At 70.3% G+C, this 57671-nt stretch carries 49 protein-coding genes and 1 tRNA gene (2 of these 50 only partly in view); 25 read left to right on the plus strand and 25 right to left on the minus strand.

What is annotated here, in order from left to right:
- Positions 1-332: the 3' portion of a hypothetical protein gene (locus AAFX79_02100; protein ID MEO1007338.1), read on the plus strand. 316 nt of this gene lie to the left of the window's left edge; only the last 332 of its 648 coding nucleotides appear in the window; its start codon lies off the left edge, out of view; it ends in the stop codon at positions 330-332.
- A 42-nt stretch (positions 333-374) separates the two neighbouring features.
- Positions 375-881 (plus strand): peroxiredoxin, encoded by a 507-nt coding sequence (locus AAFX79_02105; protein ID MEO1007339.1) that lies wholly within the window; start codon positions 375-377, stop codon positions 879-881.
- Here AAFX79_02105 and AAFX79_02110 read toward each other — a convergent pair.
- The 4 genes from AAFX79_02110 to AAFX79_02125 form a co-directional block, all read right to left on the minus strand.
- Positions 878-2398 carry a hypothetical protein gene (locus AAFX79_02110; GenBank protein MEO1007340.1) on the minus strand — a complete coding sequence of 507 codons (1521 nt, stop codon included), beginning with the start codon at positions 2396-2398 and terminating at the stop codon, positions 878-880. The genes AAFX79_02105 and AAFX79_02110 overlap by 4 nt on opposite strands.
- A 123-nt stretch (positions 2399-2521) precedes the next feature.
- Positions 2522-5164, minus strand: a complete 2643-nt coding sequence (locus tag AAFX79_02115) for a serine/threonine-protein kinase (protein MEO1007341.1) — start codon at positions 5162-5164, stop codon at positions 2522-2524.
- A 60-nt stretch (positions 5165-5224) separates the two neighbouring features.
- Positions 5225-5935, minus strand: a complete 711-nt coding sequence (locus tag AAFX79_02120; GenBank protein MEO1007342.1) for an RNA polymerase sigma factor — start codon at positions 5933-5935, stop codon at positions 5225-5227.
- A gap of 95 nt (positions 5936-6030) precedes the next feature.
- Positions 6031-7041 carry a DMT family transporter gene (locus AAFX79_02125; protein MEO1007343.1) on the minus strand — a complete coding sequence of 337 codons (1011 nt, stop codon included), beginning with the start codon at positions 7039-7041 and terminating at the stop codon, positions 6031-6033.
- 215 nt (positions 7042-7256) lie between these two features.
- Here AAFX79_02125 and AAFX79_02130 point away from each other — a divergent pair, with 215 nt between their 5' ends.
- On the plus strand, positions 7257-8108 hold the full coding sequence (locus tag AAFX79_02130; protein ID MEO1007344.1) for a ChaN family lipoprotein: 852 nt from the start codon (positions 7257-7259) through the stop codon (positions 8106-8108).
- Between the two features lie 53 nt (positions 8109-8161).
- Here AAFX79_02130 and AAFX79_02135 read toward each other — a convergent pair whose 3' ends face one another.
- Both AAFX79_02135 and AAFX79_02140 read right to left on the minus strand, forming a co-directional pair.
- Entirely contained in the window at positions 8162-8749 is a 588-nt protein-coding gene (locus AAFX79_02135; GenBank protein MEO1007345.1) for a flavoprotein, read from the minus strand.
- Between the two features lie 61 nt (positions 8750-8810).
- On the minus strand, positions 8811-9059 hold the full coding sequence (locus AAFX79_02140) for a DNA-directed RNA polymerase subunit omega (protein ID MEO1007346.1): 249 nt from the start codon (positions 9057-9059) through the stop codon (positions 8811-8813).
- A gap of 163 nt (positions 9060-9222) precedes the next feature.
- Here AAFX79_02140 and AAFX79_02145 point away from each other — a divergent pair, with 163 nt between their 5' ends.
- Together AAFX79_02145 and AAFX79_02150 are read left to right on the plus strand one after the other, a co-directional pair.
- Positions 9223-9801: a DUF3553 domain-containing protein gene (locus AAFX79_02145; protein MEO1007347.1), complete on the plus strand. Its 579-nt coding sequence runs from the start codon at positions 9223-9225 to the stop codon at positions 9799-9801.
- 216 nt (positions 9802-10017) lie between these two features.
- The gene (locus AAFX79_02150; protein MEO1007348.1) at positions 10018-10293 is read left to right on the plus strand and encodes a transcriptional regulator; all 276 of its coding nucleotides are present in this window, start codon (positions 10018-10020) and stop codon (positions 10291-10293) included.
- A 205-nt stretch (positions 10294-10498) separates the two neighbouring features.
- Here AAFX79_02150 and AAFX79_02155 read toward each other — a convergent pair whose 3' ends face one another.
- Both AAFX79_02155 and AAFX79_02160 read right to left on the minus strand, forming a co-directional pair.
- On the minus strand, positions 10499-11347 hold the full coding sequence (locus AAFX79_02155; protein ID MEO1007349.1) for a protein-glutamate O-methyltransferase CheR: 849 nt from the start codon (positions 11345-11347) through the stop codon (positions 10499-10501).
- A 385-nt stretch (positions 11348-11732) separates the two neighbouring features.
- Positions 11733-11816, minus strand: a tRNA-Leu gene (locus tag AAFX79_02160).
- A gap of 160 nt (positions 11817-11976) precedes the next feature.
- Between AAFX79_02160 and AAFX79_02165 the strand changes: the two genes are divergently transcribed.
- Positions 11977-12468, plus strand: a complete 492-nt coding sequence (locus tag AAFX79_02165) for a hypothetical protein (GenBank protein MEO1007350.1) — start codon at positions 11977-11979, stop codon at positions 12466-12468.
- Between the two features lie 19 nt (positions 12469-12487).
- On the opposite strand, the gene AAFX79_02170 is transcribed toward AAFX79_02165, so the two are convergent.
- Positions 12488-12796, minus strand: a complete 309-nt coding sequence (locus AAFX79_02170) for a hypothetical protein (GenBank protein MEO1007351.1) — start codon at positions 12794-12796, stop codon at positions 12488-12490.
- Positions 12797-12961: 165 nt separating this feature from the next.
- Positions 12962-14317, minus strand: coding sequence for an ABC transporter permease (locus AAFX79_02175; GenBank protein MEO1007352.1), 1356 nt, complete (start codon positions 14315-14317; stop codon positions 12962-12964).
- Positions 14318-14629: 312 nt separating this feature from the next.
- Between AAFX79_02175 and AAFX79_02180 the strand changes: the two genes are divergently transcribed.
- Genes AAFX79_02180 through AAFX79_02205 form a run of 6 tightly spaced genes read left to right on the plus strand, consistent with a single transcriptional unit; the run spans position 14630 to position 24517 of the window.
- A complete protein-coding gene (locus AAFX79_02180; protein ID MEO1007353.1) occupies positions 14630-16738 on the plus strand; it encodes an SPFH domain-containing protein in 2109 nt (702 codons plus the stop codon).
- A gap of 59 nt (positions 16739-16797) precedes the next feature.
- Positions 16798-17829: an SPFH domain-containing protein gene (locus AAFX79_02185; protein ID MEO1007354.1), complete on the plus strand. Its 1032-nt coding sequence runs from the start codon at positions 16798-16800 to the stop codon at positions 17827-17829.
- Positions 17822-19276: an SPFH domain-containing protein gene (locus AAFX79_02190; protein ID MEO1007355.1), complete on the plus strand. Its 1455-nt coding sequence runs from the start codon at positions 17822-17824 to the stop codon at positions 19274-19276. The genes AAFX79_02185 and AAFX79_02190 overlap by 8 nt, the downstream gene beginning before the upstream one ends.
- 42 nt (positions 19277-19318) lie before the next feature.
- Complete coding sequence (locus AAFX79_02195) at positions 19319-20539, plus strand: ABC transporter ATP-binding protein (protein ID MEO1007356.1); 1221 nt, start codon at positions 19319-19321, stop codon at positions 20537-20539.
- A gap of 1 nt (position 20540) precedes the next feature.
- Positions 20541-22511 (plus strand): hypothetical protein, encoded by a 1971-nt coding sequence (locus AAFX79_02200; GenBank protein MEO1007357.1) that lies wholly within the window; start codon positions 20541-20543, stop codon positions 22509-22511.
- Positions 22512-22555: 44 nt separating this feature from the next.
- Positions 22556-24517, plus strand: a complete 1962-nt coding sequence (locus AAFX79_02205; GenBank protein ID MEO1007358.1) for a hypothetical protein — start codon at positions 22556-22558, stop codon at positions 24515-24517.
- A 12-nt stretch (positions 24518-24529) separates the two neighbouring features.
- Here AAFX79_02205 and AAFX79_02210 read toward each other — a convergent pair whose 3' ends face one another.
- The gene (locus AAFX79_02210; GenBank protein MEO1007359.1) at positions 24530-25486 is read right to left on the minus strand and encodes a phosphoribosylaminoimidazolesuccinocarboxamide synthase; all 957 of its coding nucleotides are present in this window, start codon (positions 25484-25486) and stop codon (positions 24530-24532) included.
- A 64-nt stretch (positions 25487-25550) separates the two neighbouring features.
- Between AAFX79_02210 and AAFX79_02215 the strand changes: the two genes are divergently transcribed.
- The 3 genes from AAFX79_02215 to mfd are packed head-to-tail and all read left to right on the plus strand — an operon-like array spanning position 25551 to position 31063.
- Positions 25551-27191 carry an endo-1,4-beta-xylanase gene (locus tag AAFX79_02215; protein ID MEO1007360.1) on the plus strand — a complete coding sequence of 547 codons (1641 nt, stop codon included), beginning with the start codon at positions 25551-25553 and terminating at the stop codon, positions 27189-27191.
- Positions 27188-27715 carry a ComEA family DNA-binding protein gene (locus AAFX79_02220; protein ID MEO1007361.1) on the plus strand — a complete coding sequence of 176 codons (528 nt, stop codon included), beginning with the start codon at positions 27188-27190 and terminating at the stop codon, positions 27713-27715. Before AAFX79_02215 ends, AAFX79_02220 begins: the two co-directional genes overlap by 4 nt.
- Positions 27716-27733: 18 nt before the next feature.
- Entirely contained in the window at positions 27734-31063 is a 3330-nt protein-coding gene (mfd, locus tag AAFX79_02225) for a transcription-repair coupling factor (protein MEO1007362.1), read from the plus strand.
- A gap of 69 nt (positions 31064-31132) precedes the next feature.
- Here mfd and AAFX79_02230 read toward each other — a convergent pair whose 3' ends face one another.
- The 5 genes from AAFX79_02230 to AAFX79_02250 form a co-directional block, all read right to left on the minus strand.
- A complete protein-coding gene (locus AAFX79_02230) occupies positions 31133-32947 on the minus strand; it encodes a right-handed parallel beta-helix repeat-containing protein (protein ID MEO1007363.1) in 1815 nt (604 codons plus the stop codon).
- A gap of 3 nt (positions 32948-32950) precedes the next feature.
- Positions 32951-33565, minus strand: coding sequence for a hypothetical protein (locus AAFX79_02235; GenBank protein MEO1007364.1), 615 nt, complete (start codon positions 33563-33565; stop codon positions 32951-32953).
- A 120-nt stretch (positions 33566-33685) separates the two neighbouring features.
- Positions 33686-34624, minus strand: coding sequence for a sugar nucleotide-binding protein (locus AAFX79_02240; protein MEO1007365.1), 939 nt, complete (start codon positions 34622-34624; stop codon positions 33686-33688).
- Between the two features lie 75 nt (positions 34625-34699).
- Entirely contained in the window at positions 34700-35557 is an 858-nt protein-coding gene (locus AAFX79_02245) for a hypothetical protein (GenBank protein MEO1007366.1), read from the minus strand.
- 60 nt (positions 35558-35617) lie between these two features.
- On the minus strand, positions 35618-37252 hold the full coding sequence (locus tag AAFX79_02250; GenBank protein ID MEO1007367.1) for an MmgE/PrpD family protein: 1635 nt from the start codon (positions 37250-37252) through the stop codon (positions 35618-35620).
- Positions 37253-37359: 107 nt separating this feature from the next.
- On the opposite strand from AAFX79_02250, the gene AAFX79_02255 reads away from it, so the two are divergent.
- A complete protein-coding gene (locus AAFX79_02255; protein ID MEO1007368.1) occupies positions 37360-37665 on the plus strand; it encodes an HPF/RaiA family ribosome-associated protein in 306 nt (101 codons plus the stop codon).
- On the opposite strand, the gene AAFX79_02260 is transcribed toward AAFX79_02255, so the two are convergent.
- On the minus strand, positions 37666-38532 hold the full coding sequence (locus AAFX79_02260; protein MEO1007369.1) for a CPBP family intramembrane glutamic endopeptidase: 867 nt from the start codon (positions 38530-38532) through the stop codon (positions 37666-37668).
- Between the two features lie 661 nt (positions 38533-39193).
- Between AAFX79_02260 and AAFX79_02265 the strand changes: the two genes are divergently transcribed.
- The 6 genes from AAFX79_02265 to hutU all read left to right on the plus strand — a co-directional run bounded on the left by AAFX79_02265 (position 39194) and on the right by hutU (position 45638).
- A complete protein-coding gene (locus AAFX79_02265) occupies positions 39194-39637 on the plus strand; it encodes an HIT family protein (protein ID MEO1007370.1) in 444 nt (147 codons plus the stop codon).
- Entirely contained in the window at positions 39634-40155 is a 522-nt protein-coding gene (locus AAFX79_02270) for a DinB family protein (GenBank protein MEO1007371.1), read from the plus strand. Before AAFX79_02265 ends, AAFX79_02270 begins: the two co-directional genes overlap by 4 nt.
- Positions 40156-40313: 158 nt before the next feature.
- Positions 40314-41750 carry a F0F1 ATP synthase subunit beta gene (gene atpD / locus AAFX79_02275; protein MEO1007372.1) on the plus strand — a complete coding sequence of 479 codons (1437 nt, stop codon included), beginning with the start codon at positions 40314-40316 and terminating at the stop codon, positions 41748-41750.
- Positions 41751-41777: 27 nt separating this feature from the next.
- Positions 41778-42329 (plus strand): hypothetical protein, encoded by a 552-nt coding sequence (locus AAFX79_02280; protein MEO1007373.1) that lies wholly within the window; start codon positions 41778-41780, stop codon positions 42327-42329.
- A gap of 21 nt (positions 42330-42350) precedes the next feature.
- Positions 42351-43883 carry a histidine ammonia-lyase gene (locus AAFX79_02285; GenBank protein MEO1007374.1) on the plus strand — a complete coding sequence of 511 codons (1533 nt, stop codon included), beginning with the start codon at positions 42351-42353 and terminating at the stop codon, positions 43881-43883.
- A gap of 6 nt (positions 43884-43889) precedes the next feature.
- Positions 43890-45638: a urocanate hydratase gene (gene hutU / locus AAFX79_02290; GenBank protein MEO1007375.1), complete on the plus strand. Its 1749-nt coding sequence runs from the start codon at positions 43890-43892 to the stop codon at positions 45636-45638.
- A gap of 6 nt (positions 45639-45644) precedes the next feature.
- Here the strand turns inward: hutU and AAFX79_02295 are convergent, their stop codons facing one another.
- Positions 45645-46319, minus strand: coding sequence for a hypothetical protein (locus AAFX79_02295; GenBank protein MEO1007376.1), 675 nt, complete (start codon positions 46317-46319; stop codon positions 45645-45647).
- 162 nt (positions 46320-46481) lie between these two features.
- Between AAFX79_02295 and AAFX79_02300 the strand changes: the two genes are divergently transcribed.
- From AAFX79_02300 to AAFX79_02310, 3 genes are all read left to right on the plus strand, one after another.
- On the plus strand, positions 46482-47285 hold the full coding sequence (locus AAFX79_02300; GenBank protein ID MEO1007377.1) for a hypothetical protein: 804 nt from the start codon (positions 46482-46484) through the stop codon (positions 47283-47285).
- Positions 47286-47381: 96 nt separating this feature from the next.
- On the plus strand, positions 47382-48155 hold the full coding sequence (locus AAFX79_02305; GenBank protein MEO1007378.1) for an NAD-dependent deacylase: 774 nt from the start codon (positions 47382-47384) through the stop codon (positions 48153-48155).
- Positions 48156-48186: 31 nt separating this feature from the next.
- A complete protein-coding gene (locus tag AAFX79_02310) occupies positions 48187-49356 on the plus strand; it encodes an NADP-dependent malic enzyme (GenBank protein ID MEO1007379.1) in 1170 nt (389 codons plus the stop codon).
- Here the strand turns inward: AAFX79_02310 and AAFX79_02315 are convergent.
- The 7 genes from AAFX79_02315 to AAFX79_02345 form a co-directional block, all read right to left on the minus strand.
- Positions 49353-50327, minus strand: coding sequence for a UDP-glucuronic acid decarboxylase family protein (locus AAFX79_02315; protein MEO1007380.1), 975 nt, complete (start codon positions 50325-50327; stop codon positions 49353-49355). The two genes, AAFX79_02310 and AAFX79_02315, sit on opposite strands and share 4 nt — an antisense overlap.
- Positions 50324-51346 carry an NAD-dependent epimerase/dehydratase family protein gene (locus AAFX79_02320; GenBank protein MEO1007381.1) on the minus strand — a complete coding sequence of 341 codons (1023 nt, stop codon included), beginning with the start codon at positions 51344-51346 and terminating at the stop codon, positions 50324-50326. Before AAFX79_02320 ends, AAFX79_02315 begins: the two co-directional genes overlap by 4 nt.
- Positions 51347-51362: 16 nt before the next feature.
- Positions 51363-52046 (minus strand): LysM peptidoglycan-binding domain-containing protein, encoded by a 684-nt coding sequence (locus AAFX79_02325; protein MEO1007382.1) that lies wholly within the window; start codon positions 52044-52046, stop codon positions 51363-51365.
- A 7-nt stretch (positions 52047-52053) separates the two neighbouring features.
- Positions 52054-55674 carry a protein translocase subunit SecD gene (secD, locus tag AAFX79_02330; protein MEO1007383.1) on the minus strand — a complete coding sequence of 1207 codons (3621 nt, stop codon included), beginning with the start codon at positions 55672-55674 and terminating at the stop codon, positions 52054-52056.
- A 34-nt stretch (positions 55675-55708) separates the two neighbouring features.
- A complete protein-coding gene (yajC, locus tag AAFX79_02335) occupies positions 55709-56188 on the minus strand; it encodes a preprotein translocase subunit YajC (GenBank protein MEO1007384.1) in 480 nt (159 codons plus the stop codon).
- Between the two features lie 90 nt (positions 56189-56278).
- Complete coding sequence (tgt, locus tag AAFX79_02340) at positions 56279-57535, minus strand: tRNA guanosine(34) transglycosylase Tgt (GenBank protein ID MEO1007385.1); 1257 nt, start codon at positions 57533-57535, stop codon at positions 56279-56281.
- A gap of 8 nt (positions 57536-57543) precedes the next feature.
- Positions 57544-57671, minus strand: the final stretch of a protein-coding gene (locus tag AAFX79_02345; GenBank protein ID MEO1007386.1) for a rhomboid family intramembrane serine protease. It continues 799 nt past the right edge of the window; 128 of the gene's 927 nt are visible here — the last part of the coding sequence; the start codon falls outside the window, past its right edge — the gene reads right to left on this strand; the stop codon is at positions 57544-57546.

Genomic DNA, 57671 nt, shown 5'->3' on the forward strand with positions numbered 1-57671 from the left:
ACGCGCGGTGGGTGCTCGCGTGCCGAGTCTCGGTCCAACTCGAGGGCGGCCGGGCGGCCATCCTCTCGTCCGAGCGACGCGAGCGGCTGCTGGTAGAGGCCCAGCGGCTCGGTCTCCGCCGCTTCGACGCCAACCTCATCATCGCCATCGTGCAGGACTCGGCCCGCTGCGGGGAGCCGCCGCTGGGCATCACTACGGCCGACCGGCTGCCCCTCGTGCGCGAGGCCCGGCCGGCCGAGGACCACACGCTCTCCGTGCCCGCCCGCATCCTCATCGCCGCGGCGGCGGGGGGCGCGCTGGCGGCCTCCCTCGTCCACTGGGTGCTTTCCTAGCCACCGCGTTTCGTGCGCGAGAGCGCCGGCCTAGCTTCACGCATGCTCGATCCAGGCAAGAAGGCGCCCGCGTTCACGCTGGCCGACCAGTCCGACACCAAGCACGCGCTGAAGGACTACGCCGGGCGGCCGCTCGTGCTCTTCTTCTACCCCAAGGACGGCACCTCGGGCTGCACGACCGAGGCCTGCGACTTCCGCGATCTGCTGCCCGAGTTCGAAGAGATGGACGCCGCCGTGCTCGGCATCAGCATCCTGGATACCAAGAGCAAGGCGAAGTTCGCGAAGAAGCACGACCTGAGCTACCCGCTGCTGGCCGACGACCGCATCGATGCCGACGAGCGGCCCGACCCCGAGGTCGCCCAGAAGTACGGCGTCTGGGTCGAGAAGAGCATGTACGGCAAGACCTACATGGGCATCGAGCGGACGACCTTCTTGATCGACGCGGCGGGCAAGATCGCGCAGGTGTGGAGCAAGGTCAAGGTGCCCGGGCACGCCGAGGCCGTCCGCGACGCGGTCGCCGAGCTCGCGTCGGCCGAATCGCGGGGCTAGCGCCGCCGCCGCGAGGCCAGCAGCCCGCCGGCCCCGAGCACCGCGAGCACGCCGGGCGAGGGGACTGCGTTGACGAAGATCTGCAGGCGGTCGTCCAGGAACACCGCGTCGACCTCCGCGCCCTGGCCCAGCCCCTCGATGACGATGTCGTCGAATTCGCCCTGCACGACCTGCGCGAGCAGCACGTCGAAGGCATCGCCCTGCATGATGGGCGGCTCGCCCGTAAAGGGCGAGAACCGCACGATGAGCGTGCCACCGAAGATGTTGGCGACGCCGTTGACCTCCAGCACGTCGTGATCCGAGATGGGCTGGCGGCCCTCGATGTCGAAGATCAGCGTGCCCTCGTTGTCCTGCTCGAAGAGGGCCGTGCCGCTGGGGCTCTCGATGCGAAGCAGGCCCGGCGATTGGCCCGGGCTGACCACGCCCGAGTTGAGCACCATCGCCGCCTCGGCGGTGCCCGAGCCGTTCAGCTCGCCGCCGTTGTTGAGGCTCAGCATGCCCGTGCCCAGCCCGGCCGACACCACGCCGCCGTTGAGCACGCTGACCACGCCGCCGGCGTTGTTGATCGAGCCCACGGCATCGACGCGCGAGCCCGCACCGTCGGCGGCCAGCAGCCCCTCGTTGAGCAGGCCATCGGGGCTGCCGAACGTAAAGGTCGCGAAGCCGGACGCGGTGAAGCGGCCGCGATTCTCGGTGACCGATTCGAAGTCCGGGAACGACGAGCCGTCGCCGTCCAGCTGCACGTCCGCCTCGCTCTCGCTGAGGGGCGTGCCGTTGAGGTCGAGCGTCGAGCCGCCAAAGACCTCGTAGCGGCCCGTTCCCAGGACGCCCGGCGTGGGCAGCGCGGGATTGGTGATCGTCAGCGTGCCGTCGGTCACCGCGAGCGTGCCGGGGTTCTCGAACAGCACCTCGTCGATGAGCGTCACGCCGGGCGACTCCTTGCGGAGCACGCCCTCGTTGCGGAACGTCGCGGTCGAGTCGCCCAGGAAGTCGCCGCTGCTCTCGATGGTGAACAGCGAGCCGTCGCCGTTCGTGAACACCGTGCTGCCGCCGAAGAACACGTCACCGGTGCCGGTCTTGCGGCCGCCGCCGATGGTGCACATGGGCGTATCGCAGATGTCGGCCAGCAGGCTGCCCGTGAAGATCAGCGTGCCCTGCGACCGCAGGTCGGCGATGGCCATCGCGGTGCCATCGCCGAACTCCAGCGTGTCGAGCACGGTGATGGTGTTGGCGCCCACGCCCTCGATGGTCGCGTCGGCGCTGGTGAAGACGAAGGTGTCGAGGGTGACCGTGACGTCGAGGTCGATCGAGTAGGCCCCGCCCCGCAGGTCGATGGTCGCCTGGTCGTCCTGGCCCAGCACGCCCGGCACTTCGCCGACGTCCCAGTTGTCCGCCGCACCCCAGGCCCCGCCGCCGGGCGAGTCCCACGAGGCGATCACCTGGGCGGCCGCGGACGAGACACCCAGACCCGCCGCGCACGCCGTCGCGACAAGAAAACGAGATTGCAACATCTGCATTGTCGTGGCTCCCAGGCGGCCCGCCGGGCCGCGCTCCTCCGCCCGCTAAGGTACCCGGCCGCTCCGGGGCGCTCAAGGCCAAACTCGCCCGATTGCCGGCACAACCGCCCGGATGCGTCCGGTTTACCCGTCCGAGAGCAGCCCGCGGACCCGATCGATCTGTCCCTCGATGAACGCCTGGTGGGTGTCGCCGGGTGGCTCGCCTGCATCGATCTGCTGCTGCACGAATCCTGCGGCCTGCTCGTACGCGTCGAGCGCCTCCTCGAGCAGGCCCCGCCCGCCGCCCCCGGCGCCACTTGCCTGGCTCTCGAGCAGGGCACCGAGCCGATACCAGCCGACGACGGCGTCGCTGCGGTGCTGGTTGGTGGGATCGGTCGCCGCGAGGTCCCGCCGGATGGCCAGCGACTGGTCGAAGGTCGAGCGCGCCTCTGCGTATCGCCCGAGATCTTCGAGCGCACGCCCGAGCTTGTTGAGCAGCAAGGCGTGCGCCCTCAGGTGCAGCACGTTGGACTCGTCGGCCAGCACCGCCCGGCCCGCGGACTCGGCGCCGCCGCCCAGCACCTCGATGGCCCGCAGCCGCAGCCGGGTGGATTCGGTCTCGTCCGTCGCGGCCACCAGCATCGCCTGCTGGCGGAGCAGGTCGCCCCAGGTCTCGATGGCGACCCACGACTCGCGGTCGTACACGCCGCTGGCGGGATCGCGCTCGGCCATCTGCCGCATCTCGCCCGCGACGCCGGCGGCCATGGCGATTGCACGATCGAACAGCGCCACGGCTTCGTCGCGGCGGCCGTCCTCGCGTGCGAGCGTCGCGGCCCGCCGCCCGAGCATCCGAGCCTGGCGATCGAGCACGTGGGCCCGGCCCCGCGCGATGCGGGGGGCGGCGGCTTCATCGTCGCCGGGTTCGAGCCCGTCGTAGGTGTCCAGCGTGCGCGCGAAGATCATCTCGGCCCGGTCGGCGGCCCGCTGCCGCTGGTCGCCGTCGGCGGATCGCATCGATTGCTCGAGGTAGGCGTTGCCCATCTCGAACATTGCGTCGGCGCGGTCGAGCCGGAAGCCCAAGGCCGCCGCGTCCTCGCCCGCCGCATCGATCAGCCGGTCGTACGCGGCCACGGCGTCGTCGAGCGCTGCCTGCGATGCCGCGTAGCCGCGCTGCAGCCGCTCGGCGTGGCCGATCGATGCCAGCGCGTCGGCGCGCAACGCGAGCGCCTCGGCCGACTCGGGCTCGGTCGCCAGCACGCCATCGGCATCCGCGAGCGCCCGGCGATACAGCGCCATGCCAAGCTCGGGCGAGCCCACGCGGTGCATGCCCCGCCGGCCCGTGTAGAGGCTGCCCACCCGCAGCCGCTCGCGGCCGATGAACAGCTTCTCGAGCGTGTTCTCGGGATCGCCGTCGGCGTCGAGCTCGTCCAGCACGCCCACGCCGGCCTCGCCCAGCGCGATCTTCGCGGGCGTCGCGCCGCGGAGCGCGTTGATCGAGTCCCAGTAGTCGTTGAGCATGACGCGGGCCAGCTCGAAGGCCTGGTCCCGGCGGCGCTCGGCGAGCTGCCGCTGCACCGACTCGCGCTGCCCCGCGGCCACCGCATCGGCCCGGGCGTCCTCGGCCTTGCCGTAGAGCACCGTGATCGTGATCGCGAAGACGACCAGCGCCACCGCGGCCGCGACACCCAGCCCCACCGGCACGCGGTATCGCCGCAGCGTCTTGGTGATGACGTACCACCCGCTGTCCCGCTTGGCCTCGATGGGCTGGCCGTGCAGGAACCGGGTGATGTCCCGGCCCAGGTCGCCCGCGCTCTGGTACCGCCGGTCGCGGTCCTTGGCCAGCGACTTGAGGATGATGGTCTCGACCTCGTCGTTAATCTGCCGCCGGATGGTGCTGGGTCGCGCGGGCTCGGCCTTCAGGATGTTGTCCAGCACGTCCCGCATGTTGCCGGCCACCTCGTAGGGGAAGCGGCCCGTCAGCAGCTGGTACAGCATCACGCCGAGCGAGTACACGTCCGTGCGGACGTCGATGGCGGCGGGGGAGCCCTCGGCCTGCTCGGGGCTCGCCCACGGGAGCGAGCCGATGAACTGTCCGGTCATCGACATCAGCCGCGGGCTCTCCTTGCCGTCCAGCTCGGGCACCGCCGTCTTGGCCAGCCCGAAGTCGACCACGATGGGCTCGCCCTTGTCGTCGATGCGGACGTTGGCGGGCTTGAGGTCCCGGTGGATCACGCCCTTGAGGTGCGCGGCGTTGACGGCGTCGCAGATCTTCGCGAACAGCTGCAGCCCCTCGCGGATGGGCAGCTTGCCGGCCGCGATGAGCCGATCGAGCGGCTTGCCGCTGATGTAGTCCATCACGTAGAAGCACGAGCCGTCGCCGGTCACGCCGCTGTCGTGGATCCGCACGATGTTGGGGTGGTCTAGCTGCCCGAGCACCTGGACCTCGCGCTCGAAGCGGGCCCGGCCCGAACTGCCCATGAACGGGCCGCTGTGCATCACCTTGATCGCCACCCGCCGCCGCGTGGCGAGTTGCACCGCCTGGTACACCACGCCCTGGCCGCCCCGGTGGATCTCGCGGACCAGCTCGTACCCCGGGAACGCGCCCGCGGGTGGCATCGGTGGCCCTTCGGCCCAGGCCCTCGGGTTCTCGGGCCACGAACTCTTCGGTTCGGCGGCCTGCAGCGCGGCCTCGATCAGCTTCCGCTCGCCGTTGCCGCCGGCGTCGGACCCATCGCGCCCCTTGCCCTCCGGGCCGTTGCTGCCGGCGGTGCTGTCGGAGTCGGCCATGGCTGGGCTTCCGTGCGGATTGTGCCGTGCGCGGCGAGCGAACTGCGGGCGCGGCTGCGATCAGCCGCCGGTGCGCGTGAAATAGTTGCCCTCGTCGCCCATCGCCTCGCGCAGCCGATCGTGCGCCCTCGACCGCAGCATGTACACCGCGCCCACCGAGCGACCCATGGCCCGGGCGACCTCCTCGACGGGCCGGCCCGCCAGGTCGTACTCGCGGATGACCCGCGCGTAGTCCCCCGGTAGCGTCGAGAGCATCCGCTCCATCATCACGACGGCCTCGTCCCGCGCCGCGAACCGCGACGGCGTCGTCCGGCTCGCCCCAGAGATCTGCTCGATGAGCGTGACCGCCGAGTCGCTCGCATTCGGGCTCGCGTGCGCCCGCCGCGCGGGGTCCGGCCGCTTGGCGGCCTGCGCCGCGCGGATGGCGTCCAGCAGGTTGTTCTCGGCGATCCGCGTGACCCAGGCGCGGAAGCCGCGGGCCCCGCCCTCGCGGAACTGGCCGATGCGACCGACGACCTCGATGTAGGTCACCTGCAGCACGTCGTCGGCCTCGATGGTCGTCCGCAGCACCGCGGGGATGCGGGCGTCCAGACGCGCCCGCAGCGGACCCGCCAGCCCCTCGAGAGCGTCCACCAGCGCGCCCCGGTCGCCCCGCAGCGCCCGGGCGAGAAGGGCCTCGGCGGCGTCGGCGTGCGGATCGCCCGCCCGCGGACGACGCGGGCCCGCATCGCCGGGCTGAGACTCGCCGGACTGTGCGTGATTCGAGGGCATGGCGGCGCGATCCTCGGGTGCCGGGGTCGCTGCATTGTAAGCGGGAGGCATGCGGGTTTTCACGGAGATTGCGTCCCGAGAGGTAGCCGGCCTGTTCAGCGATGCTGCGGGTGCCATGCCCCCCCGAGCGACACCGGCGGTCCCGACTCACGCGGCCCGGTGGCCCCGGGCAGAAAAACCAGCAATGCCACGCCGCCGATGGCCACCACGGCCCCCACGAACGCCCGGGGCGACACCCGCTCGCCCTGCAGCAGCACCATCGGCAGCACGAATACGGGGGCCAGCGAGCACAGCGTCTGGGCCACGCCCACGCTGGTCAGGTCGGCCGTCACCAGCGACATCCACATGCCCAGGAACGGCCCGACCAGGGCTCCGAGCGCCGTGAACCCGAATCCGATCCAGAAGATCCGGCGGGGGATCTTGTGCTCGGGCTTGCCGGCCGTGAACCGCCAGCGCGCGAACAGCACCGGCGTCATGCAGAGGATCGCAACGGCGATGCGGACCTGCGTGGCTGCCAGCGTGCCCAGGTGCTCGTCCTCGGGTAGCCACCCGTGGCCCATGCCCGCCTTGCTGAGCAGCAGCCCGCCGCCCTGGCAGACCGCGCCGACCAGCGCCAGCACGATGCCCCGTACGCGGTGGGGGTGCGGCCGATCATCAACCCTCGTGTGCGGCCGCTCCAGGATGACCCAGGCCACGCCACCGATGGTGACCGCGATGCCCACCAGCGCCGCCCCCCCGAGCGTTTCGTCGAGGAACAGCCAGCCCGCGAGCGCCGCCCAGATGGGCGCGGTGGCCATCATCAGCAGGCTGAGCCTGGGCCCGATGTCCACGAAGGCCGTGAACAGCGCCTGGTCGCCGATGACGATGCCCACGATGGACGAGGCCGCGAGCAGGAGCACCATGCGGTCGTTGACGTCGGGCAGCGGGCTGCCGGTGCTCGCCCAGAGCGCCCCGGTCAGCAGCACGATCGCCACGTACAGCCGCAGCCCATTAACCAGCGTGGGCCCGATGCGCCTTCCGCCGGCGGCGAAGCAGATCGACGTCAGGGCCCACAGCAGGCTCGTGAAGACGCCGGCGGCGTAGCCGAGGTAGGCTGTGTGCTCCACGCTCGCCGCTCCCGCCGCCCCGGACCGTCCGAGGCCGGCGAGCATAGAGCGCCGCCGGCACGCAACGCCATCGAGGAATGACGATGACCAGGATTCTGATAGTGCTTCTCGCGGCGATCGTGGCGTCGGGGTGCGCAAGCTCCCCCGGGCCTCGCCAACCCCGAAGCGAATCGGTCCTGGCCAGCCTCACCGAGCAATACACGCGAGTCCGGCTCATGGACGGACGCACCGGCGAGCCCGTGGCCGCCGGCGACCTCGCCGAACGCCTCGACCGGGCGGACGTGGTGCTCTTCGGCGAACTGCACGGCCACCCCGTCGGGCTGCCTGTAGCCGCCGCCATCTGGCGCGACATGCTTGGGCACCGCGAGGAGGGTCGGCGGCCCGCGCTGCTGCTGGAGTTCTTCGAGCGCGACCAGCAGCTGGCCATCGATGACTACCTCGCCGGCATGATCGAGGAGGACGAGTTCCTCGGGGCGACCGGCAAGCGGCCGGACTACGACCACCGGGAAATGCTGGAGTTCGCCAAACTGCGGGGCCACCCGGTGATCGCCGCCAACGCGCCGCGTCGCTACGTCCGCCTCGCCCGCACCGACGGCTTCGATCGGCTGCGAGGCCTGAGCCCAGCCCAGCGATCCATGTTCGTGCTGCCGCCGACCGATGACGGGCCCAAGGCCTACCGAGATCGCTTCGTCGAGGCCATGGGCGGCATGGACGCGGGCCACGGCGGCTCGGGACCGCTCGACTTCCTGCGGGCCCAGCTCGTGTGGGACGCGACGATGGCCGACAGCGTGGCGACCGCCCTGGAGCACAGGCACGCGCCCGTGGCGCTCGTCGTCGGCCGCTTCCACGTCGAGTTCGACGGCGCGACGCGGAGCTACCTGCAGGCCCGCCGACGCGGCGCGGACATACTGAGCATCGTCATGGTCGACGCCTGGAGCGACGAACTCCGCGAGGAGGACCGGGGCCGCGGCGACATCGTCGCGTACGTGGGGCCCGTGGAGCGGGCCTCGCGGCCGCCCGCGGGCAGCGCCGAATCCGGGTCGACAGACGGGGACTCGGGCGGCTGAGCGCGGACGTCGCGCCGCGACTCATCCGCCGCACGGAACGAAGCGTTCGTCGTCTACTGACGCCGCGCAATTGCCTCGTCGATTGCGGCCATCAGCGTCTCGGGCTCGGGCATGCGACCCGGGCCAACGTGGCGGCAGGCCTGCCAGCCGCTCTCGGCATCCAGGATCACGAAGCCGTCGCCCCGCAGCTGTGCGATGTTCCGCTGCGTGCTGGGCTGGGCCAGCATCACCCGGTTCATCGAGGGCGACAGCAGCACCGGCACACGCGCACGATCGGTCGCCGCCAGGATGAGCGCGACGGGATCGTCGGCGCGGCCCGTCGCCAGCCGCGCGAGGCAGTCCATCGAGCAGGGCGCCACGAGCGCCACGTCGATCGCGTCCGCCACCGCGATGTGCCGGACCTCGCCGCCGCCCGCCGCGGTCGCATCGGACCAGATGTCGGTGATGACCGGCCGGCCGGCGAGGGCGGCGAAGGACTGCGCGGAGACGAACCGCGTCGCCGCCTCGGTCATGGCGACGGTGACCTCGGCTCCACGCTGCGCGAGCGTGCTGACCAGGGCGGCGGTCTTGAAGGCCGCGATGCCACCGGTGACGCCGACGAGCATCCGCCGGCCCTGCAGATCCCGGACGGTGGTATCCATGGGCGGCATGGATCGGTCCCCGTGGATCAATCCCCGTAGGTCGATCCCCGTAGATCGGTCCCTAGAGCAGCGGCTCGTCGTCGCCGCCGGAGGCGAGCGCCGGCGCGGCGTCCTCCTCCGTCCAGCCCAGCGCGATCTTGTCCTGCTGGATCTCCTCGATCACGAGCTCGAGGTCGCTGCGGCCCTCACGCTCCACTAGCGGGCGGGCACCATCCAGCAGCTCGACCAGCCGACGCTGGATCAGCACCGTGAGCTTGAAGCGGCCCCCGACCTTGTTGGCGATCTCGTTGCTCTTCAGGGCTTCGATCATGGGCGTAGCGGGCTCCGATGGCCGACACCCGGGCACGCGGGCCGCGGGCATCGTCGCGGGGGACGATGGGATCAACAATCAATCGTAATGCTAGGCCCGCGGGCCGCTACCATCGAAACTCAGCCCGCCCGCACTCCACTCACCCAATCCGACGGAGATCCGCGTGGATCCTGATGCCGAGCCGGCGGCGACCGGCGTCAAGAAGGGCGACCGCGTCCGACTCAACACCCGCCCCGAGTGGGGCCACGGCGAGGTGCTGTCGGTCATCGCCACCATCGTCGATGGGGCGCCCACGCGGAAGGTCCGCATCCGCTTCGCCCGGGCCGGCGTGCGGGAGGTCGTCGAGGGCCCGGCGCTGGCGGCCGACGAGGCGGGCCCGATCGACCTCGACCCCGCCTCGCTCAACGCGAAGCTCTGCGCACTGCCCGAGCACGTCCGAGATCCGCTCCGGCCGCTGGCCGACCGCTTCCGCGAGACCGGCGTGATGTTCCGCTACACGGGCCAGGGCGGCTCGCTCATCGACTGGGCCGCCTCCCAGACCGGCCTAGTCGATCCGCTGTCGGCCCTTGCTCGGCACGACATCGAGAACGCCTTCGTCCGCTTCCGCCCGCTGCTCACCGAGCACCTCCGCACGCTGGGCCGCTCGATGAAGCAGCAGGACGAGGCCGAGTTCCGCCGCCTGGCGCTCGCGATGCCCGAGGCGGCGCAGCACGTGTTGCGGGGACGCAACGCCCGGCGTTGAGGCCCGGCGACATCCGCCACCGCCCGCGGAACGCCGCCGACCGCCCGCCGCCGCCCAGAACGCACAAACGGACCCGCTGGCGTTGCTGAGGCTCGCTTTTATGGGACGTCCGTCCTCCCGGCGCATCCTGGCACGCCCCGGGCGCACGGGTTGTACTCCGCTCTTGCGGTGGTCGTGGCAGGGCGGCCCCGACATGCACAGACCCGGAGGCAGGCCATGAACGACCAGGACTTCCATGCGAGGCTTAGCAGTTTGCTCACCAAGATCAACGAACTGCCCGAGGGCGAGCGCGACCGATTGCAAGAGCTCGCCGATCAGACCAAGTCTCGCCACGATCGCGTCAAGAAGGCCATCGGCGAGATGCAGGAATCGCTCGACTACCTCCGCCTGAGCGTGAAGTACCTCGTCTTCGATCTCGAGGCCACCCGCCGCGAGAACCGCTACCTCCGCAGCATGCTGGCCCGCTCCGCGGGCGATGAGGCCCAGGACTAGTCCGGGCCGACCCCCGTCCACGCGACGAAGAACGCCCATCGCGCCCGTCCGCCCAGCGGCGTCCGCGGCGCATTGCCCTCCGTGAGGCCGGCCAGACGTGGCCGGTTTCTTTATGCCTGCCTCGCGTCCGGAATCGACACGGCCCAAGCCGGACGGGCCGCCGACCTTGCTCGGCATGGTCTGGGAGCCACGATCCCGGCGCGAGCTACGCCTTGCGATAGCAGAAGCCGCCGGGCTCGGCCCGGGCGACGAAGGGCCCGTCCGCGGGTCCGATGCCATCCGACGGACCGAGCACGAGCGTGCCGTCGTCGGCCAGCTGGCGACGGAACAGATCGAGCACCTTGCCCCTGGTATCCGGGTCGAGGTCCACGAGCCCGTCGCGGCAGATGATGGCGTCCCAGACGCCGTGCCGCCGCGCCGCAAGCGCATCCTTGAGCGTGTGCGGCTTGAAACTGACCAGGGAGCGGATGTCGTCGTGCACCCGCCATCCCTTGCCGTGTCGCTCGAAGTACCGCTGCTTGGCCGCCTCGGGCGTGCCGCGGAGCGCCTCTTCGGAATAGCAACCCTCCAAGGCGATCTCGAGGCGGCGCTCGGAGATGTCGGTCCCGAGGATCTCGACGTGCCAGTCCCAGAGACTCGCGCCGAGCGAACGGTGCACCATCATCGCCAGCGCGTAGGCATCGGCGCCCGAAGCGCAGGCCGCCGACCAGATCCGCAGGCGCCTCGTTGTCTGGCGGGCCTCGAGCAGCTCGGCCAGCACGACCTGTTCGACGACCGCGAGCTGGGACTCACCGCGGAAGAACGAGGCGTCGTGGGGGGTGATGCGGTCGAGCATCTCCTGGAATTCCTGGTGCTGGTAGGGTCCCATCGAGAGCAGCGAAACGTACTGGTCGAAGTCGTCGAGCCCCAGTTCTTCCAGCCGCGGCCACAGCCCCGACTCCAGCATCTTCCTGTGGTCGGCCCGGACGCGGACGCCGGAACGATCGAAGGCGATCTGTGCGAGCCGGTCGAAGGTGGCGTCGGAGAGCGTGATGGTGTCGGCGGCGACCGTCATGGAACGTTCCTCAGCTTGCTGCGGCGCTCCGGAGTGGCGGCCTGCACCGCGGCTTTCCTGGTCTCGTGCAGGACCTCCGGTGCCGCTGGGGCACGCAGGCCGTCGGCCCGCGCGGCATTGCATACGCCGCAGGGTGCGGGTCTTGGAGTAGCTATCGGCCGCTGGCCGGTGCGTCTGAATGGCAACTCGCCGTGGCCGAGAGGCCGGGCGTATGCACACCAAGACGGCCCTTGGGCGTTCCATCCGCGCGACGTCCGGCCACGGCGGCGGGCCCATCGAGGCGCGAACACCCGTCGTGAGGCAAGCGCGATCGAGAGAATGCTCGCGATCCGATTGCGATCCACAGATGGAATCCAGAGCGAACACGCGAACGTGTCCGCGGAAATGCCCAGGAGAGGACTCGAACCTCCACCCCGTTGCCGGGACTACCACCTCAAGGTAGCGCGTCTGCCAATTCCGCCACCTGGGCTCGCGGCCGCCACGGCGGCGCAGGAGGGAGGATAGCGAACGGTCCGAGATGAGTCGAGCGTACTATCTCGTGCAAGCGTTCGCGGCTGCGCAGGCCGCCGGCGACCGGCCCGAGTGGGTCCCGCGGGTCTCGGGCCGCAACGAACGATCAGGGAGGGTTCATGCAGGCTCCGGGAACGTCGTCGGTCATGCCGGCCGGATTCGAGACGCTGCTCGATCGCATCGCCGCGGGCGCCCGCGAGGCGGACGTCTTCGGGGACGTGCGGAAGGAAGCGGGCCGCCTCGCCTGCGACGCTCGATCGTCGGCCGAACCGGCGACCTACCGGCTGGAATGGGACGGCGGGCCATGGGTGTCGCTCGTGACGGCGAACCGCTGGCTCAGCGAGTCGATCGAGGCCGACCTCATGCACACCGGCGACAAGCTTGAAGAATTGCTGGAAGAGGAAATGGTCGAACTCGGCTACGACGGATCGTCGCCGACCTTCGAGCACTTCCGCTCCGAGGATCTACTGTTTACGTTCCGAACGCCGCTCGAACTGGGCGACGATATCGCGAGCGAAGAGGCGGGCACGCGAGCCCTCGCCATGCTGCTGGGATACGAGGCGTGCTTCCGCCAACTCGGCGATATGGACGACTCGGGAGAGGGCGACTAGCCGACCGAGAGGGCCCGGATTACGAGCCGCCGACCTCGTAGCCCTGCTCGATGTAGCTCTGCTGCTGCTCCTCGATGCGTTGCAGTTCTTCGCGCTTCTCTTCTTCGGTCGGAGGCACGTACCGCACCGTATTGCCGCTGCTGTCCTTGGGCCCGCTGCTGCCGAAGGGCGAGGGGATGATGTTCAGCTGCATGGCGATCACGACGCCCGCGACGACGAAGATGGCCGCGGCGATCCCGATCTTGATGACCTTCGGATCGACCCCGCCGCCTCCGCCGGAGCTACCACCCGAACCTGCAACATCGATGCCGTCGAGAAGGGATGACATGGGGAGATCCTCCGAATCCAGGTCTGGGCTGGTTGGCCGCGCCCAGGCCCCGCGGGTACACCAAACCGATGGCAACTCTAGTCGCCGCACGGGCACGCATCGAGCCCTGGCAGACGCCCCAGACAGGAGTCTGTACGCGAGCCCGAGGCGGCGGTTCTGCGGCCGCTAGCCCACGTCGCGACGCTGGAACAGGGCGACGGCGAGCGCCAGGAAGGCGGCGATCTGGAGCGACGCGTAGACCACAATCATCGCGAAATGGGTTACCGGAACGGCCCGGTTCTGGGTCACCGCGTCGAGCAGCCAGAAGTAGTGCATATTGGGCACGACCGCCCACAGCCCCGCCACCAGCGGATTGACGCGAGTCGGCCTCATAAAGACGTAGTCGTCCGACCTGGGCGCCCGGGCGACCGCCTGCGGCTCCCGGCCCACGTTCCGCACCACCAGCGTGGTGCCATCGGACTCGACCACCACGAGGCCCGGCGGGGTCTCGGGCCTAAACAGCGCCGCGGTCTCCGACGCGTCGCCCTCGAAGGGCGCAAACGTGCCCGAGGCGAGCGAGAAGCCGTTCGGGTTGGCGCCGTAGAAGAAGGAGCTGCCCGCCGGCACCCGCTGCCTTGGCAGATCGGTCAGCGTGATGGTGTAGGTGGCCCCACGGCTGCCGAGCCCCTCGTCCGCGGTGGACGCCGGCTCGGCCGACGCGATGACCCCCAGCACGTCGTTCTGATAGGCCTGGCGGCCCAGGAAGTGGTTGGAGAGAAGACCGCCGAAGAACACCGCCGCGCAGGTGATGATGGTCATCACCTGCCCGAGCCTGGTCGATGCGGCCGTCGCCACCGCGGTCAGGACGAGGATCGCCAGCGCCATCGCGCCGCAGGCGACCAGGATCTTGGGCTTGAGGTCCACCATCGGCGACTGCAGTTCCCACCGCTTGGAGAACAGCAGCACCGCGACGTAGGCCAGCACGATGAGCGGCAGCAGCGTCGTCATGGCCGTCTGGTTGAACGACCATCCGTACATGTAGTTGGCGGCAGCCGCCAGCAGCAGCGACGCAAACACCGCACCGAATCCGAACAGGAGCACCGGTTGGTCGAGGTGGTCGCCCGCGGTGCTGAGCACGCCGTGGCGGATGGCCAGCATCAGGAAGGCCAGCATGATGACCACGGCGCCGGTGATCGCCCCGGCGACCCCGATGTACTTGCCCGCGACAACCACGGCCCGCGGGATGGGCTTGCTGATGACCGTGAGCATCGTGCGGCGCTCGATCTCGGAGGAGACCACCGCCGTCGCCAGGAACGAGGCCATCAGCACGCCACAGCCGAAGATGGTCGCTAAGCCGATGTCCAGCAGCAGCTTGTTGTCGGCGGAGACCTCCGCGGTCGAGCTGCGGCCCATGGAGAATGCCGCCGTCCACGTGTTGAAGACCTGCAGCAGGGCGCAGGCGAGCACCAGCAGAAGCAGCACGGGCTGGCGGACGCTCTCGACGAACGTGTTGCGGGCGATGGTCAGCAGCTGGTTGAGCATGGGGGTCTCGGCGGCGCAGCTCGGGATCGGTGAGCATCATTCGCTTCCTGTGGCCGCCGGGGTCGGTCCATTTTGGTTTCCGTGATCCCGCGAGCAACCGACAGGAGTCCGCTCCGCGATGGAGCGTAAAAGGTCGATGCGAGCCCACCGATCATCGAACTCTGCGACCCGCGCCTCGTAGCACGCGGTTACCCACGCCGGTCGGCGGGGCGGTTCCGGGGTGGACACCCGGGGCCGGGTGCGTCAGAATGCGGGGCGGTCGGGGGCGGTTCGGGCAGGCCGCCCGCCGCGGGCCGTGCCTCGGAGCCGAGCATGTCGGGCGACATCAACACCTACCGCCGCGCGTCGGGACACTGCGTCCTGGGCCTGATCCTGCAGATCATCGTGGGCTGCGGCCTGCTGATCTACGGTGCCGTCGGCCAAGAACCGACCGCGATCACCGGCTCGATATTCGCGTTGGCGGGGGTGCTGCCCTGGCTGGTGCTGCTGATCCTCTACGACCAGCACCGCCGCGAGCGGATCGAGGCGATGGAGGCCGAGGCCTTCGCCGCCACCGACGCGGCGACGTCCTCGGTGTTCGAGGAGGTCGGCGACGACCTGCGGGTCTCGGGCCGGCGGCTTCGCCTGCTTCGGCTGTACGCGGTTCCCGCCGTCGGGCTGGTGTTCGCCGCGATCCTCGCGACGCTCGGGGTGCTGCGGTTCGGGCCGGGCCGAGAGGCCGCCCAGCCCGCCACCTTCGTCGAGCCCACGCACGATCTGGTGGGCCTGACGCTCGGCCTGGCGATCGCGGTCCTCGGGTTCATGTTCAGCCGCTACACCGCCGGCATGGCCAAGCGTCCCGCGTGGACGGCACTGCAGGGCGGCGCGACGGTGGCCGCCGGTACCGCGCTCTTCGGCTTCGTCGTCGCACTGGGGCACATCGTCAACCAGCTGGGATCGGACCAAGTGCTGCGGGCGATGCTCTACATCGCTCCGGCCTTGCTCGTCGTGCTCGGCGCCGAGACGGTGCTCAACTTCCTGCTGGAGCTCTACCGCCCCCGCAAGCCCGACGAGGGCTTCCGCCCGCCCTTCGCCTCGAGGCTGCTCGGCCCCCTGGCCTCGCCCGAGACCGTGGCCGAGTCGGTCAGCGGCGCCATCGACTACCAGTTCGGCTACGAGGTATCGCGGAGCTGGATGTACCAGCTGCTGACCCGCCGTGCATGGCTGCTGGTGCTTGTCGCGCTGCTGCTGATCTGGGGCATGACCTCGGTCGTCGTGGTGCGGCCCGACCAGACGGCCATCCATACCCGCTTCGGCGGCGTCGTGCGGGCGAGCGTGGAGCCCGGCCTGCGATGGAAGTGGCCCTGGCCCATCGACCGCATCGAGGTGCCCGGCGTGTACGAGCCCCTGGAGGACGGCGGCACCCGGCTGACCGGGCGCTCAACCGCCGTCGTGCGCATGGTCTGGGGCGCCAGCGCGCCGCGGGCCCTGGACGACCGACCGCCGCTGTGGTCCAACCTGCAGGAAGAGGACGACTCCTCCATGCTGGTGCAGCCCTCGCGGGACACCGTGTCCGGTGTGGGCGGCGCCACCGACGGCCGCGACCTGAGCCTGATGCGGGTGGAGGTGCCCGTCCGCTTCGCGATCGACGACGTGGAGGCCTGGGCGCTGCTCACCCAGGATGGCGCCCACCAGGAGATCCTCGACCGCATCACCCAGCGGGTGGTCATGCGGTACCTCGTGCGGACCCGCGTGGACGAGCTGCTCGGCGCACAGCGGCGGGAGATGGCCGCCGAGATCCGCGATCGGCTGCACGACGAGTACGTGCGGATCAACCCCAAGTCGGACGGCGAGCCCGTCGTGCGGATCCTCTCGGTGGGCGTGACGGGTGTGGCTCCGCCGGCGGGCGCCTCGCTGCAGTTCGAGCAGGTCATCGAGGCCCAGCAGAAGTACCTCGCGCAGAAGGCGGCGGCCGAGGCCGACGCCATCCAGACGCTCACCGAGGTCGTCGGCTCGGTCGACCTGGCCGATTCGATCGTGGCCTCGATCGAAGAGCTCAACGCCCTGACCGAACTGCAGTCGCAGGAGGCGACCGACGAGCGGTCCCGCCGCATCGTCGAGAAGCAGATCGAGATCGAGGCCTTGCTGGCCGACGCTGGCGGCGAGGCCGCGGCGCTCATCGCCGAGGCCAACGCCGGCCGGTGGGAGCGGCACATGGGCGAGCGGGGTGACGCGGCGCTGTACGCCGGCCAGCTCGCCGCCGACCGCGCCAACAGCTCGTATTATCGCGCGCAGCTGTACCTGCAGCGGTTCTTCGACGCCCTGCAGGATCGCCGGGTCACCATCGTGCCCGACGCCGCCGACCTGCAGCTCGACGTCGACGTCACATTCGAGAGGCAGGACACGGGATTCCTGCAGGACGACTTCCGTGGCGGCGGCTGACGCCACCGCTCCAGACGTGCAGCCAATCATCGATCGCGTGAAAACCGGAGCCCGATCGCATGCCCAAGACCAAGTTCCTCGTGTCGATGCTCGTCGCGGCCGCCTTCGTGGTCGTGCTGGTGCTGTACTCGGTGACCTACACGGTGCGATTCACCGAGGTCGCGGTGGTGACGCGGCTCGGCCAGATCGTCGATACGCGGGCCGAGCCCGGGTTGGGCGGCAAGCTCTTCTACCCCATCGACTCGGTCACCAAGTACGAGACCACGAGCCGGCTGACGCAGGCCAAGATCGAGACCTACCAGACCCGCGACGATCGCCAGCTGATCATCGGCGCCTTCGCGATCTGGCGGATCAAGCCCGAGGAGGCCGACGTCTTCTACCGCCGCTTCGGCAGCGCGGGCACGCGGGACGAGCACTACGAGGCCGCTGCGACCCTGGTCGAGGACACCCTCCGCAGCGCCATGTCCGAACTCAGCTCGTACGCAATGGCCGAGCTGTTTACGCCCAACGAGGGCGAATCCCGCCTCGATGAGCTCGAGGCGGCCGTGCTGGCGCAGATGAAGGCCAACCTCGAGGGCCAGGGCGAGCGGAGCTTCGGCATCGAGGTCCAGCAGACCGGGCTCGCCCGCGTCACGCTGCCCCAACAGACTACCGAGGCTGCCCTCGAGCGGATGCGGCAGGACCGCGCCCGCCTCGTGACCGAGTTGGAGGGCCAGGGCGAGTCCGAGGCGCAGGCGATTCGCTCGACCGCCACCTCACAGGCCAACATCATCCGCGAATTCGCCGAGAACCGCGCCAAGGAGATCCGCTCACTCGGCGAAGCGGAGGCGGCCCAGTATCTCGCCGCCATGCAGGCCAATCCGGACCTGGCAATCTTCCTCAAGCAGCTCGAGATGCTCGACCAATCGCAGTTCTCTCGGGCCACGCTGATCTTCTCGACGGCGGCGCCTGGACTGAACCTGCTGGATCCATCGCTCTTCGCGAACGCGCGGCCGGGCGAGATCCCGGGCCTCGAGCCCTTCGTGTCGGCCGATCGGGGCGACGCGATGCTCGCCGATCCCCAGTCGGTGGAGGACGATTCCGGTGAGTGACGCGACCAACGGCGAACCAACACGCCCCGAGGATGGGCACGACGACTCCATCGAGTCGGTGCTGCCCGCCGCCGAAGAGCAGGAATCGACCGCCCGCGCGGCCTCGCTGCGGCTCCGCACGCAGGAGGAGAGCGGCGAGCGGACCATCGACGACATGCACGCCGCCAACGAATCGCTGGCGGCGGCCTTCCGGACGATGTTCCGGTTGCTGCAGGTCGCGATCGTCGGCCTCGTCGTCGTCTACGGCGTCAGCGGCATCAAGGCCGTCGATGCCGGCCAGCGGGGCATCAAGACGCGCTTCGGCGAGCCGCTGGGCACCGAGGTCTCGCCCGGCATCACCTTCGCCTGGCCCTACCCCATCGGCCAGCTGATCCGGGTCGAGACCGGCCAGCGGACGCTCCAGCTCGAAGAGGAGTTCTGGTTCGAGGTCCGCGAGCAGGATCGCAACCTTCCCTTCGAGCAGCTTGCGCGGCTGCCGAGCCGATCGCTCAACCCGGTCCGCGATGGCTCTCTGCTCACAAGCGACCAGAACCTCGTGCACACGCAGTGGACCATCGTCTACCGCCGTGCCGATCCCACGCAGTTCGCCCAGAACATCGCGGCCGAGGACGAGGAGGCCATCGTGCGATCGGCCGTGCAGCGCGGGGTCATCCGCGCCGTTTCGGCCACGACCATCGACGACCTGCTCCGGTCCGCCGCGGGCGCCGGGGGCGTGGCGGCGCGGGCTCAACGGGTCGCCCAGGAGACGCTCGATGCCGTCGACTCGGGGCTGATCGTCGAGTCGCTGGTGATGCGGCAGCGCACGCCGCCCATGAGGGTGTGGAACGCCTTCACCGAGGTGCAGGGCGCGGAGACGGCCGCCCAGACCGCACGCGTCTCCGCCGAGTCGTTCGCGCAAAAGGAACTCAACCGCGTGGCGGGGCCCGCCGCCGGCGAGATCCTCCGCCAGATCGACCGCTACGAGGCGGCCGTCGAGCTGGGGGACGATGCCGAGCAGGCGCTCGCGCTCGACACCGTGCGTGGGCTGCTCCATGGCGACGAGGTCCTCATCGACGGCGACCTCGAAGTCATCCCCGTCAGCGGTGAGGTCACGCAGATCCTCAACGAGGCCGAGCGACAGAGGGTGGAGGTCGCCCAGGCGGCCCGCCGGATGCTCCGCCTGTACGAGGTCAAGCAGGCCCAATTCCTCGAGGATCCCGACCTGGTCGTGCGTCGGGACTGGGCCGAGGCGATGACCAGCTTCCTCGAGCGGGAGACCGTCACGACGATGATGGTGCCGCCCGGCGTGCTGCGGCTTGCGCTCAACCTGGATCCCGAGACCCAGCGCCGCGCCCGCGAACTGGAGCAGGAGCGGCTCAACGAGGAGGCAGCCGATCGACGCGAGCGGCGGCTCCGCGAGGAGGCCTTCCGCACCGATACCGGCAGGCGGGAACTCGATGGCGGCTGAGTGCCGACGCGTGGACGCTCGTTCACCCCAGGAGCACAGGGCATGACGCAGACGGCAGCGACCACCGCGGCCACGCAAGGCGGGGAGGCCCCGCGGCCGGTCATCGCCTGCCAGGGCCTGACCAAGATCTTCCGCGACTTCTGGCTCAGGCCCAGGGCCCACGCCGTGGGCGACCTGACCTTCGACGTCCGGCCGCACGAGGTCTTCGGCCTGCTGGGCCCCAACGGCTCGGGCAAGAGCACGACCATCAAGATCATCCTGGGCCTGCTCAAGCCGACGCGGGGCCGGGTCGCCGTGTTCGGCCGACCGCCGACCGACGTCGCCATCAAGAAGCGGATCGGCTACCTGCCCGAGGAGAGCTACCTCTACCCCTTCCTCAACGCCCGCGAGACGCTGGACTACTACGGGCGGCTGTTCGGCCTCGACCACCGCACGCGGCAGGGTCGCATCGATGAGCTGCTGGATATGGTCGGCCTCAGCGGTGCGCAGTACCGCCAGGTCCGCGAGTACTCCAAGGGCATGCAGCGGCGGATCGGGCTCGCGCAGGCGCTCATCAACGATCCTGACCTGCTGATCCTCGACGAGCCGACCACGGGTCTGGATCCGATCGGCACCCGGCAGGTCAAGGACCTAATCCTCGAGCTGGGCCGCCGCGGCAAGACGGTGCTGCTCTCCAGCCACCTGCTGGCCGACGTCGAGGACGTGGTCGATCGCATGGTCGTGCTCTACGGCGGCACGCTGCGCAAGGCGGGCGACCGCGACGCGCTGCTCGAGAGCCAGGACAAGACCACGATCGAGACCGACGCGCTCGACGACGCCACGCTCAGCGAGATCGACGAGGTCATCCGCCGCCGCACGGGCGGGGCGAAGTCGGTCCGCCGCGTCGCGCACCCGAGGCAGCGGCTCGAGGAGCTGTTCCTCAGCATCGTCGAGGAAGCCCAGGCCGAGCGCCTGGACAACGCCGGCGCCGCCCACGGGGGGCGGACGGCCGAGTTCCTCCGCGATGCGGGCGAGCCCGACGGCGGGGCGCTCATCGATGACCTGGTGCGGGGCGCGCCCGAGCCCGAGGAGCCACCGGCGCCCGCCGAAGCCGCGGAGCCGGCCGAGCCCGAACCCGTGGAGGACGTCGTCGAGAGCCTACTGGACGAGGACGTCCGGCCCAAGGAGGCGGCCGAGCCCGACGAGGCCGCCGAGGTCGACATGAACGTCATCGGCTCGCTCGTCGACGACGACGGCGACGCCCCCAAGCCGCGGGAATCCTGACATGGGCGAGCTGTGGGCGCGGCTGGACCGGCTGCAGAAGACCACCGGATTCAAGATCATCATGACGGCGATCGCCGCGGCGGTCGTGGTGGCGGCGGGGCTGGTCTACGTCGTCCAGTCGGGCGGGGACAGCCGCGCGAGCGATCAGATCGCGCTGGCCGACACCACCCAGATCGAGGACGCCGCGCTACGGGCCGCCGTCGAACGCGACCAGCGGGTCATCCTGGAGGTGCTGGACCAGGACCGCAGCCCGCAGGCCGTCGCGATCGGGCTCGCCGTCGCCGCGGGCGTGGGCATCACCGTCATCTGGCTGGGCCTGGCGATCACCTACATCGCGATGGGCCTGGGTGTCGCCGTCGTCGCGACGCCGCTGATCCTGGCGTCGAGGTACGGCTACGCGGGACCGATCACGGGGGAGATAGGCCGCATCCTCGTGGGTGCGGCGGCGCTGGCGGTGTGCTTCACCGCGGTGCTCGAGGTGCTCCGGCTGCTGCTGTCGGTGCCCACGGGCCCGGTCTTCGCCGTCGCGCGCAACGTGCTGGCCGAGGCGGTCCGCATGCGGGTCTCGCTGGTGTTCATCGTGATGCTCATCTTCGGGCTGGCGGCCGTACCGCTGCTGCTCAACGAGAGCGTCCCGCTCCGCTATCGCATGCAGAACTTCCTGCAGTACGGCACGGGCGGGGCGTTCTGGGTCATCGCGATCCTCACGCTGCTGCTGTCGGCGGCGACCGTCAACTTCGAGCAGCGCGACAAGATCATCTGGCAGACCGTGACCAAGCCCGTCGCCGCCTGGCACTACCTGCTCGGCAAGTGGCTCGGCGTCATCACCCTCAACGCCGCGCTGCTGGTGGTCACCGGGTCGGCGGTCTTCCTCTTCGCCGAGTACCTGCGGCAGCAGCCCGCGCAGGGCGAGCGGCAGGCCTACGTCGCGGCGGGGGTCCAGCTCGGGCGGTCGCCCATCAGCGAGGATCGCCGCATCCTGCACAACCAGGTGCTCCAGGCCCGCGTCGCCCGCGAGATCGACAACCCCATCGACAAGAACAGCGAGCAGTTCGACGAACTCGTCGAGCGATACCTCGAGCAGCAGGAGGCCGCCGACCGCTTCGGCGACGATCTCCGCAGCGCCGAGACCCGCACGCAGATCCGCGAGGATCTGTACAAGGACTTCGTCTCGAGATACCGCTCGGTGCCGCCGGGCCGGACGCAGACCTACGTCTTTTCCGGCCTCGAGAAGGCGGCGACGCTCGATACCCCGCTGGTGCTCCGCTACAAGGTCGAGTCGGGCAGCAATCGCCCCGACGAGTTCTTCACGATCAGCTTCAATGCCGGCGGCGTGCCCTACGAACGCACGGTCGGACTCGCCCAGACGCTGATCATCGACGACATCCCGCCGACGGCCATCAACGATGAGGGCCAGCTGCTGCTGCAAGTGCTCAACGGAGGTGACGTCCACGAGCGCAACGGCGAGATCGTCGTCGTCGCCAATCCGAGGACCATCACCTTCCCGCCGGGCGGGCTGGAGCTCTCGTACAGCGTCGGCGGCTACCGCATGAACTTCTTCAGGGTCATCGTGGTTCTGTGGATCAAGCTGGCCTTCCTCTCGATGCTCGCCATCACCTGCTCCACGGCCCTGAGCTTCCCGGTGGCCTGCCTGACGGCGTTCGGCGCGTTCTTCGCGGCCGAATCGGCCCTCTTCCTGGAGGATTCCCTCGAGGTCTTCAACCCCTTCTACGGGGAGGGCGTCGGACCCGCGATCCTCTGGGTGGCCGAGTCCATCGGCGGCGCGATCATCTGGGTCTTCCGAACGTACGCAGAGTTGAAGCCCACCAGCAAGCTCGTGCAGGGCGAGCTGGTCTCGTGGACGAGCGTGCTCGTCGGTGTCGTAGTGCTCAGCGCGTGGTGCGCGGCGCTCTTCGGCATCGGCTGGCTGGTATTCCGTAGCCGGGAACTGGCGATCTACTCGGGCAACTGATCTGGCGGCCACGCGAGCCGCAGGGTCCAAGCGGAGGATTCGACATGCCGACCGGCCGGGGCGTCCAGATCATCGCGATTGCGCTCTGCATCTTGTCCCTTGGGTTGTCGGGCGTCGTCTCGGCGCAGCTGACCGCGTCGGCGGGGCGGCACAAGCTGACCTACGCCGAGCGGGCCGAGGAGGGCGATCCGCCGGAGGTGGCCGTTGGCATCGCGATGGGGGCCTTCCGCGGGCTGTTCGTCAACATGCTGTGGATCCGCGCCAACCAGCTCAAGGAAGAGGGCAAGTACTACGAGGCGGTCGACCTCGCCCGGGCGATCACGAAGCTCCAGCCCCGCTTCCCGCAGGTGTGGTCCTTCCACGCCTGGAACATGGCGTACAACATCTCGGTCACCACCAACACGCCCGAGGAGCGCTGGAACTGGGTCCGCCAGGGCATCGACCTCATCCGTGAAGAGGGCGTCGTCCACAACCCGGCCGACCTGGTGATCCACAAGGAACTCGCGTGGCTCTTCCTGCACAAGGTACAGGCCTACGCCGACGACGCGCACTTCTACTACAAGCTCCAGCACGCCGCCGAGTGGCACGAGATCCTTGGCCCGCCGCCGCACCCCGAGCCGGGCAACAACAACCGCGAGCGCCGCATCGAGCAATTCGAAGAGTGGCTCACGCCCATCGTCGAGGCGCCCGACACGCTCAGCGGGGTGATCGCCACCAACCCCGACGTCGACGAGCTGGTCGCCCAGCTTGCGGTGCTCGACATCGAGCCCAGTGGCGCGAAGATGCTCCGCAACGTCACCCGCACACGGGCGGCTCGGAACTCGGCTACCTGGCCCGTGCTCCAGCGGCAGGCCGACGATCGCTTCCGGCAGATCGCCGCCCTCGTAGAAGACCCGAGGCACGCCGACGCGTGGGAGGATCTGCTGGCCTACGGCCGGCGGCGGATCCTGCTCGAAGAATACAACATGGAGCCGGCCCGCATGCTCCGCTACACCAGCAAGTACGGCCCGCTGGACTGGCGGCACCCCGCGGCGCACTCGCTCTATTGGTCGCAGAAGGGCGTCGAGGCGGCGCTGCTCCGCGTCGAGGACGAGAATCGCTCCGACTACGATTTCATCAACACCGACCGTATGGTCGTGCAGTCCGTGCAGGAGCTCTGGCGCAGCGGCGACCTGTGGTTCGACTACAACGGCATGCTGCTCAACCCACACGGCGGCCAGCCCTTCTACCTGGGCCTGCCCAACACCGCCTACATCCCGGTGTACGGCGAGATCCTCGAAGAGGTGGTCGCCCGCAGCTGGGCCGACGGCCTCGATCGCGCGTACAGCTCCTACTTCGCTGGCTACGAGAACTTCATGAAGGACGCCATCCGCTACCTGTACCGGCGGGGCCAGAAGCAGCTTGCCGCCGAGATGAAGGACGAACTCGCCCAGTTCCCCTTTAGCAACACGAATGACAGGACGCGTGCGCAGTGGCTGGCCCAGGACATCGATCGCTTCGTCAAGGCCGAGATCGTCGATCGCGTCGGTTCGCCCGTGGTCGCCCAGACCGAGGTCCGCGGCGCGATCCAGGACGCGCTGCTGTCGGGCCTGATCAATGGCGACGACGACATCTTCGACAACCAGATCGCCTACGCACGGCAGTTCCACGCCGCCTACCTCGAGGAGCAGCTCCGCGAGAACAACGTGACCAACCAGGGCGGCCGGATGGAGTTCCTCGATCGCCGCTTCGACTTCGAGGTCGGCAACATGTTCCGCCGCCTGCTGCTCACCCTGGATCTGGATTACGCCACCACGGGCTACGCCAACGCGCCGCCCGAGCTCAAGCGGTGGGCGTACGACGACCTCGTCGGCGCCGTCAGGCCGGCCTTCGAGGAGGCGACCGAGGAGGGCGACCCCGACTTCGACGTGCTCTTCCCCGAGCCCGAGGGCATGGAGCAGTTCCGCGCCATGGTCCGAGGCGAGCTCGAGGGCCGCGCACGGGACATCGAGCGCGAGGCCAAGTAGCGAGACGCGGCCCTAGCGGCCGCCGGTGACCTTCTCGAACGCCTCGGCGTACCGCGCCGATGTCTGCCGCACGATCTCCGACGGCAGCGGGGGGCCGGGCTCGGACTTGTCCCACGCGCCCCGATCGACCAGCGTCTCGAGGTACTCGCGCACGAACTGCTTGTCGAAGCTGGGCTGCGCGCGGCCCGGCTCGTAGCCGTCCGCCGGCCAGAAGCGCGAGCTATCCGGCGTGAGCACCTCGTCGGCGAGCATCGCCTCGCGCGCGCCGCCCACGCGATCCAGCGGCAGCGCGAACTCGAACTTGGTGTCGGCCAGCAGGATGCCCCGGGAGGCGCAATGCTCGGCGGCCGCGGCATAGATCGCCAGCGAGCGGTCCCGCAGGTCGCCGACGAGATCGCCGCCCAGCATCGCCACGGCGGCCTCGAAGGAGATCGGCTCGTCGTGCTCGGGGGGCTCGGCCTTGGTGCTGGGCGTGAAGACCGGCTCGGGCAGCCGCTCGCATCGCCGCAGGCCGGCCGGCAGCGCCACGCCGCTCACGGATCCGGTTGCGTGGTAGTCTCGCCAGCCCGAGCCCTCCAAATAGCCCCGCACGACGCACTCCAGGCGGATGATTTCGCCACGAATGGCCTCCGTGGTTCGGCCGGCGAGCAGGTCCCGCGGCGTAGCGTCCGGGGGCGCGAAGGCGGCGTCGGGCCAGCTCGGATCGTCGCCGATGAAGTGCGTCGGGCCGAGCCCCCGCGACTCGATCCAGCCGAACCACCACGCCGACATCCGCGTCAGCAGGCGGCCCTTGTCGGGGATGGGCGTGGGCAGCACGACGTCGAAGGCCGACAGTCGATCGGTGGCGACGATGGCGACGCGATCGGCCGCCAGCTCGTAGACCTCGCGGACCTTGCCGCGGTGCAGCCGGCGCAGCCCGAGCGTGGACTCGAAGAGCGTGCTCGACCCCGGCTGCACGATGCCCGCCATGGCGATATGGTAGAGATCGCGGCCGGGAGCCGCGGCGAATCCCCTCCCCGGAGAGCAGCCGCGCATGCTGAGGTTTTTCGTGCTACGAGGGGGCCGCCCCGCCGATGCCTGGCCCCTCCACCACGCGATGCTCGTTGCGGCGGACGGCTCGACGGCCCAGGGCCGGGCGCGCGTCGAGGCCGGCATGCTCATCGCGGAGACCGAGACCGCCAGCCCCGTCTCCCTGGAGCTGCTCACCCCGCTCGAGGGCGGCGCCGAAGCCCGAGACCGCGAGTTGATGCTCTCCACGACGCTGCTGCCGCACCGCGAGCGGCCCTACCTGCTGAGCCTCGAGCTGGCTCGCAAGCAGGTCATGCGCTTCCTCAATGCGCTCGAGTCCTGGAACCTCGCCGACATCCCGCCAGACGGCACCGCGATGCAGACCTTCAATCGCGCGCGGCAGGACTTCTCGACGGCCGTCGTCGCGTGGCGGAGCGTCCGCGTCGACGACGGCGACGCCGACATGGACGGCGTGATCGCCGCCGATCGCCTCGCCCGTCGCGCACTCGTCGACGCGGTCGAGGCCGGCGAGGAACTCGTCCGCGAGGCGACCGCCCGCGGCATCGCGGCGCGGAGCGACGGGTCGGTATTCAAGGATGCCCTCGCGCGGGCCGAACGCTCGCTGGGCCGCACCGCCGAGAGCACCATCGCGGTCGTCAAGGCGCCCGAGACCAGCGGCGTGGCGATGGCGGGCGTGGCCAAGCTGGGCTGCACGGTCTCGCCGCGGCGGTTCGATGACGCGAGCCAGTCGGCCGCCGCGCGGGCCGCCGAGTTCGTCAGCGTGCCCATGCCCTGGCGTGAGATCGAGCCGAGCGAGGGCACCTACGCCTTCGCCGGCACCGATCGCTGGATCGAGTGGGCCATCCGCAAGGCCAAGCTGCCGGTGACCGTCGGCCCGATCATCGACCTCGACCCCGACGCGCTGCCCGAGTGGCTGTTCATCTGGGAGAACGACTACGACACGCTTCGCGAGATCTTCTACGAGCACATGCGGCAGGTCGTCACGAGGTACCGCCGCACGGTGCAGTGGTGGACGCTGGCCTCATCCCTGGGCGTCGAGGGCGGCCTGAACCTCCGCTTCGAGCAGATCGCCGACCTGCTCCGCGTGGCGACGACCGTAGCCCGCAAGTTGCACCCCCAGGGCCGCGTGCAGGTCGAACTGGTCGACCCGTTCGCGGCCTACGCCGCCCGCACGCCGCGGACGCTGCCTCCGCTGCTGCTCGGCGAGCTCATCGCGCAGGCGGGCATCAACGTCGACGCCATCGCGCTGCGGGTCGACCTGACCGGCGAGGGCCCGAGATCGGTCGTCCGCGATGCGATGGCCTTCTCCGAGATGCTCGATCGCTACGCCGAGTTCGACCGCCCGCTCGCCGTCACCGGGCTGCTGTGCCCCGCCGGAGCGGCCGACACCTCGACCGGCCACGAGCACGGCCACTGGGACGGCCCCTGGTCGCCGCAGATCCAGGCCCGCTGGCTGGAGACCATGGCCTCCGTGGCGGCGTCCAAGCCCTTCGTGCACTCGATCTGCTGGGGCGCGGCGTCGGACGCCGACGGCGGACGCGCCGGGCTCGTCGACGCCGGCGGCCAGCCCCGTCCGGCGCTCGCGTCCATGGCCCAGCTCCGCGGCACGCTGCGGCAGGGCGTGGGCGAGGCGCTGCCCACGTGACTCCCGGCACCAACGAAGCCGGCCGGGACTGGTCCCGCGGGCCCGCCCGATGGATCGCCGCGGCCGTGCTGGCCGCCGCCGGCATCGCGGGCATCGTCTACGGCGTCGTCGTGCGGCCCACGCCTGCGCCGCCACCCGTCGTCTTCCTTGTCAATCCGCCTCCGCCTGGACCCCCGCGTGGACCTTCGCCGGATCTCGCACACGAGCCGACGCGGGCTGGCGGCGCCGAGCCCGCCGAGTCCACGCCCATCCGTCCCCCAGCCTCAGCCCGACCGGACGCCGGGGTCATCCCCGCTCCGCCAAGAACGCTGGCCGACGGCCTGCGGATCGACCCCAACACCGCCTCGCTCGAGCAGCTCCAGCTGCTGCCGGGCATCGGCCCCGCCCGCGCGCAGGCCATCATCGACGAGCGGACCACCAACGGCCCCTTCCGCACGCCGGAGGATCTCGAGCGGGTGCACGGCATCGGCCCCAAGACCGTCGAGGCCGTCCGCGAGTTCGTCGCCATCGTCGGCCCGGGCTGAGCACTAGCATCGCAGTCCTTGAAGGATCGCGTCGGCGGGCTTGCTGGCATCGATGCGCTAGGCCGTGCCCTGGATCTCGGCGGGGATGCCGCTGCGCGCGGCGCGATCGGATCCTCGCCCGCGTTCACCGCCGCGGGCCTGGCAACCGCTCACCGCCGGCCGATCGTCGTGATCTACGCGCACACGAGCGACGCCGAGCACGCCGCCGACGAGCTGGCGAGCCTGGGCCTCGCCGTGGTGGAGGTCCCGGCGATCGAGGCCCTGCCCGGCGAGGGCGAGCGGGAGGCCTCGGGCCTGGCCGAGCGCATCGCCGCCATCCGCCGCATCGCCGCCCTCGAGAACGCCGGCGAGCCCTTCGTCGTCGTCGGATCGATCCACGCGTTCATGCAGCGGGCGCCCTCCGCCACCGCGGCCGAGGGCGTCTCGCGACGCATCGCGCCGGGCGATCGCCTCGACCCGAGCGATCTGGTGGCGTGGCTCGCAGACGCGGGCTTCCGCCGCGTCGAGGCCGTCGAAGAACCCGGCGACTTCGCGCAGCGGGGCGGCATCATCGACGTCTTCCCGACGCACGCCACGGGCAGCGGCGGGGGACCGGTTCGCCTGGACTTCTTCGGCGACGAGGTCGATCGCCTGGCCGAGATCGATGCCGAGACCCTCGCCGCCTCGGCCACGCTGGACGCCGTCGAGCTGGTGGCGGCGGGGGACCGCATCCGCGCCGCGTCCGAGGCGGGCGTCTGCCTGCTCGAGCACTGCCCCGCCAACGCCTGGGCGCTGCTCATCGAGACGATGGAGGTCGGCGAACAGGCCCGCGGCTACTACGAGCGCGTCACCAGCGACGCGGCCGTGCTCGCCCCCGCCGAGGTCATCAAGCACGCGCGGACGCGGTTCGCGGCCTTCGCCGAGCTCAACCAGTATTCGCCCCCATCGGGCGGCGCCGAGGTCGCGCTGCCGATCGAGCGGCCGCCGGACTTCTCTGGCGAATCTGCCGTCGCCGCGGTGCGGAGCCTCGCCGCCTGGACCCAGGAACGCGGTGCCAGGGCGGTCGTGCCCTGCGCAACGGCGGGCGAGCTGAGCCGCCTCGGGGAGCTGATCGCCGAGGCCGGCGTTGACGAGGACGCCATTGAGCCCTGGCATGCCTCGATTGCGCACGGCTTTGCGTGGGGCGGCGAGGCGTCGGTCGCCGTCCTGCCGATGCACGAGCTGCTCGGCCGGGCGCCGGCCCGACGCCGCTCGGCCCGCCTCCGCGCCGCGCGCACCGTCGACACGTTCCTGGAGTTCGCCCCGGGCGACGCCGTCGTGCACGCCGACCACGGCATCGCGCGATTCGTCGGCCTCACGCTCCTGCAGCCGAGCGGCTCCAAGCGGCTGGTCCGATCCAAGCGTGAGGCCGATCTCGAGGAGTACCTGACCCTCGAGTTCGCCGGCAACGCCCACCTCCACGTCCCCTGCACGCAGATCGACCTCGTGCAGAAGTACGTCGGCGGCTTCAGCGGCTCGCCCCCGCTCAGCCAGCTCGGCGGCCAGCGCTGGAAGAGCCAGAAGCAGCGGGTCGCCGACTCCGTCCGCGACCTGGCCGGCGAGCTGCTGCGTGTTCGGGCCGCGAGGGAGGCCGTGCCCGGCATCGCCTACCCCGCCGATACGACGTGGCAGAAAGAGTTCGAGGCCGAGTTTCCCTACACCGAGACCGAGGACCAGCTCGCCGCCCTCCAGGAGATCAAGCGGGACATGGCCTCGCCCCGGCCGATGGACCGCTTGATCTGCGGCGACGTCGGCTTCGGCAAGACCGAGGTCGCCGTGCGGGCCGCCTTCAAGGCCGTCGAGTTCGGCAAGCAGGTCGCGGTGCTCGTGCCCACGACGGTGCTCGCCGAGCAGCACGAGCGGACCTTCCGCGAGCGCTTCGCGGCCTATCCGTTCCGGGTCGAGTCGATCTCACGGTTCAAGACCACCAAGACCATCAACGCCACCCTCCGCGACCTCCGCAAGGGCCAGGTCGACGCCATCATCGGCACGCATCGGCTGCTGAGCAAGGACGTCCGCTTCGGCGACCTCGGCCTCGTGATCGTCGACGAGGAGCAACGCTTCGGCGTCGAGCACAAGGAGTCCCTCCTGCGGATGCGGACCGCCGCCGACGTGCTCACGCTCAGCGCCACGCCCATCCCCCGCACGCTGCACATGGCGATGCTGGGGCTGCGGGACATCTCGAGCCTGTCCACGCCGCCGGTCGACCGCCAGAGCGTGGTGACCGAGGTCGTGCCCTTCGATCGAGAACGGGTCTCGCAAGCCATCGCACGGGAGCTGTCCCGCGAGGGCCAGTGCTTCTTCCTGCACAACCGGGTGCACGACATCCGGGCCCGCGCCGCCGAGGTGCAGTCGCTCGCGCCCGATGCCCGCATCGTCGTGGGTCACGGCCAGATGCCCCCCCGCGAGCTCGAAGAGGTCATGCTCAAGTTCGTGCGGCACGAGGCGGACATCCTCGTCTGCACGACCATCATCGAGAGCGGCATCGACCTACCCAACGTCAACACCATCTTCGTCGCCGAGGCCGACAACTTCGGCCTCGCCGACCTGCACCAGCTCCGCGGCCGCGTCGGCCGGGGCAGCCGGCGGGGCTACTGCTACCTGCTGCTGCCCGAGGACGGCATCCTGAGCGCGGTCGCCAAGAAGCGGCTCGCCGCCGTCGAGCAGTACAGCATGCTCGGCGCGGGTTTCAAGATCGCGATGCGGGATCTGGAGATCCGTGGGGCGGGCAATTTGCTCGGGGCCGAGCAGTCGGGCCACATCGCCGCCGTTGGCTACGACATGTACTGCCGGCTGCTCGACCAGACCGTCCGGCAGCTCGGCGGCGAGACCGCCGTTACCCACAGCCGCATCGCCGTCGATCTGGGCATCCGCGGCTACATCCCCAAGGCCTACATCCCCAGCGACATGCGGCGGATGGATGCCTACCGCCGCCTCGCGCTCGCCGCCAGCGACGACGGCGTCGCCGACCTCCGCACCACACTCGCCGAGGCCTACGGCGAGCCGCCCGCACCCGTCGAGCGGCTGCTGACGCTGGCCGAGCTCCGCGTCGCGATGGCCGCCGCGGGCGCGAGCGGCGTAGCCATGCGCGGCCGAGACGTCGTCGTGTTCACGCCGCGGCCCGAGGCCATCCTCGAACGCCTCGATGGCATCGCCGGCACGCTTACGGCCCTGGCGCCCAAGACCGGCGGGGGCGGCCGCCGCGACGCCGACACCGAGCAGCCGCTGCACGAGGTCTACTGGCGACCGCCCGAGAGCTACCGCGAGCCGCCGACGCTGGTCGAGGTGCTCCGCCGACGCCTCGCCGAGGGTGCGCCCGTCGCCTCCTGAGCATCAGCGTGACGGGTGCCCCGAATCGGCGCCCCGGTGGCCAAGAACCACGCCTCCCGACGGCCAAACCTACGGGCAACCCTGCGCGAACGCGTCCTGGAACGCCAGGAAGTCGAACAGCGTCAGCGCCCCGTCGCCGTCGAGATCTGCCTCCGGATCGTCGGCGTCGAACAGATTGCTGAAGGCGAGAAAGTCGAACAGCGTGGCGTTGCCGTCGCCGTCGAGGTCGACCCCGCACGGCTCGCCACTGCAGGGGCCCAGCGGCAGCACTCGCACGAGCGGCAGCGCGCCGTCGTCCCGTGCGTCGTGCACCCGGGCGAGCACATCGTCCAGGCTGCTCGTGCCCCAGTCCACGCAGCGAGCGTCCGAATCGGCGACGGGGAACGCCGAGTCGGGCACCTCGAGGTACAGGTCCGCGCCCACGCCTGCGGTGTTCGCCGCGAAGCGCACCACGCCCACGCCGCTCGGGCCCACCTCGCCCGTGAGATCGAGGCCCGAGCCCAGGGCGGTGACGTAGATGGCCCCGCCCCGCGGCGCGTCGTTGTCCTCGAAGTCGGCCGACAGGAACTCGAGCCCGTCGGCGTCGATCGCGACGGCCCCGCCGGCCTGCCATGCGGTGTTGCCGCGGAACACGTCCGGATTGCCCGGCGTGCCGACGAGCGACCGCCGGGCGCTCTCGGGCAGGAACAGCGCACCGCCGAAGTCGGCGCTGTTGTTCACGAAGGTGTTGCCGCCCGAGAGGATGCTGCCCCCCAGGATCGCAGCCCCGCCGCTGGGCGCGCTGTTGCGCTCAAAGGTGTTGTCGAACAGGTCGACGAATCCCCCGGTCGACAGCGCACCACCGGCGACATCGGCGATGTTGCCGATGAACGTGTTGTGGCGGATGACCGAGCCGCCCACCAGCGCGGGTCCCTGGCGGTTGTCCTCGAACAGGCAGTCCTCGATCACCCCCGCGGCGAGCAGCCGTCCGCCTCGCCGGAAGACGCTGTCCCGCACGGCCATCTCGCTCGACACCAGGTCCCCGTGCGTGTCGTTCTCGGTGAAGGTGCTGCCCTCGACGACGATCCGCCCCGCCCGGGCCAGCACGCCGATCTCGCTGCAGTTGCGCACCTCCGCGTCGCGGATCTCGATCCAGGAGGCCTCCAGGAGGCCGCCCCAGCGGCCCGTGATGTCCTCGATTGCGCACCCCTCGAGCACCAGATCGGGCTCGGACGGGATCGGCGATCGACTGCTGGTGATCTCAATGTCCATCCCCGCGCCGCGGCCGTCGGAGATCGCGATCCCCGACAGCTCCACGCCGATGAGCGTCGCGCTCCGGCCACCCTCGATCCGCAGGCCCTCCTCGCTGGTGCGGCCGATGCGCACGTCCTCAAGCCGCACGTCGGCAACGCCGCCGAAGCCGTGCTCGATGTCGATGCCTCCGCCGTCAACGTCAAAGACGAACATCGAACGCAGCACGGGCTGTGCCCGATCGATCTCGATCGCGGCGCCGAAGCCCGCATCGACGTCCCGCAGCACGACGTGTTCCAGGATGCTGCCCGAGACGTACGCGCCCGTGCCCGGGTCGAGGACGCCGTCGATCGCCTGATCGCCGAACCGGATGCCCTCACCGCCTCGTAACTCGATGCGCCGGTCCTCCCTGCCTCGGGCCACGAGGCCGCCAACCTGCACCATCAGGCTCGTGCCCGGCTCGAAGTCGACCTCGACGCCCGTCGCAACCGTGAGCGTGGCCCCCCCGATGATCTCGACGTCCGCCGTGATCAAGAAGGGGCTGTCAGCGAGCGACCACTCGGTGTCCTGGCTGATGGTGCCGCCGACGGTGGTCTGCCCTTGCAACGCTGCCGCGAGCGTCAGCGTCGCCGCAATCATGCACGATAGACGCATGGCTCACCCCCTCCTACGCCGACCAGCAAGGCCCAGCGCCATCGCGAGCACGAGGCCGCTCGCCGGTGCGGGCACGACGCGGATCGTCGCGGTGCCCTCCTGGAAGCCGTCGAGCCGGCTCTCCGAGGTCGACGAGTCCATGCTGATGTACACGTCGAACCTCGACGTGCGCGTCTCGAGGTCCACGTCGAACGGCGTATCGACGACGTCCGGCGCGGTGAAGGTGGCCTCCCAGAACGCGATGGGGTCGCTCGGATCCGGGAAGATGCCCGCGCCAACGAATAGCAGCTGCCCCGCGATGATGCCGCGGACGCCGCGATCGCCGATCATGCCCGCCGACGTACCGGGTCCGTCCATCGGCTCGACCACGCGGATATCGCTCAGCCCGAGCGCGCCCGCCGACGAATCGAGCCACGTCGCCACGCCGGCTACCGCGTGGTCCCGGATGGAGTCAAAGTTCGCGTCCAGCCGGATCGTCGTCGATTCCCCGGGTCCCAGCGTGTCCGTGCCGAGCACGATGTCCAGCCCAGCGGGATCGCGAACCTGCGCTATCGCGGTGCCGCCGATCACGAGCACGGCCGCGATGGGCGCGCACCTTCCAAGGATGTGCGTTGCCATGTCCGATTCCTCCAATAGAGCACGGCTGAGTACCGCCGAGTCCTACACACAGATTACCGGAACATCGCCGCTTCCGCAAGAAAACCGGCGGCCGGGCTTGCATAGGCCACATGATGATCGCTAAGCCATCCGCACGGCGGTCCATCGCAGCTCGTCATCGAGGCTGGCGGGTGCAAAGCCGAGTTCCGACATCGCCCTGGAGCCATCCAGCGACACGTCCGGCGCGCGAGGAGCCGGCATGGCGACGTCCGATTGCAGGCCGGGCGTGAACAGATCCGCCTCGAACCCGAGGGATTCGGCGGCAACCGCCGCGAATCGCCGGCCCAGCTCATAGCGGCTGACGCGCTCGGGCCCCGCGAGGTGGTACGTTCGGCCGGCGGCACCCCGCCCCAGAGCCAGCAGCAGGCCGGCTGCGGCATCTCGGGCGCTCAGCGGTGTGCGGAACTCGTCGGTGAACAGCGCGAGCGCCGTCCCGGCGCGGGCGTGCTCCACCCAGCCCGTCAGGAACGAGCCGGGCGCACCATCAGCGGCGGGGGGGCCGAAGAGCAGCGGCAGCCGAGCGATAATGGCCGCTGGATAGGCGTCGTGCGTCCGTCGCTCGGCCTCCAGCTTGCTCCGCCCGTACACGTTGACGGGCGATACGGGGTCGTCCTCGGCGTGCAGGTGGCCGACGCGATCCCCGGCGAACACCAGGTCGGTCGAGCACAGCACGAGCGGGATCGCCGCGTCGCCGCACGCCCGCGCGACCACGTCGCTCGCCCGGGCGTTGTCCCGCTCGGCGACCTCCGGGAAGCGCTCGCACTCGTTGGTGCGCGCCGCGGCCGCACAGTGGATGGCTGCGTCCGGTGCGACCTGCTCCAGGGCGTCGCGCACCTCGACCGGTTCCGCTAGGTCCGCGCGCACGGTCGTGTACGTGGTGTTCGGCATGGAACGGACGATGCCGACGACGTCCCAGCCGTCCCTGGCCGCACGCTGCGCGAGGTGGCGGCCCAGGAAGCCGGCGATGCCGGTGATGAGCAGGCGCTTGGAGTCGCCGGTCTCGTGGGGCTGGGGAGGCATGGCGGTGCACGATAGCCCGCGATGGCCTCGAGCTTCGCACGCCGTGTGTGTGCGTGGAGGCCACTATCTCTTCGTTCACCCGCACTCGGGGCAGGTCGGGCCGACGATCCTTCGCAGGTCGTAGCCGCAGCGAGGGCAGCGGCCGGCGAGTTTGTGGCGGAGTGCGCGGGCCAGCGCGATAGCGGTGAGCGCGGCGAACCACGAGGCGGCGAAGAACGCGGTGTTGGCGATCGCCGCGGATGGCAGGACCCGGTAGGGCAGCGCGAGCGCCGTGGGCTGCATGCCGGGCAGGGGGGCGCGATTGAGCGCATCGATCGTGATCTGCCCCTCAGTGACCTCGGCCTGCTGGATGCCGGATTTGGCGACCGTGATCTCCACACCCTCCATGCCCTCGAGCATGGGCGATGGCCAACCGACGCGGCGGGCATAGAAGACAAAGGAGTCCGCCTGTGTCGCCGCCACGCGTTGTGCCAGGTTGGGTGGGGGGAACGACACAATTTGATCGTCGATGCGCCGTATCGGAGGCATGTTCGCCTTCGCGTCGGCGTGCGCTTCGGTCATGCTGCCCGGCGGCCTGTTGAGCATCTTCTCGAGCCCGGGCAGGGATTCCACCGTTTGTCGTTCCAGTTCTTCGGCGTAGGCGGCCCCGCCGAGTTCCAGCACACGATCGGCTCGACGCCGGTTGCTCTCGGACAGGGCGTTCACGCGGTCGAGCCGATCACCCGACCACGACTCGGACGTCCAGACTGAGCATCGATTCACGCTCTTCTTGAGGAGCCATGGCTCCACGACACCGATCCCCTTGTTGAGCCACGACGAGGCGGGGCGGTACCACCCGGTCCACATGCCGACCGTGACGCCCCACGCCACCAGCCAGGCGGTGGCGAAGCCGAGGGGGCCGCACCAGAGTGCTCGGCGGATCCAGCGGGGCATGGACGATCGTACGAGGGTGGGTTTCGGATCAGCGTGCCGGGCTACGCGCGACTTCTCGGCCTACTCGGCGTCGTCGAAGTCGTCCTTGTACGCCAGGTCGAAGTCGTGCAGGCCGGCGATGTCTTTGGCCGATTTGCTGGCGAGACCCTCGAACCGCTGGACGAGCTGCCCGGGGTTGTTGCCTGCCAGTGCGCCCATCACGCGGAACTTGTTGGCCAGGATGTCGTGCAGGTCGGCGGTGGTGTTGCGTGCGTGGCCCGCGGGATACATCACGAGGCCCGAGTCGTAGGCCTTGCCGTTGTCGTCGGTGATCACCACGCTGGTGGGGATGCCGTCGGGGTAGCGGTCGTCGTACTCCTGGCCGCCGTGCTCGAATTCGATCGTCTCCATGAGCCGGCGGGTGACCGGGTGGTCGATCGCCCTGCGGTCGTAGTCGTACGGCGTGAGGATCAGGTCCTTCCAGTTGGTCCGCTTGGTCTCCAGGGCCTTGCGGATGAGCGTGGAGACGATGTAGACCATGCTGTGGTCGGCCGACTGGCGGGTGCGGGGGTCGCGCTTGGCCGGGTCGCCGATGATGCCGAATGCCGGCTCGTAGGCGACGATCTTGATGGTCTTGATCGCGCCGCCGTCGGCCTGTTCGAGCAGCGACGGATTGGTGTCCAGCAGATCGATGACGGCCTGCAGCGCGCCGGCGCTCTGGTGCTCGTAGAGCCCCAGCTTGAAGTGCATGCCCATGACGGCGAAGTCGTCGCCGGCGCGTCCGAGCACGAGGTCGAAGGGCGACGCGTCGGCCTGCTCGGTGTTGGCGTCGGCGGCGTTGACGGCCTTGAACATCTGGCCCGGCCCCTCGAAGATGCGGAAGATCGCCTCGGGGTTGCGGAAGATGTCGCGCGGGCCGAGGAAGCCGGCCATCGCCCGCTTCATGCTGAGGATGGCGACCTCGGTGCTGATGGCGGCGCTGGCGCCCTTGCTGTCGCTGAGCTGCTTGCCTGCGCGGATGGCCCTGAAGGGAATGTAGTGGGCGACGACCATGCCGATCGCCCGCTCGATCTGCTCGTCGGTGGCGCCGAGCATGGCGCCGAAGACCACGGCACTCGCGATGGCGCCGTGGACGACGTGGTCGACCTTGTAGGTCTTGAGGCTGAAGACCTCGGCCAGCCGGCCGCGGATCTCGTCGAGGCACACCATGCCGCGGAGGGCGTACGCGCCGTCGGCGCCGAGCATCTGAGCGGCGGCGATGGGCACGGCGTAGAAGTCGTTGTGACCGAACTCGCCGGCGGTGTGGCCCAGCCGCGGGTTGTAGCCGAAGTTGGTGCCGTTGCTGTCCCATTCGCGGACGGCGTTGGCGTTGGCGAGGATGGCCTTCTCGGCCTTGACCCGCTGCGATGAGCCGAAGCAGGTCGCGCCGTGGGTGGTCGCCCGGCCGAGGGGCGCCCCGGTATGGCCCTCGGGCACGGCGTACTGGAGGGCCTCGGCTCGCAGGATGGTCGGGGCGTTGGTGCGGAGGGCCAGGGCGCTCAGGCCGCAGAGGCAGGCGTCGGTGAAGAAGAGGTTGGTCCGGTCGAGCACGCTCTGGTCGGGACTGCCGGAGGCCATGAAGTCGATGGCGTAGCGGGCGATGCCCAAGGCTTGGTTGGAGTCGGCGGGCAGGGTGGCGTGCGTGGAGGAGTCGGCGGTGGTCGCGGTCGCGGGCATGATCGGTCTCGGATAGGGTCTCGGACTGGCACCGGAATCAGCGAACCGGCGGCTGCATCCAGCGTACGCCGCGACAACTGGCGCATCGACGCAAGGAGGGAACGCGCATGCACGTCGAGATCAGCTACGCCAACGTCGAGTCGTCGGACGCCCTGGAGCGGCACGTGCACGAGCAGCTCGAGGCCGCCATCGGCCGCTTCGGCGACAAGCTCACGCGGGTCGAGGTCCACCTGGCCGACGAGAACAGCAGCCAGAAGGCCGGCGGCGACGACAAGCGGTGCACGCTCGAGGCGCGGCCTCGGGGGCGGGACCCGATCACCGTCGAGGCCCGGGCCGACGACTACTACCCGGCCGTCCGGGACGCGGCCGGCAAGCTGCGGCGGGCGCTCGCGAGCCGGCTGGAGCGGGACTAGCTAGCCGCTCCCGACGCTCCCCGTGAACACGAACCAGCCCATGCCCGTGAAGAACAGCCACCAGCCGTAGATGGCGTGCTCCATGCCGGCGGCCAGCGTGGACTTCGTGCGGACGTAGGTCCATGCGAACAGGATGCCGCCCGGCAGGGTCACGGCGAAGGCCATCCAGTGCCAGAACATCGCGTGCAGCCACACGAAGGCCAGCACGTTGAGCACGAACAGCACGCGGATGTCGGGGATGATCCGCCGGTAGCGATGGAAGAAGAAGGCGCGGTGCGTGATCTCCTGCGGGTAGGCGCTCAGCCATGGGTAGAAGACCGCGATGGCGATCAGGATGAACGGGGCCTCGCGGGGCAGCCGGAGGAAGGCGTCGATCTCGCGTCCGTCGCGCCCGGTGATGGTCATCACGTCGGTCAGCGTTGAAAGCAGGTAGGCCGCCGAGAGCATGATCACCGCGCCGATGGCGAACAAGCCGAAGATGCGTCGCGCGTCGGCACGGAAGGCCCGCCAGTTCCACAGTTGCTTCGACGGGAACCGCTTGTCGAGCGCGAGCCACAGCCCGAGCAGCGCCCCGGTGATCAGCAGCATCGGCATGAGCACCGAACCCGGCGGGATCGGCGGGTCGGCGAGGAGGTCCAGGCCGACCGCCCGGAACAGCCCATCGAAGCGATCGCTGGGGTTCATGACGGCCGCGATGAGCCCGGGCAGGAAGGCATAGAGGAAGCCCATCTCCAGCCAGAGCCACGCCCGGAGCAGCGGCGCGGGGGTATCGGGCAGCAGGTCGGGCTCAGCCTCGGCGGGCCGGGGCTCGGGATCCGGCGGCGGGTGCGGGACCGGGTATTGTGCAGGGGAGCCGTCATCATCCATGGAGGCCAATCATCGGTCGGTAGGCCCCGGATGGCGTCGCGGTGGCGGATACCCCGCGTGGATCGCGAGCCGTCGCAGGCCCCGCCGTCGCCGGCAGATCGCCGATAATCTCTATTATGTTGAATACGTGGGTTCCTGGCGATGGACCGATCGCGATCGCACCGGGCCTCTCGGGCCGTGTCGTAGCGCGTGGGGAACGCCAGGAACGACGATGCGGAGCTGACTTTGACGCGTCGGGCTAGGTGCCCGAACCGCCGCCGTGGGTTGGCCTTCCCTGGGCGCCGGTCCCCGCGCTGTCGCCGGTACCACCCCCCTGGGTTGATCGTCCGCGGCCATGGCCGGTGCACGCGAGACCGGGCCCACCGCTCGATCCTTCGTCGGCGACGATCCTGTCCGGTCCCCCGCTTGATCCATCCCCGTCGACTGTCCGACCCGGCCCCCCGCTGGAGCCCGTGCCCGCCAGCGAGACGCTTGCGATTCCCAGGATGATGCCGAGTGCGATCCGATGCATGCCGGCCTCCTTGGTCTGGGGTCCCTGGCACTGTGCTATTGGGGCGAAGCGGCCGTCGGTTGCAGCGGTCGTGATTTGCTCCGGGGAGTGGCCACAGTCCCCGGCCGGGCGGCCGAAACCGAGCGAGCGCGACGCCGGCTATCTTGGCGTATGGCCGACACAATCTTCGACAAGATCCTCGCCGGCGAGATCCCGTGCCATCGGGTGTATGAAGATGGGCACGTGCTGGCGTTCCTGGATGTCGCGCCGCTCAGCCGGGGGCACACGCTGGTCATTCCGAAGGAGCGGGCGGCCACGATGGACGCGCTCGGCGACGAGTCGGCGGCGGCGCTCGGGCGGGTGCTGCCGCGGATCTGCCGGGCGGTGCTGCGGGCGACGGGCGCGACAGCGTACAACCTGTTGCAGAACAACGGGGCGGACGCGCACCAGGCGGTGTTCCACCTGCACGTCCACATCATCCCGCGGTATGCGGACAAGGGCGCGGGCGGCGAGCCGGGGGCCGGCCTGGGGATCCGCTGGCCGGCGGGCGAGTTGGCTGATGGCGAGGCGCTCGCGGGCGAGATCCGGGCCGTGCTAGACAGTGCATCGGCGTGACCTCGATCGGGCTCGATCTGCTGCTCGATTCACTCCGGTACGACCGGACCGCCACGCTCGAACTGGCGGCGAGCGTGCCCGAGCCGCACTGCGGCACGCGGGCCGGCGGCGTGGGCCAGACGCCGGCGTGGATCGTCGCCCACTTGCACCTGGCCGACAGCCGCCAGGGCCTGCGGTATGGGGTCGAGCCGGTGTGCGATCTCGATGGCCTGATGCGTGACGTCGGTCCGGCGTCCGACCTCGATCGCGCCGCGGATGCGGTCCGGACGCACTTCGGCGATTGGGCCGGGGCGATTCGTGCCTCGACGGAATCGCACGCCCGATTGCTGGCGGCGATCGCGGCCGCCCCCGAGGAGCTGCTGCTGGGGCCGCACCCGGCCGAGGAGGTCCGCGAGTGGTTCCCGACGCTCGCGCACAACCTGGTGTACGCGGTGTGGCACGAGGGCAACCACGGCGGGCAGCTGCGGGCGTGGATGCACGCGGCTCGGGCGGCGGGGTTGCTGCCCGCCGCGGGCTAGCGCGGAGCGTTGCGATAGAGCGCCATTTGATCGTTCTGGGCCTATCCTGCTCGTTCCGCGATGCGCCCCCACCTCCGGGCGGCGTGTACGGCGGACGTTCGCACCGTTTTCTGGACCGGTTTTGCCCCGCGTGGACGGGGATTCGGAGACCAACCTCCATGGCGCAGGGCACCATCACGCAGGTCATCGGCTCGACGTTCGACGCGCAGTTCGCCGAGAGCGACCTGCCGGACATCTACAACGCCGTCACCGTCGATGCCGAGACGCCGGCGGGCCCGGTGCAGCTGACCGGCGAGGTGCAGCAGCACCTGGGCGGCGGCCGCGTCCGCTGCGTGGCGCTGGGCGGCACCGATGGCCTTCGGCGTTCGATGGCGTGCGAGGACACGGGCCAGCCCGTGACCGTGCCGGTGGGCGAGGGCGTGCTGGGCCGGGTGTTCAACCTGCTGGGCAACCCCATCGACAACAAGCCCACGCCCGAGGGCGTGGGCCGCAAGCCCATCCACCGCGGCTCGCCCGAGTTCACGCAGCTCAACCCCAACACCGAGATCCTGCCCACGGGCATCAAGGTCATCGACCTGCTCTGCCCGTTCGTGCGCGGCGGCAAGATCGGGCTGTTCGGCGGCGCCGGCGTGGGCAAGACGGTGATCATCCAGGAGATGATCGCCCGCGTGGCCCGCGAGTTCGGCGGCTACTCCGTGTTCTGCGGCGTGGGCGAGCGGACGCGCGAGGGCAACGATCTTTGGCTCGAGATGGGCGAGGCCGAGTACACCGACGAGAACGGCAACACCGCCAAGGTGCTCGACAAGGTGGCGATGGTGTTCGGCCAGATGAACGAGCCCCCCGGCGCTCGCCTCCGCGTGGCGTTGTCGGGCCTGACGATGGCCGAGGAATTCCGCGACGCCTCCGGCAAGGAGACGATGATCTTCGTGGACAACATCTTCCGGTTCACGCAGGCCGGCTCGGAGGTGTCCGCGTTGCTGGGCCGCATGCCGTCGGCCGTGGGCTACCAGCCGACGCTGTCGACCGAGATGGGCGAGTTGCAGGAGCGGATCACCTCGACCAGCAGCGGCGCCATCACGTCGGTGCAGGCCATCTACGTGCCGGCCGACGACCTGACCGACCCGGCGCCGGCGACGGCCTTCGCCCACCTCGACGCGTTCGTGGTGCTCGAGCGCTCGATCGCCGAGAAGGGCATCTTCCCGGCCGTCGACCCGCTGGCGTCGACCTCGACGATCCTCGATCGCGCGATCCTGGGCGATCGCCACTACAACGTGAGCCAGCAGGTGCAGCGGATCCTGCAGCGGTACAAGGACCTGCAGGACATCATCGCCATCCTCGGCGTCGATGAGCTGAGCGAGGAGGACAAGCTCATCGTGAGCCGCGCCCGCAAGATCGAGCGCTTCCTTAGCCAGCCGTTCTACGTGGCCGAGGTGTTCACGGGCTTCCCGGGCGTGTACACCAGTCTCGAGGACACGATCGACAGCTTCGAGCGGCTGGTGGCGGGCGAGGGCGACGACCTGCCCGAATCGGCCTTCATGTACGTCGGCACGCTGGATGACGCCAGGGCCAAGGCGGAGAAGATGGCGGCGGGCTGATCCGCGGCCGGGACGATTGGGGGCACGATGATCTTGTCTCGCGCGGCGTGCCGGGCGGCGGCCGGGGCGGTTGCGCTGGGCATGGCGCTCGCGTGCGCCGCGTGCGGGGATGGCGGCACGGCGCTGCCGGCCGGCACGCACCAGGGCATGTCGACCACGCCCGATGTCGCGAGCATCGTTCATGAGGACGTCCGGCTGGAAGAGGCCAGCGTCGGCGTGATAGGGAGTTCGAAGGCCCGCCCCCCCACCTATTCGATGATCGAGCCGCGGGAGGCGTTCCTGCGATGGGACGCCCTGCTCTTCGGCCTGGCCTCCCAGCCCATCGAGTCGCTGGTCGTCGAGGTGCGCTTCGGCGATGCGTCGACCACGATCGACGTGATCCCCGAGGGGATGATGCTGGAAGCCGGAGGGAACCTCGAGGTCGCGATCGCGCTCACTCCCCCGGCAGACATGAGCCACGGCGTTCGGCATGAGGTGCTCGCGGCCCGATTCGCAGATGGCTCGACGTGGGGCGACGCCGCCCTGCTGCCGCCGCCCTCTGGGCAAGCCGGATCGGCCGAAGACCCGTCTGGCGGCTGAACGACGGCCAACGATCGCGGCATGGCCGACGCACTCAAGCTCACCGGCGGTCCCCTCGCCCCATCCGACGTGCTCGCCGTCGCCCGGGGTTCGCGTTTGGTCGCGGTCGCCCCCGCGGTCCGCGATCGACTGATCGCCACGCGGGCGAAGCTGGACGACCTGATCGCCGCGGGAGGCGCCCACTACGGCATCAACACGGGCTTCGGCTCGCTGTCCCGGACGCGCATCGAGCCCGACAAGCTCCGGGAACTGCAGGCCAACCTGATCCGCTCGCACGCGGCGGGCGTGGGCGAGCCGCTGCCCGCCGATGTCGTCCGCGGCATGCTGCTGCTGCTGGCGGCGTCGCTGTGCCGGGGGCACTCGGGCGTGCGGCCGATCGTCGCCGAGACGATCTGTGGCTGGCTGAACGCCGGCCTGACGCCGCGGGTGCCCGGGCTGGGTTCGGTCGGCGCCAGCGGTGATCTCGCGCCGCTCGCCCACGCGGTGCTCGCGATGATGGGCGAGGGCGAGACGCTCGACGGGCGGACGCCGGGGGACGCGGGGGTCGAGGCGCTGGTGCTCGAGGCCAAGGAGGGGCTCGCGCTCATCAACGGCACGCACCTGATGGCGGCCCGTGCGTGCCTGCTGCTGGCCGACTTCGAGCGGCTGACGAACTCGGCGCTCGTGGCCACCGCGATGTCGATCGACGCCTTCCGGGCCACCGACGCCTACCTCGACGAGCGGGGCCACGCCGCCCGCAACCAGCCGGGGGGCATCGACGTCGCCGCCCGGCTGCGGGACCTCATCGGCGGCAGCGCCATCCTCGAGAGCCACCGCACCGACGATCCGCGGGTGCAGGACCCCTACTCGTTCCGCTGCTCCCCGTACGTGCTGGGGGCCGCGGTCGACACCGCAAGGTACGTCCGCGACGCGACGGTGCGCGAGATCGGGGCGGTCACCGACAACCCGCTGCTGTTCGATCGTGGGGATGGGCTGGACGTCGTGAGCGCCGGCAACTTCCACGGCATGCCCGTCGCGCTGCCGCTGGATGCGCTGGCGGTGGCCGTCGCGCACGTCGCGGGCATCGCCGAGCGGCGGGTGTTCGCCATCCTGGCCGCCCGGGACCCCGAGACGCACCTGCTTCCCTACCTCAGCCACGGCCCCGGGCTGCACAGCGGGCTGATGATCGCCCAGTACACGGCGGCCGCCCTCGTCAACGAGTTGGTGCAGCTGTCCCAGCCGGCGAGCCCCATCAACCTGCCCACGAGCGCGGGCATCGAGGACTACAACAGCTTCGGCCCGCGGTCGGCGGCCAAGGCTGCGCGAGGCATCGAGTTGGCCGAGCGGGTGGTCGCCATCGAGCTGGTGTGCGCGGCCGAGGGGCTGGAGTTCCATCGCCCGCTGCGGTCGGGGCGGGGCGTCGAGGCGGCGCACGAGCGGATCCGGCGGGTGGTCCCGCCCTTTGCGGAAGACCGTTCGCCCGCGCCGTCGATCGAGGCGGTGGCCGACCTGGTGCGTGCGGACGCCTTCGGGGATCTGGTCGCGGGCGGGCCGCTGGTGGTCGCTCGCGAATAATCCGGCATGACCGCCGTCAAGTCCTCCGCTGCCAGCACCCCCGCCGCCGCCCGCACCGTTCGCGCCCCGCGTGGCCCCGAGAAGACCTGCCGGACCTGGCAGGCCGAGGCCGCGCTGCGGATGCTGATGAACAACCTCGACCCGGAGGTGGCCGAGCGGCCCGAGGATCTCGTCGTGTACGGCGGGCGGGGCAGGGCCGCCCGGAGCTGGGAGGCCTTCGATGCGATCGTGGCCACGCTGCGGCGGCTGGCGCCCGACGAGACGCTGCTCGTGCAATCGGGCAAGCCCGTGGGCGTGGTCCGGACGCACTCCGACGCGCCGCGGGTGCTCATCGCCAACAGCAATCTGGTGCCCCACTGGGCCACGCAGGCGCACTTCGACGAACTGGAGCGAAAGGGCCTGATGATGTTCGGCCAGATGACGGCCGGCTCGTGGATCTACATCGGCACGCAGGGCATCCTGCAGGGCACCTTCGAGACCTTCGCCCAGTGCGGCCGCGATCGCTTCGGCGGGTCGCTCGCCGGCCGGCTGTGCGTGACGGCTGGCTGCGGGGGCATGGGCGGCGCCCAGCCGCTCGCGATCACGCTCGCGGGGGGCACCTGCCTGATCGCCGACACCGATCGGACCCGTCTCGAGCGCCGCGCGCACGACGGGTATCTCGACGAGGTGGCCGGCGGACTGGATGAGGCCATCGATCGGTCCGTCGAGTGCGCGGGCCGCCAGGAGGCGGTCAGCGTCGGCGTCGAAGCCAACGCGGTCGAGTTGCTCGAGCGGCTGCTGGTGCGCGACGTGCGGGTGGACGTGCTGACCGACCAGACGAGCGCGCACGATCCGCTCGAGGGCTACGTCCCGATCGAGTACACGCATCGCGAGGCCATCGAGGCTCGCAAGGCCGACCCCGCTGGGTATCAGAAGCTGAGCCTGGCGAGCATGGCGCGGCACGTGCGCGCGATGCTGGCGCTGCAGGCCCGCGGCACGGTGACCTTTGACTACGGCAACAACATCCGCCAGCGGGCGCTCGACGAGGGTGTCGCGGACGCCTTCGGATTCCCGGGATTCGTGCCGGCCTACATCCGCCCGCAGTTCTGCCTGGGGCGGGGGCCGTTCCGGTGGGTGGCGCTCTCGGGGGACCCCGTGGACATCTTCAAGACCGACCGGGCGCTGCTGGAGGCTTTCCCGAGGGAGGCCGGCGGCTACAACGAGCGGCTGCACCAGTGGCTGCTTGGCTGCCACGCCAACCCCGGCGCCCTGCTCGCGGGCGACTTCGATGCCTGCGCCCCGCGCTTCGGCTGGCAGGGGCTGCCCGCCCGCATCTGCTGGTTCGGGCTGGGCGAGCGCGATAAGGCCGGCGCGATCTTCAACGACATGGTGGCGCGGGGCGAGGTGTCGGCGCCCATCGTTATCGGGCGGGACCACCTGGATTGCGGCAGCGTGGCGAGCCCCAACCGCGAGACCGAGGCCATGAAGGACGGCACCGACGCCGTCAGCGATTGGGCGATCCTGAACTTCGCGGTGAACGTCGCCAGCGGTGCGAGCTGGACGAGCTTCCACCACGGCGGCGGCGTGGGCATCGGCTTCAGCCAGCACGCCGGGCAGGTGGTCGTCGCGGACGGGACGCCCGAGGCGGCCGAGCGGGTCCGCCGGGTCCTCACCAACGACCCGATGATGGGCGTGTTCCGCCACGCCGACGCTGGCTACGACGAGGCGCTGGCCTGCGCGAGCAAGCAGGGCGTGGACATCCCAGGATCCGAGTAGCCCGGCCTACCGGGCGGCGGCGAGCTGCTCGGTGGACTCTTCCCACCCGACCGATTGGAGGGCCCGGACCCACCGGGTGCGGCAGGACTGCGCCTTCTCGGCCAGCTCGGGATTCTTGGATCGCTTGCCGCCGGTGATGGACCACCACCAGCAGCGCCAGACCGGCACGTCGAGGTCGACGGCCAGATCGGCGACCTGGGCATCCGAGAGATCGGCGAGGGGGGTATCGATCGCAAACGACGCCGCGTCGGTCGCGTCCAGCATGATCAGGCGTGCGACGAGCACCGCGCGATCGAGTTCGCGGGCGAGCGTCTCGACGGTCGGCTGGTCGCCGGGGGCCCGATCGGCGTTCGGCTCGGCGTCGAGGGCCATCCAGGGCGACACGAGGCGGCGATCGCCGTGGTCGGCGGCCGCGCGGGCGGCGGCGAGCAGGGCCGCCGTGCGGGCGGCCGCCGAGGTCGGCGTCGACGAAGGTGCGAGTCGACTCTCAAGAACGTCCAGTCCTATGGCCTCTGCGGCGGCCCGAAGCGTGGGACCGAGGGCATCGGCCGCCCCCCGGTGCGGGGGCGTGGGCAGGACGGCGGCCGACCCGGTCTGGCCGGCCTCATCGCGGGCGAGGCTGGCGGCCACGAGGCTGGGCAGGTCGCCGTCGAAGAGCACGAGCGTGGAGGGACTCGACATGGGGGCATTATCGGCCTCGATGGCGGGCCGGGCACAGGCGGCTGCGGATTTCGATTCGCCGCGTGCCAGGCTGCATTCATGTTTTTCGGTCCGCTTGCTGGCGTCGCGGCGATCCGGTGGCATGTTCATCCTGGAGACAAACCGCAGACCGGGAGTGAGAGCATGCACGGACAGCTTACTTTGCGGATTTCGGCGCTGGCGGGCACCCTTGCGGTCGCCGGTAGCGCCCTCGCGCAATACGACATCGGCGACTCCTGGCACCGCCAGACCGACTGGGCGCCCGGCACGCTGCCGGGCACGACCGCCGGCAACCCGTCGCCGGGCTTCGACGGCATACCAGTCTGGAGCCACGAGGCCGTGGCAGGTGGCGGTGGACTCGACGCGGATACCCCGTGGTACGCCCAGCCGTCGACGCAGCTGAGCTGGGATACCAACTGGTGGACGACCGGCCAGTCGGGCTGGACCAACGGCGAGGACGTCAACCCGCCGATCTTCCAGGATCGGATGGTGCATCACGCCGCCAACCAGGGATTTAACGACGTGCCGCTGGTCCGCTGGCTTGTGCCCGGCACCGAGGACATCGCCGTCGACATCGATGGCACCCTCAGCGTGCTGTGGACGGGCGAAGACTTCATCGGCACCGACCGCGACGTCGAACTGGTCGTGGCTCGCGACAACGGCGATGGCACGATCGACGTGCTGTTTTCCGACCGCGTGAACAAGCCGAACCCGCTCGATACGGTCGGCGACACCATGGATAGCAACGTAGACCTGAACACCGTCCTGCTCGACAGCGATGATTCGATCATCATCTCGGGTCGCGCGGTGGACAGCACCGGCCGCCGCGGCCACTGGATGGCGATCTCCGATGATCTGACCATCGAGGTCGTGCCCATCCCGGCGCCCGCGTCGATCGCCCTACTGGGCCTCGGCGGCCTGGCCGCCCTCCGTCGCACGCGGCGGTAGTCCGAACGCCCGCACTGCGGGTGCACATGCTCGATCCCACTGAAGGCTCCGCCCTGGACGCATCCAGGGCGGAGTTTTCTCTATGATCGCCCTGGAATGGACGGCTCGACGATCGAGAGCGTTGCATCGCTGCTGGCGGCCGCCCGCCGCCCGTGCGTGCTGACCGGCGCGGGCGTGTCCGCCGAGAGCGGCATCGATACGTTCCGGCAGCCCCAGACCGGCCTGTGGGCCCGCTACGACCCCATGGAGCTGGCCCACATCGATGCGCTCGAGCGCGACCCCGAGACGGTCACGCGGTGGTACCACTGGCGGTTCTCGCGGTGCGCCGACGCCCAGCCTAACCCGGGCCATCGGGCACTCGCGGCGCTGCAGCGGGCCAAGCGGGCCGAGGGCGGGGACGTCTCCATCCTCACCCAGAACATCGACGGCCTGCATGCCCGCGCGGGCGCTCGCGACGTCGTGGAACTGCACGGCTCCATCCTACGGTGGCGGTGCTCGAGCACGGGCGCGGAGCGATCCATCGAGGAGGTCGACTTCTCGGCATTCCCGCCGCGGTCCGAGGCGGGCGGCGTGCTCCGGCCGTGCATCGTGCTGTTCGGCGAGATGCTGCCGGCGGCGGCGATCGAGGCAGCGGACGCGGCGGTGGCGGCCTGCGATGTGTTCCTCTCGATCGGCACGAGCGCCGTGGTGTACCCCGCGGCGGGCTACATCGAGTCAGCCGTCGCGCGAGGCGTCCCTAGCATCGAGATCAATCCCGAGGCGACACCGCTGAGTGGCCTGGTGACCCACGCCCTGCGGGGGTCGTCGGGCGAAGTCCTGCCCGCGCTGCTCGGCGAGATCGGGATCGACGCCGAGGCCGGCCCACGCTAGCTGGCGTCCAATCGCAGGAGGCGACCCGCGCATGCCAGACTTCAACGCCCGGTCCGTCGAGCTGCACGAGCGGCACCGCGGCAAGATCGAGACCGGCGTGAAGGTGCCGCTGGCGTCCGCGGACGACCTGTCGATCGCCTACACGCCGGGCGTCGCCGAGCCGTGCAAGCGGATCGCCGCCGACCCGGGGAGGTCCTTCGACCTGACCTGCCGCGGCAACACGGTGGCGATCCTGACAGACGGGTCGGCGGTGCTCGGGCTGGGCAACATCGGGCCGGAGGCGGCCATGCCCGTGATGGAGGGCAAGGCGGCGCTGTTCAAGGAGTTCGCCGGCGTCGATGCCTGGCCCATCTGCGTGGGCACCCAGGACGCCGCCGAGATCATCTCGCTCGCGCGGTTGCTGGCGCCGACGTTCGGCGGCATCAATCTGGAGGACATCGCCGCTCCCCGCTGCTTCGAGATCGAACGCGAATTGCAGGACCTGGGCATCCCGGTCTTCCACGACGATCAGCACGGCACGGCCATCGTGCTGCTGGCCGGCCTGATCAACGCGGCCAAGCTGGTCGGCAAGGAGCTGACCGATCTGTCCGTGGTGATCTCGGGCGCGGGCGCGGCGGGCACGGCGATCGCCCAGCTGCTGCGGTGCGTCAACCAGGACCCCGAGCTGTGCGTGCCGGTGCGGGATGTCGTCGTCTGCGACTCGCGGGGCGCCATCCACGCGGGCCGCGAGGGGCTGAGCCCCGAGAAGGCGGCGGTGCTGGCCTATACCAATCGCACCGGCCGGTCGGGCAGCGTGCACGAGGTGCTGGAGGGCGCCGACGTGTTCATCGGCGTCAGCGTGGGCGGCCTGCTCGACGCCGACGACGTGAAGCGGATGAACGTCGACCCGATCATCCTCGCCATGGCGAACCCCGAGCCGGAGATCCTGCCCGACGTTGCGAGGGCGGCCGGCGCGGCGATCGTGGGCACGGGCCGCAGCGACTTCCCCAACCAGGTCAACAACGTGCTGGCGTTCCCGGGGATCTTCCGCGGCGCGCTGGACGTTCGTGCGCCACGGATCACGGCAAAAATGAAGCTGGCGGCCGCGTTCGCGCTGGCCGACGCCGTGGGCGAGGCAACGCCCGAGCGAATCCTGCCGGACCCGCTGGATCGTTCGGTGCCGCCGCTGGTGGCCAGGGCCGTGGCCGAGGCGGCACGCTAGTAGTTCGGCGTCGGCGCCCGGAAGCTCGAGATGTCGATCGATCGGAAGTAGGCGATCGTCTTCTCGAGGCCTTCTCGCAGCGGCACGGTCGGCTCCCAGCCCAGCTTCGACTTGGCGAGCGTGATGTCGGGCTGCCGCTGCTTGGGGTCGTCGGTCACGGCCTCGCGGAACTCCAGCGTCGACGACGAGCCGGTGAGCTCCAGCACCTGCTCGGCCAGCTCGCGAATGGTGAACTCGCCCGGGTTGCCGATGTTCACCGGCCCGGGGAAGTCGTCGGGCCCGTGCATCATGCGGTAGATGCCCTCGACCAGGTCATCGATGTACTGGAACGAGCGGGTCTGCGAGCCGTCGCCGTAGATCGTGATGGGTTCGCCCTGGATCGCCTGGCGGATGAAGTTGGACACGACGCGGCCGTCGAGCGGGTGCATCCGCGGGCCGTAGGTGTTGAAGATCCGCACGACCTTGATCCGCACGCCGTTCATGCGGTGGTAGTCGAAGAAGAGCGTCTCGGCGGCCCGCTTGCCCTCGTCGTAGCAGGCGCGGGGGCCGATGGGGTTGACGGCCCCGCGGTAGCTCTCGGGCTGGGGATGCACCTCGGGGTCGCCGTAGACCTCGCTGGTGGAGGCCTGGAGGATGCGGGCCTTGCAGCGCTTGGCCATGCCCAGCATGTTGATGGCGCCCAGCACGCTGGTCTTCATGGTCTTGATGGGGTTGTACTGGTAGTGGCCCGGGGCGGCCGGGCAGGCGAGGTTGTAGATCTCGTCGACCTCGAGGAAGACCTCCCGCGTCACGTCGTGGCGGACGAGCTCGAAATTGTGCCGGTCGAGCAGGTGGTCGACGTTGGTCTTCTGGCTCGTGAAGAAGTTGTCGAGGCAGATGACGTCCTGGCCGGCGTCGACCAGCCGCTCGCACAGGTGCGAGCCGACGAAGCCGGCGCCGCCGGTCACCAGGATGCGTTTGGTCTGGCTCAAGCCGGTCCCCCACTCGTCTCGTGCCGCTTGCGCAGGTAGGCCGCGTAGCCCTGGAGTGCCTCGATCGGGTCGTGCCCGGGCTCCCAGCCCAGGCCGGCCTTCGTTTCGCTCATATCGGCCAGCGTGAAGCTCTGGTAGAACCGCGCGATGTCGGCGGGCATCTCGATGTACTCGGTCGGCAGCTCGCCCGACGCGATGCCGAGGCCCTCGCGGACGGCATCGACCACTTGATTGAACGTCGTGGCCCTGCCCGAGCCCAGGTTGTAGATGCCGGGCTTGGGCGTGGGGTTCTCGCCCAATCCCGCGGCGTGGAGGACGCAGTCCACGACGTCGTCTACGTAGACCTGGTCGCGGGCCTGCCCGCCGTCGGCGAAGATCGCGGGCCGCTCGCCCCGGAGCATCTGCTGCGCGAGCTTGTAGGCCATCGAGGCCATCTTGCCCTTGGCCGATTCGCCGGGACCGAACACGTTGAAGAAACGCAGGCCGACGATGTGCGCGTCGGGATGCTCGCGCTGCACGCGGCGGTGCTGGTTCTCCATCACCCACTTGCTGAATCCGTAGATATTGTCGGGCGTGCCGGCTGCGTCGAGCGGAAAGGGCCGGCTCGATGCGGCCTCGCCGGGGGTGCCGTAGGTTGCGGCGCTCGAGGCGTAGACGAGCCTCGAGCCCGACTCGACGCAGATGGCCAGCAACTCGTCCCAGCCGTCACCCGAGTTGGCATCGAGCATCTCGGCTTGGTCATCGATCGTCGTATCCGTGATCGCCGCCATGTGCAGCACCGTTGCCCGCTCGCTCGCGTCCAGCCGGAAGGCGGCTTCGTTCCAGCCCGCGGCGTGCACGTCGCAGCTCACCGCGCCCACATTCCGGCGCTCGTAGGCCTCGATGAGGTTGGCAAACGAACCAGCGCGGAAGTCGTCGAGGCACGCAACGCGAGCCCCCGGCGCCCGGCGTGCGATCTCCGCGCAGAGATTCGCGCCAACGAACCCTGCGCCACCGGTTACGACGTACAGATCCGCCATCACTCCAGCCTATGCCCTACTCGGGCTTGGGCGGGATGTGCAGCACCTGGCCCTCGCGGATCGCGTCGATCGAGCGGAGACCCAGCCGCCGTCGGTTGAACTCGTAGAGGAACCGGGCATGGCGGGTCGTGCCGTACTGGTCCTGGGAGATCTTCGAGAGCGAGTCTTTGGGCCGCACGCGGTACTCCACGTAGGCCACCGGCTCGGGGCGGGCGGCGGGTGCGGGCGGGAGCGGGTCGCCGGCCGCGTCGAGCACCCGGCCCTGGATGTTGCCGGGGTCGCGGGGCACCCGCCAGACCTGGCCGGCCTGCACGCGGTTGGGGTCCTTGAGCGGGTTGGCCCGGGCGATGGGCTCCCACAGGGCGCTGTTGCCGTAGTAGCGGCGGGCCAGATCGCCCAGCGTGCGGTCGCGCTCTGTCACCACGTGTTCGTCGAACTCTGGCGGCACGAGCCGGGGCTCGTCGGGCGGGGTATCGACGGCCGGAAGGTCGGCGGAGATCGGTGGCTCGGCGGTGAGCGTCGCAGGGGGTATCTCGGAGGCGACTGCCGGCTCGGGATCGGCCTCGGGCGGGGCCGAGGCCAGCACGACCGGCGATTCGCGGTGCGCGGGCCAGGCCCAGTAGGCGACGTTCCACAGCGCGGCCAGGGCGAGCAGGCCCACGGCCGCCCGGCGGGTCGTATTGGTGGAGCCCCCGGCCATCCTTCGGTTACATCGGCTGGGGAGCCCCCGGGCCTGCGGCGGAAGGACCGATGCCGGCCGCACCAGGGTCGTCGGCCGGCTTGGCCGTCGGGTCGGCCTTGCGGGACCACACGAGGGGCGCGGCGATGGCGATCGAGGAGTAGGTGCCCACGATCACGCCGATGAGCAGGGCGTAGGCGAACGGCCGCAGGCCCTCGCCGCCCAGCACGTACAGCGTGCCCACCGCGAAGAGCGTGGTGCCCGAGGTGATCACCGTGCGGCTGATGGTCTGGTTGATCGAGAGGTTGATGACCCGCTTGCCGGCGTAGGGCAGCTTGCCGCGGTTCTCGCGGATGCGGTCCATGATGATGATCGTGTCATTGAGCGAGTAGCCGATGATCGTCAGGATGGCGGCCACGGTGTTGAGGTCGATGCGGAAGGGCAGGATGTTGAGCGCCTGCGCGATGTCCTCGGTGACGGCGAACTCGTAGGCGACCTCGGCGGCCGCAATCAGCCCCAGCGCGATCAGCACGTCGTGCAGCAGCGTCAGGATGGCGGCGACCGAGTACCGCACCGAGCCGAAGCGGACCCAGATGTAGATCGTGATCAGCACGAAGCTGAGCACGACGGCGAAGGCCGCCTTGGCGCGGAAGCTGCCGGCGATGGCCGGGCTGAAGCTGTTGACGCTCGCGAGCGTCGTCGGCACGGCGAGGGCCTCGCGGACGATGGTCCACTCGGTCTGGCCGACGTCCTGCCACCAGCGGTCGCGGTCGGCGAAGTAGCTGACGCCCTGGTCGACGACGAGCACAACGGCGGCCTGCACGCTTCCGTCCGGGTGCCGCTCGAGCACGCGGATCTCCCGCTCGCGGCCGAGCGTCTCGGAGAACTGGCTCTGGCCGCGGAGCTGGTCGAGGCGTTCCTCGATGCCGGCGATGGTCTCGCCCGGCTCGAGGCCCGCGATGACGATGGCCGCACCGCCGATGTAGGCGCCCACGTCGTCGCGGTACTGCGGCTGGCGGATGTGGGCCCCGAGCGGCTCGGGGCCGGCGATGGGGAACACCGGGCCGGCGCGTGCGTTCTCCTCGTCCCGCTGGTCGAAGGCCAGCGGCGGGCGGACGTCCAGCACGTCGTCGAAGACCGGAACGATCGCCTCCTGCAGCAGCTCGGAGTTGGTCACGAGCGTCTTGATCTGGAAGGTATCGCTGGTGACGCCGTCGGCTTGCGGATCGAAGGGCAGCACGTCGGCCTGCTTGAGCAACTCCAGCGGGTCGCCCTCGGAAGCCGCCTCGCCCAGCCCCTGGACGCGATCGAGAACGTCCTTGCGGGTCATGGTGAAGGGCTCGTCGGTTTCGGGGTTGATGCCGAACTTCAGGACGACCTGGGTGCCGCCGACGAACTCGGTGTCGAGCATCTTCTCGCCCTGCCGGACGATCATCAGTATGCCGAAGGAGATGCCGATCAGCGAGATGGCCGCGGGGATGAACCGCAGGCCCATCCAGTTGATCCTGGGCTCGAGCACCCGCTCGATGACCGGGACGGCGGTAGGCAGCATCGAGGTGGCCTTCTGGCCCAGCGCCTTGAAGCTCAGGTCGTCGATCATCAGCGAGAGGATCAGCCGGCTGATGATCAGGGCCGAGATCATGGTGCACACCACGCCGATGCCCAGCGTGATGGCGAAGCCCTTGACCTCCTGGGTGCCCACGCCGCCCAGCACGACGCAGACGATGAGATTGGTGATGTTGCCGTCGACGATGGACGACAGCGCCTTCTGGTAGCCCAGCTTGGCGGACTGCGCCAGGTCGAGGCCCTTGCGGAGTTCCTCGCGGATGCGCTCGAAGATCAGCACGTTGGCGTCGACGGCCATGCCGAAGGTCAGCACGACGCCCGCGATGCCGGGCATGGTGAAGGCCGACTGGTTGTGGGCCATCGCGCCCAGGATCAGGGCGGCGTTGCAGGCCAGCGCGATCACCGCGATCAGGCCGTAACCGAAGTAGTAGATGACCATGAAGATGCTGACGGCGATGAGGGCAAAGACGCCGGCGTTCATGCCGTCTTCGAGGTTGTCCTGGCCCAGGCTGGGCCCGATGGTCGTCTCGCTGATGGGCTCGGGTGAGAGCCTCGCCTGCAGCGAGCCGGCGTTGAGCACCTGGATGATGTAGCGGAGCTCTTCCTGGGAGAAGTCGCCCTCGATCTGGCCGTTTGAAGAGATGCGGCCGCGGAGCCTGGGCGCGGTGATGACGCGATCGTCGAGGACGACGGCCATGTTCTCGCCGACGTGCTCGCCGGTCAGCTCACCGAGCTGCTGGGAGCCCAGGGCGTCCATCTGGAAGACGATCGCCGGTCGGCCCAGGCTGTCGGAGCCGGTGTAGGAGCGGGTGACCTGCCAGTCGCCCTCGGAGCTTGTCAGCCGGTTGCCGACCTGGTCCCACGCGAGCATCCAATACTGGCCGTCGTACTCCTCGACGACGAAGCCGCGGTTGGTGAAGTAGCCCGGCGCGTTCTCGGTGATGGCCCGCAGGTCGTCGACGGACTCGAACCAGTTCTCGATCTTGGCAATCCGAAGCCAGACGGCGCCCTCGGGCGAGGCGTTCCGCGGGCCGACCTCCTGGAGCTGCTCGCGGAGGGCGGTCTCGTCCTGCCGCGTGTTGGGGTTGACGGTGATGCGGAAGTCCAGCTCGCCCGCGCCCCGCAGCAGCCGCTTGAGGTCCTGGGGGTCGTCGAGCGAGCGACGCTCCGACGTGTAGGCGTCGTAGGCGGCACTGATCTCGTCGAGCTCCCGCTGGAGCGCGGTGGCGTCGGCGGCCGGCGCGCCGTCGTCCTGCTCGCCGGACTCTCCGCTCAGGCTCCCCGCAATGCTCTCGTCGGCCTGCTGCTGCTCGATGTCCCGGCCGCCCGCACGGGCATAGAGCGCCCGCCAGGCCCGCTGGAACGGGCTGGGCAGCTCGACCGCTCGGTCGGTCTGCTCGTCGATCTTGCGGGTGGTCTCGCGGGACAGCTCGAGTATGCGGCGGACCTCCTCGGGCCGCACCGCCAGCTCCAGCGCCTCGTCGCGGGCCGCTTCGTAGTCCAGCTCGGCGATGGCGGCGTTGGCTTCGAGGCGGTCGACGTCGTCCTGCGGCGGATCCTCCTGGCCCAGGATCCCTCGGTAGGCGGCGTCGGCCTCGGCGAGGCGGTCGTACGCGGCGGCCGCGGCCTCCAGCCGATCGGCAAGCTGCGGATTGCGCTCGCGGATCGAGGCGATCGACCCCCTCCGCTGGTCGGCCGGCTCGGCAACGAGCCGCTCGAGCCGCGTGGGATCGATGGTGTAGCCGCGGAGGTCGTCGAGCCTGGTCTCGAAGTCGGCGCGGAGGCCCTTGACGCGATCCGAGGGCAGCGGCATCGTGATCTCGATGCGGTCGCGGCCGACCGGCACGATCGAGATGTCCAGCTGGTTGGTCGGGTCGATCCGCTGCTTGAGGACCGTGATGAGCTGGTTGAGCGTGTCCTCGGCGTTCTGGCCCGGATCGATCTGCACCGAATAGGTGAGCGTGACGCCGCCGGCCAGGTCCTTGCCGGTGCGGAGCTTCTCGGCGGGGGGCATGAACCCGTAGATCGCGAAGGCGAGCAGCGCCATCGCGAGCAGGGCCCATCCGAGTCGGTTGCGCATCATGGTCGTCGGATTCCTCTCGAGCCGATCGCTCGTCTCAGGCGTCGCTCTCGGCCTCGGCCTCGGACTTGCCCGTGCTCCGCGAGGAGAGCACCTGCTGGATGGCCGACCGCGAGACCTTGATCTTGGTCTGGCCCGAGTCGTCGGCCTTCAGGATGACCTCGTCGGTGCGGATCTCGGCCACCGTGCCGATGATGCCGCCGATGGTCTGCACCTTGTCGTTGCGGGCCAGGGCGTCGAGCATCTGCTGGCGTTCCCGCTGCTCCCGCTTGGCCTTGCGGCCGCTGGTGAAGATGAGCACCAGCATGAAGGCCACGCCGCCGAAGAGCAGGATCTCGAAGGGACCGATGCCCTGCCGCGGCGGCGGTCCGCCTGCGCCCGCGGCCGGATCCACGGTCCCCGCCTCGCCCGTGGTCTCGCTGCCGGCGGGCTGGTCGCCGGCGAGGGGCGAGCCGTCCTGGAACGCGAGGGTGAGCGGGATGGCGGGCAGCGCGAGGGCGTCGGCGGTGGCATCCAAGGTGGCAACATCCTGTCGTTCGGCGTGCCGGCCGAGCGGTGCCCGGCGGCCGCGGGCGGTCCATGAGCCGCATCCAGAGAAGAACTGGCCCTACGCGGGAACACGCGGGCCGGCATCGTAAGCGGCCGGCGGGATGCCCGCCGCCGCCGAGGGCCAGCGTTTCGCGAAGGCGGCCCAGTCCTCGCGGCGGATCGTCTCGCGGAGGTCGATCATCAGCCGCTGGAAGAACCGCAGGTTGTGCATCGAAACCAGGATCGGGCCGAGCATCTCGCGGGCCATGAACAGATGCCGTATATACGCCCGGCTGTGGTGGCTCCCTCCGCCGACCAGCGGCCGGCAGGCGGGGCAGTCGCAGCGCTCCTCGAGCGGCCCATCGTCCTCGGCGAATCGCGCGTTGCGGAGGCGGATCTGGCCATCGGCGACGAAGGCGTTGGCGTTGCGGCCGTTGCGGGCGGGCAGCACGCAATCGAACATGTCCACGCCCGCGCACACCGCCGCGACGATGTCCCGCGGGTACCCCACGCCCATCAGGTAGCGGGGCTTCGCGTCGGGCAGCATGGGCGCGGTGTGCCGGACGACCTCGGCGATCTCTTCGCTGGTCTCGCCCACGCTCACCCCGCCGATGGCGTAGCCCGGGAGGTCGATCGCCGTCACCCGCTGAGCCGACCATGCCCGCGCGTCGGGATCGGTGCCGCCCTGCACGATGCCGAAGAGCGCCTGCGCAGCGCGCCGCTCGTGCGCCGCCACGCAGCGCTCCAGCCAGCGGATCGTCCGCTCGTTGGCGAGCTTGAGCCGTGCGGCGTGGTCGTAGCCGTTGCGGCGGGCGTCGCGGGCGTGGGCGGCCTGGAGCTTGAGCCGCGTCTGGGATTGCGGGCCGGCGGCGATGTCGACCGCGGGCGGGCAGTCGTCGAAGGCCATGATGATGTCGGCGCCGATCTGGTTCTGGATCCGCATCGACACCTCGGGCGTCATGCGGAGTTCGCCCCCGTCGACGATGGACCGAAAGGTCACGCCGTCCTCGTCGACGGCGTTGGTGTCGGCCATGGAGTAGGCCTGGTAGCCGCCCGAGTCGGTCAGGATCGGGCCGTCCCAGTTCATGAAGCGGTGCGCGCCGCCCATCCGCTCGATGAGATCGGGACCGGGGCGGAGCCACAGGTGGTAGGCGTTGTTGAGCACGACCTGGACGCCGATCGCGCGGAGCTGGTCGATCGAGAGGCCCCGGACCGTGCCGCGGGTGCCAACGGTCATGAAGGCGGGCGTGTCGAACGGCCCGTGCGGCGTGTGCACCACGCCCGCGCGCGCGAACGTCGACGTGCTCCGGGCGTGGATCTCGAGCCGGACGGCCATCGCGGAGGCTACGGCCGGCGCTGGCTGCGGGTCGCCCGGCTGAGGGCGTCGCGTTCGGCGTCGCTGAGGCTGCCGGCGCCGCGGTCGCTGATCTTCTTGAGGATGCGGTCGACCTCGGCGTCGCTCGGGGCATCGA

The organism is Planctomycetota bacterium, from assembly GCA_039819165.1.
Classification (GTDB): domain Bacteria; phylum Planctomycetota; class Phycisphaerae; order Phycisphaerales; family UBA1924; genus JAHCJI01.

What these genes read in the sequence shown, in the direction of transcription:
- AAFX79_02105 (MEO1007339.1), top strand. Translation starts at nt 375, where the DNA reads ATGCTCGATCCAGGCAAGAAGGCGCCCGCGTTCACGCTGGCCGACCAG.
- AAFX79_02110 (MEO1007340.1), bottom strand. Translation starts at nt 2,398, where the DNA reads ATGCAGATGTTGCAATCTCGTTTTCTTGTCGCGACGGCGTGCGCGGCG.
- AAFX79_02115 (MEO1007341.1), bottom strand. Translation starts at nt 5,164, where the DNA reads ATGGCCGACTCCGACAGCACCGCCGGCAGCAACGGCCCGGAGGGCAAG.
- AAFX79_02120 (MEO1007342.1), bottom strand. Translation starts at nt 5,935, where the DNA reads ATGCCCTCGAATCACGCACAGTCCGGCGAGTCTCAGCCCGGCGATGCG.
- AAFX79_02130 (MEO1007344.1), top strand. Translation starts at nt 7,257, where the DNA reads ATGGACGGACGCACCGGCGAGCCCGTGGCCGCCGGCGACCTCGCCGAA.
- AAFX79_02135 (MEO1007345.1), bottom strand. Translation starts at nt 8,749, where the DNA reads ATGGATACCACCGTCCGGGATCTGCAGGGCCGGCGGATGCTCGTCGGC.
- AAFX79_02140 (MEO1007346.1), bottom strand. Translation starts at nt 9,059, where the DNA reads ATGATCGAAGCCCTGAAGAGCAACGAGATCGCCAACAAGGTCGGGGGC.
- AAFX79_02150 (MEO1007348.1), top strand. Translation starts at nt 10,018, where the DNA reads ATGAACGACCAGGACTTCCATGCGAGGCTTAGCAGTTTGCTCACCAAG.
- AAFX79_02155 (MEO1007349.1), bottom strand. Translation starts at nt 11,347, where the DNA reads ATGACGGTCGCCGCCGACACCATCACGCTCTCCGACGCCACCTTCGAC.
- AAFX79_02165 (MEO1007350.1), top strand. Translation starts at nt 11,977, where the DNA reads ATGCAGGCTCCGGGAACGTCGTCGGTCATGCCGGCCGGATTCGAGACG.
- AAFX79_02170 (MEO1007351.1), bottom strand. Translation starts at nt 12,796, where the DNA reads ATGTCATCCCTTCTCGACGGCATCGATGTTGCAGGTTCGGGTGGTAGC.
- AAFX79_02175 (MEO1007352.1), bottom strand. Translation starts at nt 14,317, where the DNA reads ATGCTCAACCAGCTGCTGACCATCGCCCGCAACACGTTCGTCGAGAGC.
- AAFX79_02180 (MEO1007353.1), top strand. Translation starts at nt 14,630, where the DNA reads ATGTCGGGCGACATCAACACCTACCGCCGCGCGTCGGGACACTGCGTC.
- AAFX79_02185 (MEO1007354.1), top strand. Translation starts at nt 16,798, where the DNA reads ATGCCCAAGACCAAGTTCCTCGTGTCGATGCTCGTCGCGGCCGCCTTC.
- AAFX79_02195 (MEO1007356.1), top strand. Translation starts at nt 19,319, where the DNA reads ATGACGCAGACGGCAGCGACCACCGCGGCCACGCAAGGCGGGGAGGCC.
- AAFX79_02200 (MEO1007357.1), top strand. Translation starts at nt 20,541, where the DNA reads ATGGGCGAGCTGTGGGCGCGGCTGGACCGGCTGCAGAAGACCACCGGA.
- AAFX79_02205 (MEO1007358.1), top strand. Translation starts at nt 22,556, where the DNA reads ATGCCGACCGGCCGGGGCGTCCAGATCATCGCGATTGCGCTCTGCATC.
- AAFX79_02210 (MEO1007359.1), bottom strand. Translation starts at nt 25,486, where the DNA reads ATGGCGGGCATCGTGCAGCCGGGGTCGAGCACGCTCTTCGAGTCCACG.
- AAFX79_02215 (MEO1007360.1), top strand. Translation starts at nt 25,551, where the DNA reads ATGCTGAGGTTTTTCGTGCTACGAGGGGGCCGCCCCGCCGATGCCTGG.
- AAFX79_02230 (MEO1007363.1), bottom strand. Translation starts at nt 32,947, where the DNA reads ATGCGTCTATCGTGCATGATTGCGGCGACGCTGACGCTCGCGGCAGCG.
- AAFX79_02235 (MEO1007364.1), bottom strand. Translation starts at nt 33,565, where the DNA reads ATGGCAACGCACATCCTTGGAAGGTGCGCGCCCATCGCGGCCGTGCTC.
- AAFX79_02240 (MEO1007365.1), bottom strand. Translation starts at nt 34,624, where the DNA reads ATGCCTCCCCAGCCCCACGAGACCGGCGACTCCAAGCGCCTGCTCATC.
- AAFX79_02245 (MEO1007366.1), bottom strand. Translation starts at nt 35,557, where the DNA reads ATGCCCCGCTGGATCCGCCGAGCACTCTGGTGCGGCCCCCTCGGCTTC.
- AAFX79_02250 (MEO1007367.1), bottom strand. Translation starts at nt 37,252, where the DNA reads ATGCCCGCGACCGCGACCACCGCCGACTCCTCCACGCACGCCACCCTG.
- AAFX79_02255 (MEO1007368.1), top strand. Translation starts at nt 37,360, where the DNA reads ATGCACGTCGAGATCAGCTACGCCAACGTCGAGTCGTCGGACGCCCTG.
- AAFX79_02260 (MEO1007369.1), bottom strand. Translation starts at nt 38,532, where the DNA reads ATGGATGATGACGGCTCCCCTGCACAATACCCGGTCCCGCACCCGCCG.
- AAFX79_02265 (MEO1007370.1), top strand. Translation starts at nt 39,194, where the DNA reads ATGGCCGACACAATCTTCGACAAGATCCTCGCCGGCGAGATCCCGTGC.
- atpD (MEO1007372.1), top strand. Translation starts at nt 40,314, where the DNA reads ATGGCGCAGGGCACCATCACGCAGGTCATCGGCTCGACGTTCGACGCG.
- AAFX79_02280 (MEO1007373.1), top strand. Translation starts at nt 41,778, where the DNA reads ATGATCTTGTCTCGCGCGGCGTGCCGGGCGGCGGCCGGGGCGGTTGCG.
- AAFX79_02285 (MEO1007374.1), top strand. Translation starts at nt 42,351, where the DNA reads ATGGCCGACGCACTCAAGCTCACCGGCGGTCCCCTCGCCCCATCCGAC.
- hutU (MEO1007375.1), top strand. Translation starts at nt 43,890, where the DNA reads ATGACCGCCGTCAAGTCCTCCGCTGCCAGCACCCCCGCCGCCGCCCGC.
- AAFX79_02295 (MEO1007376.1), bottom strand. Translation starts at nt 46,319, where the DNA reads ATGTCGAGTCCCTCCACGCTCGTGCTCTTCGACGGCGACCTGCCCAGC.
- AAFX79_02300 (MEO1007377.1), top strand. Translation starts at nt 46,482, where the DNA reads ATGCACGGACAGCTTACTTTGCGGATTTCGGCGCTGGCGGGCACCCTT.
- AAFX79_02305 (MEO1007378.1), top strand. Translation starts at nt 47,382, where the DNA reads ATGGACGGCTCGACGATCGAGAGCGTTGCATCGCTGCTGGCGGCCGCC.
- AAFX79_02310 (MEO1007379.1), top strand. Translation starts at nt 48,187, where the DNA reads ATGCCAGACTTCAACGCCCGGTCCGTCGAGCTGCACGAGCGGCACCGC.
- AAFX79_02320 (MEO1007381.1), bottom strand. Translation starts at nt 51,346, where the DNA reads ATGGCGGATCTGTACGTCGTAACCGGTGGCGCAGGGTTCGTTGGCGCG.
- AAFX79_02325 (MEO1007382.1), bottom strand. Translation starts at nt 52,046, where the DNA reads ATGGCCGGGGGCTCCACCAATACGACCCGCCGGGCGGCCGTGGGCCTG.
- secD (MEO1007383.1), bottom strand. Translation starts at nt 55,674, where the DNA reads ATGATGCGCAACCGACTCGGATGGGCCCTGCTCGCGATGGCGCTGCTC.
- tgt (MEO1007385.1), bottom strand. Translation starts at nt 57,535, where the DNA reads ATGGCCGTCCGGCTCGAGATCCACGCCCGGAGCACGTCGACGTTCGCG.